This is a genomic window from Elizabethkingia miricola (genome assembly GCF_001675285.1).
Classification (GTDB): domain Bacteria; phylum Bacteroidota; class Bacteroidia; order Flavobacteriales; family Weeksellaceae; genus Elizabethkingia; species Elizabethkingia miricola.
The window spans coordinates 461,374-519,044 of the sequence record NZ_LSGQ01000003.1 but is presented as its reverse complement, the minus strand read 5'-3'; the positions used below and the strand labels follow the sequence as shown (position 1 = coordinate 519,044).

The 57,671-nt window shown below is 35.9% G+C and carries 56 protein-coding genes (2 of these 56 only partly in view); 30 read left to right on the top strand and 26 right to left on the bottom strand.

The window, feature by feature from the left end:
• From atpA to ATE49_RS05275, 7 genes are all read right to left on the bottom strand, one after another.
• Nucleotides 1–1,256, bottom strand: partial view of a F0F1 ATP synthase subunit alpha gene (atpA, locus tag ATE49_RS05305; RefSeq protein WP_059154201.1) — the 5' portion only. Its footprint begins 322 nt before the window's first position; only the first 1,256 of its 1,578 coding nucleotides appear in the window; the start codon lies at nt 1,254–1,256; its stop codon lies off the left edge, out of view.
• A gap of 15 nt (nt 1,257–1,271) precedes the next feature.
• A complete protein-coding gene (gene atpH, locus ATE49_RS05300) occupies nt 1,272–1,811 on the bottom strand; it encodes an ATP synthase F1 subunit delta (protein ID WP_059154202.1) in 540 nt (179 codons plus the stop codon).
• Between the two features lies 1 nt (nt 1,812).
• The gene (locus ATE49_RS05295) at nt 1,813–2,307 is read right to left on the bottom strand and encodes a F0F1 ATP synthase subunit B (RefSeq protein WP_059154203.1); all 495 of its coding nucleotides are present in this window, start codon (nt 2,305–2,307) and stop codon (nt 1,813–1,815) included.
• A gap of 88 nt (nt 2,308–2,395) precedes the next feature.
• Nucleotides 2,396–2,605: an ATP synthase F0 subunit C gene (gene atpE / locus ATE49_RS05290; RefSeq protein WP_009087709.1), complete on the bottom strand. Its 210-nt coding sequence runs from the start codon at nt 2,603–2,605 to the stop codon at nt 2,396–2,398.
• Nucleotides 2,606–2,659: 54 nt separating this feature from the next.
• Nucleotides 2,660–3,727 (bottom strand): F0F1 ATP synthase subunit A, encoded by a 1,068-nt coding sequence (gene atpB, locus ATE49_RS05285; protein WP_065081312.1) that lies wholly within the window; start codon nt 3,725–3,727, stop codon nt 2,660–2,662.
• A gap of 46 nt (nt 3,728–3,773) precedes the next feature.
• Nucleotides 3,774–4,172 (bottom strand): hypothetical protein, encoded by a 399-nt coding sequence (locus ATE49_RS05280; protein WP_065081311.1) that lies wholly within the window; start codon nt 4,170–4,172, stop codon nt 3,774–3,776.
• 196 nt (nt 4,173–4,368) lie between these two features.
• Complete coding sequence (locus ATE49_RS05275; protein ID WP_065081310.1) at nt 4,369–5,058, bottom strand: zinc metallopeptidase; 690 nt, start codon at nt 5,056–5,058, stop codon at nt 4,369–4,371.
• Nucleotides 5,059–5,163: 105 nt separating this feature from the next.
• Between ATE49_RS05275 and ATE49_RS05270 the strand changes: the two genes are divergently transcribed.
• From ATE49_RS05270 to ATE49_RS05195, 17 genes are all read left to right on the top strand, one after another.
• The gene (locus ATE49_RS05270) at nt 5,164–6,288 is read left to right on the top strand and encodes a GNAT family N-acetyltransferase (protein WP_065081309.1); all 1,125 of its coding nucleotides are present in this window, start codon (nt 5,164–5,166) and stop codon (nt 6,286–6,288) included.
• A gap of 26 nt (nt 6,289–6,314) precedes the next feature.
• A complete protein-coding gene (locus tag ATE49_RS19980; protein WP_009087720.1) occupies nt 6,315–6,497 on the top strand; it encodes a hypothetical protein in 183 nt (60 codons plus the stop codon).
• A gap of 118 nt (nt 6,498–6,615) precedes the next feature.
• Nucleotides 6,616–6,981, top strand: a complete 366-nt coding sequence (locus tag ATE49_RS05265; RefSeq protein ID WP_009087723.1) for an NADH-quinone oxidoreductase subunit A — start codon at nt 6,616–6,618, stop codon at nt 6,979–6,981.
• Nucleotides 6,982–7,017: 36 nt separating this feature from the next.
• On the top strand, nt 7,018–7,566 hold the full coding sequence (locus ATE49_RS05260) for an NADH-quinone oxidoreductase subunit B (protein WP_009087725.1): 549 nt from the start codon (nt 7,018–7,020) through the stop codon (nt 7,564–7,566).
• Between the two features lie 4 nt (nt 7,567–7,570).
• Complete coding sequence (locus ATE49_RS05255) at nt 7,571–8,071, top strand: NADH-quinone oxidoreductase subunit C (protein WP_059154208.1); 501 nt, start codon at nt 7,571–7,573, stop codon at nt 8,069–8,071.
• Nucleotides 8,072–8,146: 75 nt separating this feature from the next.
• Nucleotides 8,147–9,370, top strand: coding sequence for an NADH-quinone oxidoreductase subunit D (locus ATE49_RS05250; protein WP_059154209.1), 1,224 nt, complete (start codon nt 8,147–8,149; stop codon nt 9,368–9,370).
• Between the two features lie 94 nt (nt 9,371–9,464).
• Complete coding sequence (locus ATE49_RS05245; protein ID WP_034868788.1) at nt 9,465–9,974, top strand: NADH-quinone oxidoreductase subunit NuoE family protein; 510 nt, start codon at nt 9,465–9,467, stop codon at nt 9,972–9,974.
• Between the two features lie 10 nt (nt 9,975–9,984).
• The gene (gene nuoF / locus ATE49_RS05240; protein ID WP_034868786.1) at nt 9,985–11,343 is read left to right on the top strand and encodes an NADH-quinone oxidoreductase subunit NuoF; all 1,359 of its coding nucleotides are present in this window, start codon (nt 9,985–9,987) and stop codon (nt 11,341–11,343) included.
• A gap of 18 nt (nt 11,344–11,361) precedes the next feature.
• Complete coding sequence (locus tag ATE49_RS05235; RefSeq protein WP_065081308.1) at nt 11,362–12,210, top strand: hypothetical protein; 849 nt, start codon at nt 11,362–11,364, stop codon at nt 12,208–12,210.
• Nucleotides 12,211–12,251: 41 nt separating this feature from the next.
• Nucleotides 12,252–13,250, top strand: coding sequence for a 2Fe-2S iron-sulfur cluster-binding protein (locus ATE49_RS05230; protein ID WP_021348915.1), 999 nt, complete (start codon nt 12,252–12,254; stop codon nt 13,248–13,250).
• A gap of 3 nt (nt 13,251–13,253) precedes the next feature.
• On the top strand, nt 13,254–14,285 hold the full coding sequence (nuoH, locus tag ATE49_RS05225) for an NADH-quinone oxidoreductase subunit NuoH (RefSeq protein ID WP_034868783.1): 1,032 nt from the start codon (nt 13,254–13,256) through the stop codon (nt 14,283–14,285).
• A gap of 121 nt (nt 14,286–14,406) precedes the next feature.
• Nucleotides 14,407–14,946, top strand: a complete 540-nt coding sequence (locus tag ATE49_RS05220) for a NuoI/complex I 23 kDa subunit family protein (RefSeq protein ID WP_034868781.1) — start codon at nt 14,407–14,409, stop codon at nt 14,944–14,946.
• Nucleotides 14,946–15,440: an NADH-quinone oxidoreductase subunit J family protein gene (locus tag ATE49_RS05215; RefSeq protein WP_034868780.1), complete on the top strand. Its 495-nt coding sequence runs from the start codon at nt 14,946–14,948 to the stop codon at nt 15,438–15,440. The genes ATE49_RS05220 and ATE49_RS05215 overlap by 1 nt, the downstream gene beginning before the upstream one ends.
• A 1-nt stretch (nt 15,441) precedes the next feature.
• Nucleotides 15,442–15,774, top strand: a complete 333-nt coding sequence (nuoK, locus tag ATE49_RS05210; RefSeq protein ID WP_009087746.1) for an NADH-quinone oxidoreductase subunit NuoK — start codon at nt 15,442–15,444, stop codon at nt 15,772–15,774.
• A gap of 6 nt (nt 15,775–15,780) precedes the next feature.
• Nucleotides 15,781–17,679 carry an NADH-quinone oxidoreductase subunit L gene (gene nuoL / locus ATE49_RS05205; protein ID WP_065081429.1) on the top strand — a complete coding sequence of 633 codons (1,899 nt, stop codon included), beginning with the start codon at nt 15,781–15,783 and terminating at the stop codon, nt 17,677–17,679.
• Between the two features lies 1 nt (nt 17,680).
• Nucleotides 17,681–19,168 (top strand): complex I subunit 4 family protein, encoded by a 1,488-nt coding sequence (locus ATE49_RS05200; RefSeq protein ID WP_065081307.1) that lies wholly within the window; start codon nt 17,681–17,683, stop codon nt 19,166–19,168.
• A gap of 11 nt (nt 19,169–19,179) precedes the next feature.
• Nucleotides 19,180–20,559 carry an NADH-quinone oxidoreductase subunit N gene (locus ATE49_RS05195; RefSeq protein ID WP_034868776.1) on the top strand — a complete coding sequence of 460 codons (1,380 nt, stop codon included), beginning with the start codon at nt 19,180–19,182 and terminating at the stop codon, nt 20,557–20,559.
• Between the two features lie 191 nt (nt 20,560–20,750).
• Here the strand turns inward: ATE49_RS05195 and endOF3 are convergent, their stop codons facing one another.
• On the bottom strand, nt 20,751–21,740 hold the full coding sequence (gene endOF3 / locus ATE49_RS05190) for an endo-beta-N-acetylglucosaminidase F3 (RefSeq protein WP_065081306.1): 990 nt from the start codon (nt 21,738–21,740) through the stop codon (nt 20,751–20,753).
• 118 nt (nt 21,741–21,858) lie between these two features.
• Entirely contained in the window at nt 21,859–22,866 is a 1,008-nt protein-coding gene (locus tag ATE49_RS05185; protein ID WP_065081305.1) for an endo-beta-N-acetylglucosaminidase family protein, read from the bottom strand.
• 486 nt (nt 22,867–23,352) lie between these two features.
• On the opposite strand from ATE49_RS05185, the gene ATE49_RS05180 reads away from it, so the two are divergent.
• Nucleotides 23,353–25,674, top strand: a complete 2,322-nt coding sequence (locus ATE49_RS05180) for a GAF domain-containing protein (RefSeq protein ID WP_065081304.1) — start codon at nt 23,353–23,355, stop codon at nt 25,672–25,674.
• Here ATE49_RS05180 and ATE49_RS05175 read toward each other — a convergent pair.
• Entirely contained in the window at nt 25,671–26,837 is a 1,167-nt protein-coding gene (locus ATE49_RS05175; RefSeq protein WP_065081303.1) for a Pycsar system effector family protein, read from the bottom strand. The two genes, ATE49_RS05180 and ATE49_RS05175, sit on opposite strands and share 4 nt — an antisense overlap.
• A 26-nt stretch (nt 26,838–26,863) precedes the next feature.
• On the opposite strand from ATE49_RS05175, the gene ATE49_RS05170 reads away from it, so the two are divergent.
• On the top strand, nt 26,864–30,577 hold the full coding sequence (locus tag ATE49_RS05170) for a metallophosphoesterase (RefSeq protein WP_065081302.1): 3,714 nt from the start codon (nt 26,864–26,866) through the stop codon (nt 30,575–30,577).
• A 236-nt stretch (nt 30,578–30,813) separates the two neighbouring features.
• Complete coding sequence (locus ATE49_RS20505) at nt 30,814–31,107, top strand: hypothetical protein (protein WP_234107846.1); 294 nt, start codon at nt 30,814–30,816, stop codon at nt 31,105–31,107.
• A gap of 42 nt (nt 31,108–31,149) precedes the next feature.
• Here the strand turns inward: ATE49_RS20505 and ATE49_RS20500 are convergent, their stop codons facing one another.
• From ATE49_RS20500 to ruvX, 7 genes are all read right to left on the bottom strand, one after another.
• On the bottom strand, nt 31,150–32,028 hold the full coding sequence (locus ATE49_RS20500; protein WP_065081300.1) for an NHL repeat-containing protein: 879 nt from the start codon (nt 32,026–32,028) through the stop codon (nt 31,150–31,152).
• Between the two features lie 100 nt (nt 32,029–32,128).
• Nucleotides 32,129–33,988, bottom strand: a complete 1,860-nt coding sequence (locus ATE49_RS05155; RefSeq protein ID WP_081278411.1) for a CocE/NonD family hydrolase — start codon at nt 33,986–33,988, stop codon at nt 32,129–32,131.
• 103 nt (nt 33,989–34,091) lie between these two features.
• Nucleotides 34,092–35,462 (bottom strand): serine hydrolase domain-containing protein, encoded by a 1,371-nt coding sequence (locus ATE49_RS05150; RefSeq protein WP_065081298.1) that lies wholly within the window; start codon nt 35,460–35,462, stop codon nt 34,092–34,094.
• Nucleotides 35,463–35,515: 53 nt separating this feature from the next.
• On the bottom strand, nt 35,516–36,289 hold the full coding sequence (gene mazG / locus ATE49_RS05145; protein WP_059343715.1) for a nucleoside triphosphate pyrophosphohydrolase: 774 nt from the start codon (nt 36,287–36,289) through the stop codon (nt 35,516–35,518).
• A 100-nt stretch (nt 36,290–36,389) separates the two neighbouring features.
• Nucleotides 36,390–36,941, bottom strand: a complete 552-nt coding sequence (locus ATE49_RS05140) for a DUF5606 family protein (RefSeq protein ID WP_065081297.1) — start codon at nt 36,939–36,941, stop codon at nt 36,390–36,392.
• A gap of 32 nt (nt 36,942–36,973) precedes the next feature.
• A complete protein-coding gene (gene def, locus ATE49_RS05135) occupies nt 36,974–37,546 on the bottom strand; it encodes a peptide deformylase (RefSeq protein WP_059154224.1) in 573 nt (190 codons plus the stop codon).
• On the bottom strand, nt 37,543–37,953 hold the full coding sequence (gene ruvX / locus ATE49_RS05130; RefSeq protein ID WP_065081296.1) for a Holliday junction resolvase RuvX: 411 nt from the start codon (nt 37,951–37,953) through the stop codon (nt 37,543–37,545). Before ruvX ends, def begins: the two co-directional genes overlap by 4 nt.
• A gap of 219 nt (nt 37,954–38,172) precedes the next feature.
• Between ruvX and ATE49_RS05125 the strand changes: the two genes are divergently transcribed.
• Nucleotides 38,173–38,784, top strand: a complete 612-nt coding sequence (locus ATE49_RS05125; protein WP_065081295.1) for a GNAT family N-acetyltransferase — start codon at nt 38,173–38,175, stop codon at nt 38,782–38,784.
• Nucleotides 38,785–38,948: 164 nt separating this feature from the next.
• Entirely contained in the window at nt 38,949–39,434 is a 486-nt protein-coding gene (locus ATE49_RS05120) for a SixA phosphatase family protein (RefSeq protein WP_065081294.1), read from the top strand.
• A 249-nt stretch (nt 39,435–39,683) separates the two neighbouring features.
• Here ATE49_RS05120 and ATE49_RS05115 read toward each other — a convergent pair whose 3' ends face one another.
• Entirely contained in the window at nt 39,684–41,228 is a 1,545-nt protein-coding gene (locus ATE49_RS05115) for a serine hydrolase (protein WP_065081293.1), read from the bottom strand.
• 138 nt (nt 41,229–41,366) lie between these two features.
• Between ATE49_RS05115 and pyrF the strand changes: the two genes are divergently transcribed.
• The 5 genes from pyrF to ATE49_RS05090 all read left to right on the top strand — a co-directional run bounded on the left by pyrF (nt 41,367) and on the right by ATE49_RS05090 (nt 46,228).
• Nucleotides 41,367–42,728: an orotidine-5'-phosphate decarboxylase gene (pyrF, locus tag ATE49_RS05110; protein WP_059154231.1), complete on the top strand. Its 1,362-nt coding sequence runs from the start codon at nt 41,367–41,369 to the stop codon at nt 42,726–42,728.
• 98 nt (nt 42,729–42,826) lie between these two features.
• Nucleotides 42,827–43,396: a YceI family protein gene (locus ATE49_RS05105; protein ID WP_059154232.1), complete on the top strand. Its 570-nt coding sequence runs from the start codon at nt 42,827–42,829 to the stop codon at nt 43,394–43,396.
• Between the two features lie 602 nt (nt 43,397–43,998).
• Nucleotides 43,999–44,556, top strand: coding sequence for an RNA polymerase sigma factor (locus ATE49_RS05100; RefSeq protein ID WP_059344893.1), 558 nt, complete (start codon nt 43,999–44,001; stop codon nt 44,554–44,556).
• On the top strand, nt 44,543–45,151 hold the full coding sequence (locus tag ATE49_RS05095; protein WP_065081292.1) for a hypothetical protein: 609 nt from the start codon (nt 44,543–44,545) through the stop codon (nt 45,149–45,151). Before ATE49_RS05100 ends, ATE49_RS05095 begins: the two co-directional genes overlap by 14 nt.
• A 27-nt stretch (nt 45,152–45,178) precedes the next feature.
• Nucleotides 45,179–46,228 (top strand): outer membrane beta-barrel protein, encoded by a 1,050-nt coding sequence (locus ATE49_RS05090; RefSeq protein WP_065081291.1) that lies wholly within the window; start codon nt 45,179–45,181, stop codon nt 46,226–46,228.
• A gap of 90 nt (nt 46,229–46,318) precedes the next feature.
• Here ATE49_RS05090 and ATE49_RS05085 read toward each other — a convergent pair whose 3' ends face one another.
• Together ATE49_RS05085 and ATE49_RS05080 are read right to left on the bottom strand one after the other, a co-directional pair.
• Entirely contained in the window at nt 46,319–47,245 is a 927-nt protein-coding gene (locus ATE49_RS05085; protein WP_034868732.1) for a malate dehydrogenase, read from the bottom strand.
• A gap of 209 nt (nt 47,246–47,454) precedes the next feature.
• Entirely contained in the window at nt 47,455–48,492 is a 1,038-nt protein-coding gene (locus ATE49_RS05080; RefSeq protein ID WP_034868730.1) for a nucleoid-associated protein, read from the bottom strand.
• Between the two features lie 249 nt (nt 48,493–48,741).
• On the opposite strand from ATE49_RS05080, the gene ATE49_RS05075 reads away from it, so the two are divergent.
• The 3 genes from ATE49_RS05075 to ATE49_RS05070 all read left to right on the top strand — a co-directional run bounded on the left by ATE49_RS05075 (nt 48,742) and on the right by ATE49_RS05070 (nt 49,737).
• On the top strand, nt 48,742–49,089 hold the full coding sequence (locus ATE49_RS05075; protein WP_034868940.1) for a DUF7674 family protein: 348 nt from the start codon (nt 48,742–48,744) through the stop codon (nt 49,087–49,089).
• A 66-nt stretch (nt 49,090–49,155) separates the two neighbouring features.
• Nucleotides 49,156–49,287: a hypothetical protein gene (locus tag ATE49_RS20495; protein WP_255024718.1), complete on the top strand. Its 132-nt coding sequence runs from the start codon at nt 49,156–49,158 to the stop codon at nt 49,285–49,287.
• Between the two features lie 51 nt (nt 49,288–49,338).
• Nucleotides 49,339–49,737 (top strand): DUF7674 family protein, encoded by a 399-nt coding sequence (locus ATE49_RS05070; RefSeq protein WP_034868729.1) that lies wholly within the window; start codon nt 49,339–49,341, stop codon nt 49,735–49,737.
• A 54-nt stretch (nt 49,738–49,791) separates the two neighbouring features.
• Here ATE49_RS05070 and ATE49_RS05065 read toward each other — a convergent pair whose 3' ends face one another.
• The 6 genes from ATE49_RS05065 to ATE49_RS05040 all read right to left on the bottom strand — a co-directional run.
• A complete protein-coding gene (locus ATE49_RS05065) occupies nt 49,792–50,358 on the bottom strand; it encodes a dihydrofolate reductase family protein (protein WP_260255572.1) in 567 nt (188 codons plus the stop codon).
• 143 nt (nt 50,359–50,501) lie between these two features.
• Entirely contained in the window at nt 50,502–50,684 is a 183-nt protein-coding gene (locus tag ATE49_RS05060) for a DUF1569 domain-containing protein (RefSeq protein WP_065081290.1), read from the bottom strand.
• A gap of 414 nt (nt 50,685–51,098) precedes the next feature.
• A complete protein-coding gene (locus ATE49_RS05055) occupies nt 51,099–54,395 on the bottom strand; it encodes an SNF2-related protein (RefSeq protein ID WP_065081289.1) in 3,297 nt (1,098 codons plus the stop codon).
• A complete protein-coding gene (locus ATE49_RS05050) occupies nt 54,368–55,783 on the bottom strand; it encodes an EH signature domain-containing protein (RefSeq protein ID WP_065081288.1) in 1,416 nt (471 codons plus the stop codon). The genes ATE49_RS05055 and ATE49_RS05050 overlap by 28 nt, the downstream gene beginning before the upstream one ends.
• 1 nt (nt 55,784) lies before the next feature.
• Entirely contained in the window at nt 55,785–57,320 is a 1,536-nt protein-coding gene (locus tag ATE49_RS05045) for a rhoptry family protein (protein ID WP_065081287.1), read from the bottom strand.
• Nucleotides 57,317–57,671 carry the 3' end of an OmpA/MotB family protein gene (locus tag ATE49_RS05040; RefSeq protein WP_065081286.1) on the bottom strand. It continues 368 nt past the right edge of the window, so 355 of the gene's 723 nt are visible here — the last part of the coding sequence; its start codon lies beyond the right edge, outside the window — the gene reads right to left on this strand; the stop codon is at nt 57,317–57,319. Before ATE49_RS05040 ends, ATE49_RS05045 begins: the two co-directional genes overlap by 4 nt.

Here is a 57,671-nt window from a genome sequence, read left to right as displayed (position 1 = left end):
GCTTCTAGTTCTTTATATTGTGCCTGGTCTAATTTTAGTGTACCAGATACTTTTTTCATAGACTTGATCTGAGCGTTACCTCCTACACGAGATACAGAAATACCTACGTTGATAGCCGGACGTACACCAGAGTTGAATAAGTCAGTTTCCAAGAAGATCTGTCCGTCTGTAATAGAGATTACGTTAGTCGGGATATAAGCAGAAACGTCACCAGCCTGAGTCTCGATAATTGGAAGAGCAGTTAATGAACCACCACCTTTTACTAGAGGCTTTAAAGACTCTGGTAAGTCGTTCATTTGCTTAGCGATTTCATCGTCACCAATAACTTTCGCAGCTCTTTCTAATAATCTTGAGTGAAGGTAGAATACGTCACCTGGGTAAGCTTCACGGCCCGGTGGTCTTCTTAAAAGTAGAGAAAGCTCACGGTAAGCTACTGCTTGCTTAGAAAGGTCATCATAAATGATTAATGCAGGACGACCAGTGTCTCTGAAGTACTCACCAATTGAAGCTCCTGCCAATGGTGCATATACCTGCATTGGAACTGGATCCGAAGCGTTAGCTGTAACGATTACCGTATAAGCCATAGCTCCTTTATCTTCAAGAGTTTTTACAATTTGTGCTACAGTAGAAGCTTTTTGCCCTACAGCAACATATATACAATATACAGGCTGACCTGCGTCATAAAATTCTTTTTGGTTAAGAATAGTATCGATAGCCACAGTAGTTTTACCTGTCTGACGGTCACCAATAATAAGCTCTCTCTGTCCTCTACCTACAGGAATCATAGAGTCAATTGCAACGATACCTGTTTGTAAAGGCTCGGTTACAGGCTGACGGAAGATTACTCCCGGAGCTTTTCTTTCCAAAGGCATTTCGTATAGATCTCCGTTAACAGCACCTTTACCATCGATAGGGTTACCTAATGTATCTACTACACGACCTAATAAACCTTCACCAACTTTAATAGAAGCAATAGTATTGGTTCTTTTTACAGTATCACCTTCTTTTACTGCTTTAGATTGTCCAAGAAGAGCTACACCTACGTTGTCTTCTTCAAGGTTAAGTACCATCCCTTCAACACCGCTTTCAAATCTTACAAGCTCACCATATTGTACGTTTTCTAACCCGTAAACACGTGCGATACCGTCACCGATCTGAAGTACGGTTCCTACTTCCTGGACATCACTCTGAGTATCAAAGTTTGCCAATTGTTGTTTTAAGATTGCAGATACTTCTGCCGGATTTATTTCTGCCATTTTGGTCTGATTATCTTAGTTAAGTTCAAATTCTTTTCTAATGTTAGATAGCTTCGTTCTTACAGAAGCGTCTACTTGCTGGTCACCTACTCTTAGGACATAACCTCCCAGAATTTCTGGTTTGATACTTGTTTCAATATCAAAAGTTTTAGAGTGGTCTACCAATGAAGATCCTTTCAGGATGTCTTCGATATTTTGTTGTGTAAGTTGAGTGGCTGTAACTAAAGAAATTCTTTGTACACCATTCAGGTCTTCCACATTATTGATATATTCCTGTGCAATACCTTTAAGCTGGCTTTCTCTGCCTTGCTTGATAGTTAATGCAATAATATTTCTGCTGGTTTGAGAAAACTGTGCAAAAATCTGTTCAGTAACACTAATTTTCTTTTTAGCCTCGATAAAAGGGCTATCGAAAAATTTATTAAGCTCCGAAGAAGCATTTAAAACTTTTACAACATCCTTCATCTCAGCAAAAACAGAAGCTGTGTTTCCTGTTTCCTGAGTAAAGTCTAACAGACCTTTTGCGTATCTCTTTGCTACCTTGGATATACGCATATTAGTTTAAGTTAGATTTATTAAGAATATTTTCTACTAATTGGTTCTGAGCGTCATTGTTATCAAGCTTTTGCTTAAGGATAGACTCAGCGATATTTACAGAAAGTTCACCAATCTGAGATTTGATATCTGCCATAGCAGCATTTTTCTCAGCATTAATGGTTTGTCTTGCTTGCTCAATCATTTTATCACCTTCAGTTTTTGCAGCATCCTTAGCTTCACCAACGATTTTGTCTTTAATCTCTCTTGCTTCTTTAAGGATAGCGTCTCTTTCGATTTTAGCTTCACGAATAATTCTTTCGTTGTCTGCTTTTAGGTTTTCCATTTCAGCTTTCGCCAATTTAACCTGGTTAAGAGCATCTACGATATTCGTTTCTCTTGTATTGATTGCAGAAAGAATTGGCTTCCATGCAAACTTACCTAGTAAGATTACTAAAATTAAGAAAACTACTGTAGTCCAGAATATGTTACCGATTGAAGGAGTTAATAAATCCATTTATAATATTTTTATACTATTCAGTTTAATTTTTCAAAAGTAAAAGAAATTCTGCAAACCAACCGTTTACAGAATTTCTAGATTTTTCTTATCCGTTACCTAGCATTGCTACTACGATACCGAATAGACCAGCACCCTCGATAAGAGCTGCTGCGATAATCATTGCAGTTTGGATTTTTCCTGATTGCTCTGGCTGTCTTGCAATAGCGTCCATTGCGTGACCACCGATTTTACCAATACCTAATCCAACTCCTAGAACTGCTAATCCAGCTCCGATTGCTGCGATACTACCTGTCATAACTTTATAATTAAAATGGTTGTTTTTATAATTTATTTTCTTATTTCTAAAATCTTAGTGTGCGTGGTGCGGCTCTTCAACTGCCATACCGATAAACAATGCTGTTAACAATGTAAAGATGTAAGCCTGTAATGCTGCTACTAATACTTCCAGTACGTTGATGAACAATGTTAATGCTACTGATACCGGAGCTACAGCGTAAGACTGCATAATGAAGATTAATGATACTAAACTCAGGATTACGATGTGTCCTGCTGTCATGTTAGCAAAAAGACGAATCATTAATGCAATTGGCTTAGTAAACATACCTAGGATCTCTACAGGAACAAGGATTACATATACTAATAGCTTACCTGCCCATGGCATATTGTTTCCTAACGGGTCAAAGATGTGAGACCAGTAAGTTTTTCTACCGTTAACATTCACGATAATGAAAGTAAGAACAGCCATTACCATTGTGAAAGCGATATTCCCCGTTACGTTAGCTGATCCCGGAAGTAATCCTAAGATATTCATCAACCAGATGAAAAGGAAAAGCGTTACTAAATAAGGAACAAATCTCTTATATTTAACAGAACCAATGTTTTGTAAAGCGATTTCATCACGTACAAAAATAATAAGTGGCTCAATAAATCTAGCAATTCCTGAAGGAACCTGAGATTTTTTATAGCTTCCTCTTGTTGCAAATGCAATCAATATAAGGATAACTGCCGCTAATAACATCTGCGCAACAACTTTTGTGATTGAAAAATCCAGAGGTTGTTCATTTGTAGGGTGCTCTTCGTGCATGTTAAGCATACCCGCAGCATCTGTTTTATAAATTTTATTGTGGTAAAGCTTATAATAGTTACCATCTACTTCAGCTACTTCATCTTCATGATGACCGAATTTTGAAGAAGAGAAGACTTTCAGTCCGTTATCTAACAAAATTATCGGAAGCGAAAGGCTTACTGATTTTTCACCTTCTCCCCAGAAATGCCAAGAGTGGGAATCCGAGATATGGTGCATAATATCTGGCACAGGGTTATACTTCTCAGGCTTTTGCTGACCCTCTGTGGAAGAGGCAAATACAAGTCCTGCGACTAAAAACGTAAGCAAATAAAGGATCTTCTTTACATTCATACCAGAATTCTAAATTTTTTGCAAAAATAAGGATTTAAATGACATATCAAAGCGTGTCAGTTTTATTTATTTTATGATTTTTATCCTGTATTCTGATTAAAGCAACAACTAAAGCTGTTTCCACAAGCAGGTAATACCAGTAAAAACCAAAATACAACATCAGGTTTTGCTTCATCTCCGGAAACTTGTATGCTAAAAATATAACTCCACCCATTTTCACAATAAGAAAAGCTACATACACATAAGCAATAAGTTCTTTTTTAATAAGGCTAACACCTATAATACTAGCCAAACTAAGAAAATGAAGAAAGAAAAACAGGAAATGCAGTTTATAAGATACACCTACGCCTTGTTGTATTAATAAAAAATTAACACCAAAAGCAGCTGCACTAAAAACTAAAAACAAAACAAATAACAATAAGCTTTGCGAAACCTTATTTTTCATAGCCGCAAAGATGCTATTTTATTTTTTAACTTCCTATTCTGATAAAAAAGACAGGAGAAAATCATATTTCCTCTTTTCAATTACAAAAATTCAAAAAGAGATACCAGAGTCTTTTCAGAACCTGTTAGGTTTAGAACAAAAAAAAGACTGCTTCTTTTGAAGCAGTCTTTTTCTTTATTTATTGATAAATATGATTTTAATCTCTTCGTCCGCCCGAAAGCATAGAAGCAAAGTACAGCAACTGAGCCAGAGACCCCAAAGCCGCAACAACATAAGTTCTTGCTGCCCATTTTAAAGAATCCTGAGCAGCATCCTGCTCATCTACAGTTACAGTTCCGCTCCTTTCAAGCCATTTCAAAGCCCTGTTACTCGCGTCATACTCTACCGGCAATGTAACGAATGCAAATACCGTTGTTACAGCAAATAGTATAACACCCAGTGCTAACAATGTTTTATTTCCACTGGAAGCCATTACAATAATCCCTGCAAATAAAACAAACTGTAATAATCTGGAGCTAATATTCACTACAGGAACCAGCTTGGAGCGTAGCCTTAACATGGAGTAACCCTCTGCATGTTGTATTGCATGCCCGCATTCATGAGCTGCTACAGCTGCCGCTGCTGCATTCCTCTGCATGTATACCGCTTCTGATAAATTTACTGTTTTATTAGTGGGATCATAGTGATCCGTCAGCTGTCCGGGAACTGAAGTTACAACAACATCCCGAATCCCATTCTCCGCCAGCATTTTTTCAGCAATTTCTTTGCCCGACATATGATTGCGCAATCTCAGTTTTGAATAATAATCAAACTTTGATCTGAGCCTGTTTTGCACAATTACGCTGGCTATAAATATGATTAATAATATAAAATAATAACTAAGCATTTGTGTAATTTCTGTCTAAATCTTACTTCCTATGAAGGAAAAAACCATGCCAAAAACAAGGTGAAAAAATGCAATTCTTTATATTTGCAGAAAATTAAAATAAACATGTCGGAAATCTCCCTTAAAAAAGTCATTAATGATAAAATGCTTACAGATTTTATTCAATTTCCGATGACACTATACAAAAACAACCCTAATTATGTTCCTGCATTAATAAATGACGAGAAACAAATATGGGATCCAAAAGAAAACCCGGCACTCGCTTACAGCGAAGCCGAGTTATATCTTGCTTATAAAAACAATCAGGTTGTCGGCAGAATAGCCGTAATGATTAACCACAAAGAAGGCCAGGAACTGGACATCCACAAAGTACGCTTTGGATGGATAGATTTTATTGATGACATTAATGTCTCGAAGGCTCTTATAGAAAAAGCGACAGAATATGCCAGACAGCACAACATAAACAAAATAGAAGGCCCTATGGGCTTCACCAATCTGGACAAAGCAGGAATGCTGACAATGGGGTTCGACAAACTGGCCACTATGATCGGCATCTATAACTTCGATTATTACCCACAGCACCTGGAGCAGCTAGGACTGGTAAAAGAGAAAGAATGGGTAGAATTTGAACTAGCCTTCCCTGAAGTATTGAGCGAAAAGGTGATTAAGTTCAACGATATTATCAAAGAAAAATACCAGCTAAAAGTCCTGAAATTCAACAATAAAAAAGAGATACTTCCTTTAGTAGAACCCATGTTCCAACTTCTGGACGAAACCTACAAAGGACTGTCTACCTACACTCCTATTACCCAGCAACAGATTCAAACATATAAGGAGAAATATTTTGGCTTCATAGATAAAGATTTCATCGTCTGCATTACAGATGCTAATGACAAATTGATTTCTTTTGCCATCACCATGCCTTCATATTCCAAAGCCTTACAAAAAGCCAACGGAAAGCTTTTCCCATTTGGATGGTGGCATTTCTTACAGGCAGGTAAGAAAAATGATCGTGCCAATTTCTACCTGATAGGTATACACCCGGAATATCAACGCCGCGGAGTAACCGCTATTATCTTCAAAGAAATTTATGAAATTTTCAAGAAGAAAGGCGTAAAGTTTCTGGAAACAAATCCCGAACTTGAGGAGAACAAAAACATACAGCTTCTATGGCAGGATTACAGCCCTGTAAATCACAAAAGAAGAAGAACCTACAGCAAAGAATTTTAATCTATTAATTTCACAAAACAAAAGACATGAAAAAGCAACTCATCATATACGCTATACTTATTGTTATTTTCTTTGCTTACAATCAGTTTTTCCGTGTAAAAGACGATCAGCTCAATGATTTAATCAACATTATTTTCTCCAGTTTTTTATTCCTATACATCGCATACATTGCCTTTGTGATTTTGAAGCGATTAAAAGGTAAAAAGTAATTTATTTTTAATCATTCTAAATTACCTTTTCCACTGGCTTTCAGCGAGAAACATTGCCTTTGTAATTTCAATTTTCCCTATAATTTTAGTATTATTGCAAGTTAGTAATTAAGATATTATGAACTTGCCAGAAAATTATATCCCAATATTAATACAAGCTGCTGTAGCACTTGGGTTTGTGATAGTTACCATTATCGCATCCAGCTTATTGGGACCTAAAGTAAAAGGAGAAGTAAAAGATCAAGCTTTTGAAAGTGGTTATACGTCTGTAGGTGATGCAAGAACGCCTTTTTCTGTAAAATATTTTCTTACTGCAATCCTTTTCGTACTATTCGATATCGAAATAGTATTCTTCTATCCTTATGCCGTTAATTTCAGAGAGTTTGGTGTGGAAGGCTTCATGGCCATTGTAACGTTTGTAGCGATCTTCTTCATTGCATTTTTCTATGTATTGAAAAGAGGCGCATTGGACTGGGATAAATAATTAAATTTTTAATCAGAAGATTAAAACAAAAAAGAGATGTCAAAAGAAGTTAAAATATTAGAAACTCCTCCTCCAGGTCATGCCGGAGAAGGTTTTTTTGCAACGAAACTAGACAGCCTTATTGGTATGGCCAGAGCAAATTCTCTTTGGCCGCTTCCGTTTGCTACATCTTGTTGCGGAATCGAGTTTATGGCGATGATGAATCCTACTTATGACCTTGCCCGTTTTGGTGGTGAGCGTATGGTATTCTCTCCTCGTCAGGCTGACATATTATTAGTATGCGGAACCATTTCAAAAAAATTGGCTCCAATTTTAAAAACAGTTTACAGCCAGATGGCAGAGCCTCGTTGGGTAGTAGCTGTAGGTGCTTGTGCTTCCAGTGGTGGAATATTCGATACTTATTCTGTTCTTCAGGGAATCGACAAAGTAATACCTGTAGACGTTTACGTTCCTGGATGTCCTCCAAGACCTGAACAGATCTTGGAAGGTTTTATGCAGGTTCAGGCAATTGCTAAAAGCGAAAGCCTTAGAAGACGTGATCTTCCGGAGTACAAAGAACTATTAGAATCTTATAACATTAAATAAGCCCATGGAACTAACAAATGAATTAGTACTTGAAGCCATTTCAAGAGAGTTTCCTGAAGCTGTTCTAAACTCATCAGAACCTTACGGGCTTCTGACAATCGAGCTAAAGAAAGAAGAGACTAAAAAGGTTATCCACTATCTTAAAGAATCTTCATACGAATTTATATTCCTTACCGATATCTGTGGAGTTCATTACCCGGATAATCCGGAAAAAGAATTAGGAGTAGTTTACCACTTACACAGTTTGGTAAATAACTTCAGATTGAGACTGAAAACTTTCATGCCAAGAGAAAGTGCTGCTATAGAAACTATCAGTGATCTTTATTCCGGAGCCAACTGGATGGAAAGAGAAACTTTTGATTTCTATGGAATAGACTTTAAAGGACATCCGGATATGCGTCCTATTCTAAACATGGAAGATCTGGGTTATCACCCTATGCTGAAAGAATATCGCCTTGAAGACGGAACACGTACAGACAAGAACGATTCAATGTTCGGAAGATAATTTATAAATGATTAATGATGATTGATTGCTGATCCAAAAATCAATTATCGATTATCGCCCATCAATTATAGCGAAATGAAAGATAACAATTTATCAAATATACTTAGCCAATACGAGTCGAAAGAGCAAATCGACCAACAGCTTTATACGCTAAACCTGGGACCAACCCACCCGGCAACACACGGTATTTTCCAAAATGTACTGACTATGGATGGAGAAAGAATTCTTCATTCAGAGCAGACTGTTGGCTATATCCACAGAGCTTTTGAAAAAATTGCTGAAAGAAGACCTTATGGCCAGATCACAACTTTAACAGACAGATTAAATTACTGCTCTGCTCCGATCAACAACTTCGGATGGCATATGACAGTTGAGAAATTAATCGGCTGTGAAGTTCCTAAGCGTGTAGACTATATGCGTATTATCATGATGGAACTTTCCAGAATTGCAGACCACATGGTATGTAATGGTGTTATTGGTGTAGATACCGGTGCTTTAACAGGATTTACTTATTTGTTCCAGGTACGTGAACAAATTTATGATATATACGAGCAGATCTGCGGTGCCAGAATGACAACTAACATGGGAAGAATTGGAGGTTTCGAAAGAGACTTCAGTCCAAAATTCCATGAACTGCTAAGAGATTTCCTTAAAACTTTCCCTAAGAAATTTGGTGAATACCAAAGCCTGATGGAAAGAAACAGAATTTTCATGGACCGTACTATTGGTACAGGAGCAATTAGTGCAGAAAGAGCATTAAGCTACAGCTTCACAGGACCAAACTTACGTGCTGCCGGTGTTGACTATGATGTAAGAGTGGCACAACCATACTCTTCATATGACGACTTCGACTTCATCGTACCAATTGGTACTGCCGGAGACACATACGACAGATTCATGGTTCGTCAGACTGAAATTATGGAAAGTTATAAGCTTATTAAAAACGCTTATGAAAATCTTCCTCAGGGATCTTACCACGCAGATGTACCAGATTTCTATTTACCAGAAAAGGCAGATGTGTACACCAAGATGGAAGCTCTTATCTATCACTTCAAAATTGTTATGGGTGAGCAGGATATTCCTGTAGGAGAAGTATACCACAGTGTAGAGGGTGGAAACGGAGAACTTGGTTTCTATATGATTAGCGACGGAGGCCGTACACCTTACAGATTACACTTTAGAAGACCATGTTTCATTTATTACCAGGCATATCCTGAAATGATACGTGGCTCTTTAATTTCTGACGCAGTTGTAACATTAAGTAGCCTTAATGTAATTGCAGGAGAATTGGATGCATAGACGAATTATAAATTTTGAATTATAAATTATAAATTGATTTTTAGACTACTGGATTCATTTCAGAATTTAAAATCTAAAATCTAAAATTTCAAAAATGAGCGAAACAATTGCTTTTAAACCTGAAGTTATAGAACAGGTAAATAAAATTATCGCAAGATATCCGGAGGGCAGACAAAAATCAGCTCTTATTCCTTTGCTGCATGTTGCACAAAAAGAGTTTGGCGGCTGGCTGGATGTACCGGTAATGGATTACGTTGCAGAGCTGCTTAACATAAGACCAATCGAGGTTTATGAAGTAGCTACTTTCTATACGATGTTCAACATGAAACCTGTTGGTAAATTTGTACTGGAAGTATGCAGAACAGGTCCTTGTATGTTGAAAGGAAGTGATGATATATTAGATCATATCCGTACAACACTGAACATAAAGGACGGAGAAACAACCGAAGATGGTCTGTTTACCTTAAAGCCGGCAGAATGTCTGGGGGCTTGTGGTTATGCGCCAATGATGCAGTTAGGGAAATTTTATCATGAAAATTTAACAAAAGAAAAGGTAGACGAAATTCTTGAACTTTGCCGTCAGGGAGCTGTTGCCTTAGATTAAAAATAATAAAATGAGTAAAAAACTTTTACTTAAAGACGCTCATATAGAAGGTATCCGCTACTTCGACACCTACAGAAAGCAAGGTGGTTACGATGCAGTAGAAAAAGCCTTAAAAATGACACCGGACGAAATTCTGGAGGAAGTAAAAGCTTCCGGACTTAGAGGTCGTGGTGGAGCAGGTTTCCCTACAGGGATGAAGTGGAGCTTCCTGGCTAAGCCAGATGGTGTTCCCAGACACTTAGTTGTAAATGCTGATGAATCTGAACCGGGAACTTTCAAAGACCGTTATTTAATGGAATTCCTCCCTCACCTACTTATCGAGGGGATGATTATTTCATCTTTCTGTTTAGGTTCCAATGCTTCTTATATCTATATCCGTGGAGAATATTCATGGATTCCTGATATTCTTGAAGAGGCAATTGAAGAGGCTAAAAAAGAAGGATTCTTAGGTAAAAATATTTTAGGAACAGGTTACGATTTAGAAATCTACGTACAAAGAGGTGCAGGTGCTTATATCTGTGGAGAAGAGACTGCTCTTCTTGAATCTCTTGAAGGTAAGCGTGGAAATCCTCGTTTGAAACCACCATTCCCGGCTGTAAAAGGTCTATGGGAAAGACCAACTGTGGTGAACAATGTGGAATCTATCGCAGCAATCGTTCCAATTATCAATATCAGCGGAGCAGAATATTCTAAAATTGGTGTTGGCCGTTCTACAGGTACAAAACTAATTTCTGCATGTGGTAATATCAACAAACCTGGTGTTTACGAAATTGATATGACTATTACAGTAGAAGAATTTATTTACTCTGATGAATACTGTGGTGGTATTCCAAATGGAAAAAGACTTAAGGCTTGTATTCCTGGAGGATCATCAGTTCCAATTGTTCCGGCAAATCTTTTATTGAAAACCATCAACGGTGAACCTCGTTATATGAATTACGAGAGTTTAGCTGACGGAGGTTTTGCAACAGGAACAATGATGGGGTCTGGTGGTTTTATCGTATTGGATGAAGATCAGTGCGTTGTAAAACATACCCTTACATTAGCAAGATTCTATAATCACGAAAGTTGTGGACAATGTACACCTTGCCGTGAAGGAACTGGCTGGATGTACAGAATATTAAAGAAAATTGACAGCGGAAAAGGAACAATGGAAGACATTGATCTGCTTTGGGATATCCAACGTAAGATTGAAGGGAACACTATTTGTCCGTTAGGAGATGCAGCAGCTTGGCCTGTTGCAGCAGCTATTCGCCACTTCAGAGATGAATTCGAATGGCATGTGAAGAATCCTGAACTTTGTTTAACCCAAAACTACGGGCTGGCACATTATGCTGATCCGTTACCAGCTCCAGCTGTTACAAATTAATAAATTGCTAGAAAGATAATGAAGAAGTTTTTTGCGCTTGCAGTACTATTTTTAGGAACAAGTTTGGGTTTTGCCCAAAGTCTTGACAGCAATACTGGTATTGTAGAAAAGCCTACTCCCCTAACGAAGAAAGGACAAATGTTTGTCTTCTTTGGATGGAACAGAGCTGCTTTTAGTAATTCCGATATCCGTTTTTCAGGAAATGGTTATAACTTCCAGCTGAGCAATGTATCAGCACAGGATAGACCAACTAAATTCGGAATCGTTTATTTTAACCCGGGATGGTTTACTGTAGTACAGTATAATTTCAGAGCAGGTTATTTTATTAAAGACAATTTAGCGATTGTTTTAGGAATTGATCACATGAAGTATGTGATGGACCAAAACCAGACTGTAAATTTCTCCGGACACATTTCCGATCCGAAATATGCAGGAATGGTACAAAACGGACAAGTAAATTTACAGGACGAACAATTCCTGACTTTCGAACATACAGATGGTCTTAACTATGAAAACTTGGGTATTGAGAAATACCAAAAGATCAGTACCAGCAAAAACTGGGATATTGTATGGTCTTACGGAGTTGGAGCAGGTTTCATGTTCCCGAAAAGTAATGTGAAGCTATTCGGAAATGAGAGAAGTGACCGTTTCCATGTGGCAGGTATAGGTACAGATGCCAGAGCGAGTATCAACCTTGTTTTTGCTAAGCACTGGATGCTTCGTTTAGAAGGAAAAGCCGGTTATATCAACATGTGGGATATTAAGACAACATTAAATAATAAGCCAGACAAGGCTCAACAGGATTTTGTTTTCGGACAGGTTCTTGCCGGAATTGGTTATACATTTAATACAAAGAAGAATAAATAACAAAGCCTATTGCTTCATGCATATAGCTTAAAGCATATAATATGAGCGAAGAAATAAAAAAATTCAAAATAACCATCGACGGACAAACAACTGAGGTTGCTCCGGGCACTACTATTTTGGAAGCAGCCAGACAAATCGGAGGAAAGTCTGTCCCGCCAGCAATGTGCTATTACAGCAAACTGGAAAAGAGTGGTGGACGTTGCAGAACTTGTCTTGTAGAGGTATCTAAAGGTTCTGAAGCAGATCCAAGACCGATGCCTAAGCTGGTAGCAAGCTGCCGTACAACTGTAATGGATGGTATGGAAGTTAAGAATCTTGAATCTCCTAAAACACAGGAAGCAAGACATGCTGTAACCGAATTTTTATTGGTAAATCACCCATTAGACTGCCCTATCTGTGATCAGGCAGGAGAATGTCATTTACAGGATTTAAGTTACGAAAATGGTCTTCAGGAAACTCGTACTGAGTTCGAAAGAAGAACGTTTGATGCCGACGATATCGGCCCATATATAAAGCTGAATATGAACCGTTGCATCCTTTGTGCACGTTGTGTTCTGTTAGCAGATCAGTTAACTCCGGAAAGAGAACACGGAATCCTGTTCAGAGGAGACCATGCTGAGATCTCTACTTACCTGAACAAAGCTTTGGACAATGATTTTATCGGAAACGTTATCGATGTATGTCCTGTAGGAGCATTAACAGACAGAACATTCCGTTTTGCAAGCCGTGTATGGTACACCAAACCGGTAAATGCAACTTGTAAGTGTGAGAAATGTAGCGGAAAAGCTGTTCTTTGGATGAAAGGAGACGAAATTCTTCGTGTTACAGCAAGAAAAGATATCTACGGAGAAGTAGAAGAATTTATCTGTAACGACTGTCGTTTCGAAAGAAAAGATACGAAGGACTGGACTATAGAAGGACCTAGACATATCGACCGTCATTCTGTAATTTCAACAAACAAGTACGGAACACTGCAAAATTCATATAAGCGCATTGATTCTGAGACCGTAATAGAAATAGATAGCAAACACGAAAAATAGACCATGACAAATATTCTTTTTACAACAATACTTATCGTTATTCTGTTTGTGTTATGCATCGCAGTTGCTGCTTACTCAACATGGGCAGAGCGTAAAGTTGCTGCTATTATGCAGGACAGAATCGGGCCTAACCGTGCAGGACCATTTGGTCTTTTGCAGCCATTGGCAGATGGTGGTAAGCTTTTCTTCAAGGAAGAGTTTATGCCTAAAAATGCCGAGAAATTTTTATTCATCCTGGCACCAGGTCTTCTGATGTTTATATCCCTGATTACAGGAGCTGTTATCCCTTGGGGGAAATCATTAAACATTGGTGGTGAATCTTTACCTGTACAGGTAGCAAATATCGATGTTGGAGTTCTTTTCCTTATCGGTATGGCTTCTACCAGTGTTTATGCAATTATGATTGGTGGATGGGCTTCCAATAACAAGTTTTCATTGATCTCTGCAGTAAGAGCATCTTCACAGATGATTTCTTACGAATTGGCAATGGGTCTTTCACTTCTTTCTATTGTATTAATGAACGGATCTCTGGATCTTCGTGTTATTACAGAAAACCAAGCCGGATGGGGTGGTATGAAGTGGAATATCGTTCTTCAGCCTGTAGCATTCATTATTTTCTTTGTTTGCTCTCTTGCAGAATGTAACCGTGCACCTTTTGACTTAGCAGAATGTGAATCTGAACTTGTAAACGGATTCCACACGGAGTACTCTTCTATGAAATTTGGATTATTCCTTTTTGCGGAATATGTTAATATGTTTATTTCTTCAGCACTTATCACTACCCTTTTCTTTGGTGGTTACAACTATCCGGGAATTCAGTGGGTTGGTGAAAACTGGGGAGAAAATGCTGCCGGAATTATCAGTATCGTAGCCTTCTTAGCAAAAGCTTTCTTATTCGTATTCATTTTTATGTGGATAAGATGGACTTTACCAAGATTCCGTTACGACCAGTTAATGCACTTAGGATGGAAATCTTTCATCCCGTTAGCGCTAATTAACTTATTGGTAACTGGTGCAATATTATTGTTTGTATAAAACAATTTTGGATTTTGAATTATTAAATTTTGAATTAGTGGTGAAGGAGACAAATTGGAAGAAAGAAGGCTAAGCTCTGAACTCTGAAAACTAACCTCCGACATCTGATAATTACAATAAGATGAAACTAACGAACAGATCAAAAGTAGTCTCCAATAAAGAGATGACTTTAGCCGAAAGAAGTTATCTGCCTGCCATTTTCAAAGGTATGGGGATTACGCTGAAGCACGCTTTCCAGAAAAATAATACTTTCAGCTATCCTGAGGAAAGAAGGATTTTTGCAAAAGTATGGCGTGGTCAGCATGTCCTGAAAAGAGACGATGAAGGTAGAGAACGTTGTACGGCCTGCGGTCTTTGTGCTGTAGCTTGCCCTGCAGAAGCCATTACAATGACTGCTGCAGAAAGAACAAAAGAGGAAAAGCATCTATACCGCGAGGAAAAATATGCTTCAGTATACGAAATCAATATGCTGAGATGTATTTTCTGTGGGTTGTGTGAAGATGCATGTCCAAAATCAGCAATTTATTTAACAGACAGATTGGTAGATGTAGAAACTAACAGAGGTTCTTTTGTATATGGAAAGGACAAACTGGTAGAAGATATGAACAACCGTATCGATATCTCTGATCGTCAAAAGAAATCTTATAACCAACCGGAATAATGGAGCAGTATATTTTTTATTTTGTAGCACTGTTAGCGTTAGCCAGCGCTGTTTATATGGTTTTTGCAAGAAATCCGTTATATAGCATCTTATCTCTTGTTATTACATTCTTCTCTATTGCAGGAATGTACATTTTGCTGAATGCTCAGTTTTTAGGAATCGTACAGATCATTGTATATGCAGGTGCTATCATGGTGCTTTTCTTATACATTCTGATGATGCTGAATCTGAACGCAAAAGACGAATCCAGCAAGAAAAACTATATGAAATTCATCGGGATTATTTCCGCAGGAATATTATTAACAGGATTATTAGGAGCCTACAGAGGCATCCAGGGAACTGCTAAAGTAGCTGTTTCCGACAATGGTGTAGGTCTTACCAAAAACCTAGGGAAATTATTGTTTAACGAGTATGTATTGCCATTTGAGCTTGCGAGTGTATTAATTCTTACCGCAATTATCAGTGCAGTATTAATCGGTAAAAAAGATATATAAAATGGGAGAAGTAACTAATTCGATGTTACAGGCTGTTCCGATAGAACATTATATTATTCTATGCAGTCTGTTGTTCAGTTTAGGTGTTTTAGGAGTATTAATCCGTAAAAATGCGATTATTATTCTTGGATGTGTTGAGCTAATGCTGAACTCTGTAAACCTACTGTTAGCTGCTTTTTCAGCATACAAAGGAGATGGGCATGCTCAGGTACTGGTATTCTTCATCATGGTGGTTGCTGCAGCCGAAGTTGCTGTAGGATTGGCAATCTTAACAATGATGTACAGAAACACCCGTTCTGTGGATGTAAGTGTATTTAACAAATTAAAAGGATAATTGCTGATGGATAATTTGATTATAGCTATACTTATTTTACCGTTAATAGGATTTCTGATTAACGGCTTATTCGGAAAGCATTTGCCTAAAGTAGTAGTGGGTGGACTAGCAACTCTTGTTGTTTTTGTTTCGTTCGTTCTTGCTGCTTCAATTTTCTCCGATTACACTGCGGACTCTTCTGTTACTATTGTACGTTTGTTCAAGTGGTTTCAGATTGACGGAGTTCCAATTAATTTTTCATTACAAATAGACCAGTTGTCACTGATGATGGTATTAATCATCACCGGAATTGGTTCTTTAATACACCTGTACTCTATCGGCTATATGAGCCATGATGCAGGTTTCTACAAATTCTTTACTTACCTTAACCTGTTTATCTTCTCCATGCTTTTATTAGTAATGGGAAGTAACTACCTAATCCTTTTCATAGGATGGGAAGGTGTTGGAGTTTGTTCTTACTTACTAATCGGTTTCTGGTATGATAACGTAGAATATGGAAAAGCTGCAAGAAAGGCTTTCATTATGAACCGTATTGGTGACCTTGGTTTACTAATCGGTATCTTCGCTATCGCTTACCAGCTTAACGCAATCGATTATCTGACAGTTGCTCAGAATGCTTCTAAGTTTGAATACAATGGTGGTATTATTCTTTTTATCACTGTATCTCTGTTCATTGGGGCAATGGGTAAATCTGCACAGATTCCTTTATTCACATGGTTACCGGATGCAATGGCAGGTCCAACACCGGTATCTGCACTAATCCATGCTGCAACGATGGTTACAGCTGGTATCTACTTGGTTGTACGCTCTAACTTCTTATATACGTTAGCGCCTAGTACAATGGAGTTCATTATGTACATCGGTTTAGCAACTTCTTTAGTTGCATCGTTCATTGCGCTAAGACAGAACGACATCAAAAAAGTATTGGCATACTCTACTGTATCTCAGTTAGGTTTTATGTTCATCGCTTTAGGTGCCGGATCTTATACAACAGCAATGTTCCACTTGATGACACACGCTTTCTTCAAAGCTTTATTATTCTTAGGATCAGGTTCTGTAATCCATGCCATGAGCGGAGAGCAGGATATGAGACATATGGGTGGACTGAGAAAGAAAATTCCGGTAACCTACTGGACATTCCTTATCGGCACCCTTGCTATTACAGGTTTCCCTTTCTTATCGGGTATGATTTCTAAAGATGAAATCCTTGTAACTGCATTTGCTAAAAACCCAGTAGTATGGTTCTTTACTTTTGTAAGTGCTGCCATGACTGCGATCTATATGTTCCGTCTTTTATACCTTACTTTCTTTGGAGAGTTCAGAGGATCAAAAGAACAAGAACATCATTTACATGAAAGTCCGCTGAATATGACTTTACCGCTAATTGTACTGGCTATTCTTTCAGTTGTTGGTGGTTTCTTCAACCTTCCGCACTTTGTTTCCCATGACCATTCTCAGAAACTGGCACACTGGCTGAACAAAGTAATCATCTCTCCGATCGAATTACCGGAAGTAAGCGTAGCTACAGAATGGATTTTATTAGCCATTACTGTTGCCATGTTCTTTATTGTATGGTTTATTGTAAGAAATATTTATGTAAACAAAAAGAAAATGGCATTACCAGACAGCAAATATGTTGGATGGGAAAGACTTTCTGCTCAGAAGTTAAAAATTGATGAGATTTATAATGCAATGATTGTAAAGCCTATTGAAGGAATGGGTAAAGCAGCATCAATGTTTGATAAAGCTGTACTCGATCGTATTGTAAACTTTGTTGCAAACGGAGCTGAAGATTCTGGAAAATCTTTCAAGCGCCTTCAGAATGGAAATGTAGAAACTTATGTGCTGATTATGTCATTGGCAGTAGGGATTATATTAATTGTTAACTTTTTATTGAATTCATAAGATGTTATTAGCACTATTACTAATACCAGTTATTGGATCTGCTCTGGTTTTTGCATGGAAAAGTCCAAGCGCTAAGTACATAGCTTTAGTACTAGCATTTTTAGAAATGGCTTTGTCATTCTATATGCTTTCAGGACTAGACTTTGTAAAAACTATAGACAGCCAGAACTTACAGTATCAAATCAATACCCCGGAATCTTCATTCCTGAAGACTTCTTTACACCTGGGCGTTGATGGTTTGTCCATGCTGTTTATTTTATTAACCACTATATTAACCTCATTAATTATACTGTCTTCTTTTAGTCAGACTGTAAAATATAAGAATACTTTCTACGGACTGATCTTATTAATGCAGTTCGGTCTTATCGGAGTATTTACTTCATTAGATGGTTTAATGTTCTATGCTTTCTGGGAAGTAACTCTTATCCCGATTTGGTTCATTTGCGGACTATGGGGTCAGGAAGATCAGAAGCTTCGTTTCACGACTAAGTTCTTCGTGTATACATTTATCGGTTCGTTATTCATGTTAGGTGGTCTTATCTACGTATATAACCACTCTGCATCTTTTGCACTACTGGATATGTATAACTCGGATCTTAACGTTACCCAACAGACTATAGTTTTCTGGTTTATTTTTGTAGCATTCGCTGTAAAATTACCAGTATTCCCGTTCCATACATGGCAGCCGGATACTTATACTTACTCTCCTACCGAAGGGACAATGCTTCTTTCCGGTATTATGCTGAAAATGGCAATCTTCGGAGTTTTAAGATATCTTCTTCCGATTGCACCAGGAGCTATTATGGGAATTTCAGGTCAGATTGTATTAACATTGGCTATTATAGGTATCGTTTACGGTGCATTAATCGCTATCGTTAAAAACGATATCAAAAGAATCATCACTTATTCTTCTCTTTCTCACATTGGACTAATTGTAGCGGGTATTTTTGCTTCTGCAATTCTTACTCTAAATGGGCGCTTCACTACCGAAGGTGCTGAAGGTGCTGTTATACAAGCTTTCGCTCACGGTATTAATATCGTTGGTTTATTCTACTGTGCAGATATTTTATACAGAAGATTTAAAACAAGAGACATCAGACAAATGGGTGGACTTGCTAAGGTAGCACCTAAGTTTGCAGTTCTTTTCCTGATCATTGTATTCGGTTCTATGGCAGTTCCGTTAACTAATGGTTTCATCGGTGAATTCATCTTATTAAAATCTATTTCAGATTATAATACAACAGCGGTTATTATATCAGGTCTTACTGTTATACTTTGTGCTGTATACATGCTTAGAATGTACGGAAAAGCAATGTTTGGTAAAGGAGACGAAGTTCTTCTTGCTAACATGAAGGATGTTTCAGGAGTAGAATTCTCTGTACTGGCTTCGCTGGTTGTATTTGTAATACTTTTCGGGATCTTCCCAAATAGTATTCTGGAGATGGTACATAGTTCGTTGGAGTTTATCTTCAAATCAATGAATAATTAATTGAAAGGAAAATGACGGTATTTATTATAATTTTTATAACAGCAGTATTATCGCTTTTTGCCGGGGTATTCAACCAAAGCAAATTCTCAAGATATATTGGTATTTTAGGGCTTTTAATAGCTTTCTATGTAAGCTATATGCCAGACTGTAGCTTTTTCCTGAAGTACGACAACATGTACTTGTATGACGGACCAGCAAGACTATTAACACAGATTTCTATCGTTGTTACACTGCTTATCTTCTTCCTGGGAGGATTTGCATTCAACAACCACAGAAGCCACCAGTCTGAATTATATGCATTAATGCTTTTATCATTATGTGGAGGTATTACATTATTTGGATTCAAAAACCTTGTTACATTATTCTTAGGAATTGAAATTCTTTCTATTCCTTTATATGTAATGGCGGGAGCTAATAAGACAGATCTTCGCTCTATTGAAGCTTCTATGAAGTATTTCTTAACAGGAGCATTTGCTACCGGATTCTTACTTTTCGGTATTGCTATGATCTACGGAAGTACTGGATCATTTGATCTTACAGAGATTCATAAATTCAGTCTTCAGTCAGGAAAAAACCCAATGTTTATTTTAGGTTTTATCCTTATGCTTTGTGCAATGGCGTTTAAAACTTCTTTAGCACCATTCCATATGTGGAGCCCGGATGTATATCAGGGAGCACCTTCTATCATTACTTCTTTTATGGCAACTGTAGTTAAAATTTCAGCTTTCGGTGCACTATTCAAGTTAATGGTTATAGGTTTTGCAGGAACGTATGGTAACTGGTTAAACATTATGGGAAGCTTTGTAATCATTACATTACTATTGGCTAACTGTATGGGGCTTGCTCAGACAAACATGAAGAGAATGCTTGCTTACTCCAGTGTTTCTCACGCCGGATATATCGGTTTGATATTCTTCGGAATGAATGAAAACTCTTTAGAGAAAATGGCTTTCTATCTTTTAGCATATTCTCTATCTACTATTGGTGCTTTCTTAACACTAATCTGGGTAGAAAAAGTAAAAAGAGAAGTATCTTACAATGCATTCAAAGGTCTTGCTAAAACGGAACCTTTACTGGCTATTGTAGCTACAGTTTCATTACTATCTATGGCGGGTATTCCATTAACGGCAGGTTTCGTTGGGAAATTCAGTTTATTCAGCCAGGCAATGAATGGTGCTGCATTCTTAGTATTAGTAGCAATCTTGGGTTCTGCATTAAGTATTGCTTACTACCTGAGACCTATTATTGCAATGTTCTTCTTTAAAGAAACAACTTTCAAAACCAGTGAAAAAGTAAGTCTTACTTACAACATACTGGCAGTGGTTATTACAATTGCAATTATTGTATTAGGAGTTTATCCTGATCTTTTTAATATACAGTTTGGAGGATAATCAATCCATTCTTATCTAATAAAAAAGCTGTCTTTATAATGAGACAGCTTTTTTATTTTCCTCTTCTTATCATCATAAAAAAGCAAGGCTTCAGAAGTTCTGAAGCCCTACTCTATTAACAAACTCACGAATTATTGTATCGGTCATAGAGGTTAACCTATTTGGTTAACCATTGGTTTTATTTATGAATATTAGTTCTTCACTGCATCTCTTACGGCGTTGGCATAACTAACATTAGAATTATAGGTATAAATCATCATTCCACCTTTAGCTCCCTGAGTAGGTATCCATTTAGCAACCTCGACATCATTGGCTTGGTTAGTTCCACCTTCAGCATAGGCGCCAAACACCATTTTACTGGCCGGGATTTTATTGGTACCGGTAGCATAATTCATCATAAGCTGTGTTCTGCTTACATTAGCGCCATAAGACTGTAGCTGAATGTAATTAAAATTATTTCGGAAATTTTCCATAATCTTATTCCATGCATATACATCGATACCTGAAGCGATCTGTAATTGTTTATTATTTGGTGCAGTAGTACCGAAATATTTAGTCAATTCACTTATTACATTCAGAAATGCTGGTGTTGCTGCCATACTTCCGGAATACCAACCGTTATAGCCTGTTGCTGCATAACCTGGAAATGCAGGTATAGGATTAGGCTTTGCCCCGGAATGTTCTACATCCAGGCTTATCCCATCTAGTTTCCACTTGTCAATCACAATAGATTTTATAGCATCTCCATATGCAGCAGCGGAAGCAAAACCTCCTGGTTTGGTAGACTGCCAGCTTACATCATCATCTATATTCTGCAGTACTTTTATACCTCTGCTTTGAAGAGAACGTATCTGAGTGTCGAGATCTTTATAAGATTTAAAACTTCCCATCATACCAGTACCTCCCGGTAATTTGGTGGTATCCTGCAGGCTCCAGTACTTCAGTCCAAAAAGGATTACCATATCTACTTTATCTGGTATATCTTTCAGTTTGAATGTCGGATTTCTTCCGTCAGTAATATAATAAGCAATACATACACCATTAGAACCCGCCAAAGCAGCAGCACTTTTAACAGAAGCTTCTTTATTAACTGACTCAGGTGTCATATCCTCTGTCATTTTAGAACATGATCCCAGTATCAATAAAAGTATTGAACACTGGGTAAAAAAGATTTTTTTCATAGTCTGTTTTTATTTAATAATTAGTGTTACAATAGAAACCAACCTGCACTGCAATGAAAATAATTCAATGCAAAAAATTTCTGAAATCAGTATTGTTCCGGGGTTGGTATAAAACTGATTAAGGATTCATAATTTTAATCAGATCCTTTGTCACTCTGAAGTTAGGAGCACGAAGCGTGTTGTCATTAGAAGATGTTAATGGTGCATCTCTTTCTATAGCATAAGAAAATACGCCACCTTTCTTACCTGTTGCAGGCTGCCAACGGGCATAATCATATGCACGGCCGGTTCCGTTCTGAGGGTATCTTACGTCATTCCAGTAATTTCCAGGATATCCATTTTCTTCATAGAAAGAGAAACCTGGTAAAAACTGCTTCATACTGATATATGGTGCATAAAGTCCGGAAACTGTTGTAAGATTAGTTGTACTTCTTCCGTATGCCTGAAGGAATACATAGTTGTATCGGGGAGCCGTCTGAATAAAGAAATTAGTAGGATTCTGATTGGTATCGTACACAAATGTTTTTCCTGTACCCGATTTAGGACCAAAATATTTAGACAATGCTTTGGTTGCTGCAACAAATTTAGTCAGTGTTGCTCCACTCGGGCTACTTTCTATATCAATATCGATTCCATCCAGGTTATACTCTCCTACCCATTTATCATAAATACTTTTAGCCCATGAAGAATAGCCTATAGAGTCTTGCCCACCCGTAGTCGTTGCACTGTTCAGGTCTCCCAATGTTATAATAACTTTAGTTCCCCGTTTATGTAGATAAGGAACATAATTGGTTTTCAAGGTATTCCAATATGCATTTTCCGGAGGTGTATAATTCGGAAATACCATTACCATATCCAGACTATCCGGCAGCCATCTCATACTCGGGAGATTTCCACTTGCTGTAGCACTGTCTCTCCATGTTCTGTAATAACCAGCCGAAATCTGGTGATCACTGTTCTTGTAAGCAATAAGATTGCTTAGATTAACTGCTGACAATGTAACTCCGGATTTCTGCGCAGAGGCATCCTTGGTTACTGACAGATCTTGTTCGCTTCTTGTACATTTGATAAATAACATTATAACCACAGAAAGGCATAATGCAAAAGAAAAATTTGCGGTTTTCATCTAATTAATTTTTGTGATTTAGTTTTTTATAAAATTAAATAAAAATTATCAAAAACAAATATTTTTTATTTTTTTCATTACCAATCAATACAAACATTTATAAAACCGCACAACAAAAGACTTTTCACCTAGTATTAATACAATAAATATTTTTCTGAAAGGATTCCGGGCAGAAAAAAACAATGCAAAATATTATCAAACAAGAAGATATTGCCCGATTTAAAATATTTTTATAACGTTAAAGCCAATATATATAAACAAGTCCGGAAGTTGGTTATTTTCTCTCCAGACTACTTATAATTCCAGATTATTTCCCTGAATTACACTTGATTCCCAGGATTTCAAACAAGACCAAATAGACTATAAATCCCTGATACCTACAGGGTTTAAAATTGAATTGCAAATGCTTTTATCTATAACATAATTCCTGAATTTAAACAATCGTTTAGTTCCTAAATTACCTATTATTGTTTAAATTTGCATGCTATGCTTCAGGAGAAAGAATCACCTTTTATACTGCGTATCGCATTTCATAAATATATTGAGGTGCTGGAAAAAATACGGGATCAGGATCCGGAATCTTACAGATCCGAATACGCCCGTGCGCTTTTAGAAAAGGTAGATAAAGTTCCCGAGCTCAGAGAAGGCTTCGATGATATAGATGTTATTCGTAATAACGAAGAACTTATACACCAGCTCCTTGCCGATCTATTCCCGACTGCTTTAACCAACAATGAAATAAAAGCAGCCAGTATTCCTTTCTTCAATCTTACATTTAACTACACAGAAAGGTTTAAGAAACTATTGTCAGATGCCGGCCAGAGTTTCGAAATCAAAATTCGGGATTTAGATGATGATTATTTCTACATTATGAATTGTGTTGTGATTATTCATGCATACTTCAAAAAAGAAATAAAGACTACAACTCCGCTATATTTTGACATCCCGGATAAACAGGGAATTGTAAGACACTATCGCCTAACCATAAATGCTGATTTCACTGAGACTATTCCTACAGAAAAAGCACATTTTCTGAACGATGATGAAATAGAGCTTCTTCTGGACAATTATGAAAATATAGACCTCTGGAAAACCAAATTCCCACCCGGAAGCTGGATACTAAAAGGCTTCTTTATTATCAGCCTGACAGATGTAACACCAGATTTTTCTCTTTCTGAGTTAAAGTCGAATCTGCTGAGCATAAATCCCGAAACAGGAGCTTTGGACAATAGCTTCGAGCCTATCCTGCGGTCTTATTTTGAGATTCCGGATCTTCGTACCGGGTTTATGTTCTTTAATCATGAGCAAAACAGACTGGAAAAACTGCAAAACAATCGTGCTCTTTTCTCCAGTTCCATTTTAGAATTTCTTTATGATAAACTAGGCTTCGATGCAATTGGTAAAGAAGCTTACGAGGCATTGGCACAAAGCAACAAACCTATTGTTGTTTCTGATGTTTACAAATATGCCGATTCAGAAAAATTTCAGTTTATCTCCAGTTATTTCATAGAGCATAATGTACATAGCTTCATTATGATTCCTGTGGTAAAGGACAATCAGCTACTCGCTATTCTGGAAATGTCATCGGGCATTAAAGGTGCATTCAACAGTCTGAAAGTAAAAAAACTGGACTTTATTACTCCCTTTTTATTATTTTCTATCAGCAGGTTTCATTATGAATGGCAAACAAAACTGGATGCTATCATTCAGCAGGAATATACTTCCCTTCACCCGAGTGTTGCCTGGAAATTCCGTGATGAAGCACAAAATGCATTCTTTGGAAACTTGCGAAATGAGGAATATAGTCTGAAAGAAATATCTTTCGATCATGTTTATCCTTTATATGGGCAAACAGACATTAAATCTTCTTCCAGTATACGAAACAAAGCTCAACAGGAAGATCTTCTGGAGCAACTGAACAGACTTATCTCTATTTATGAGAATCTGAAAGATGAAAAAGCCGTTAATGAGAAAATCTTATTTGGGCTGAAAATTCTTGTAGAAGAGGTTGAAATAGGTTTGAAAACAGATACAGAGCAGAGAGTTATACGTTTTCTGGCTAATAAAGTACATCCTGAACTGGAAGGAAATGATTCCCCTGAGATAAAAAATTATTTCAGCCTGCTGGATTCAAACGGACAACTTCTTTATAAAAGAAGAAAGGCTTTTGATGAAACAGTTAGTTCTGTTAATAAAAATTTCGCCAGTCTTCTGGAAAAAAGAGAACAGGAAGCTCAGCTTATTTTCCCGCATTATTTTGAACTTTTCAAAACCGATGGTGTAGAACATAATATATATGTAGGCCAATCCATAAATCCTACACAGCATTACTCCAAAGAAATTTTGTATCAGTTAAGATACTGGCAATTGGAAACATTATGTGAAATGGAATTGTCCCATGAGTCCATAAAATCCTGCCTGCCTTATAATCTGGATGTACATTCTCTTATACTGGTATTCAATGTTTCATTATCTATACGCTTCCGTATGGATGAAAAACGTTTTGATGTAGACGGCGCATACAATTCGCGTTACGAAGTCATCAAAAAACGTATTGATAAGGCTTATATTAAAAATACAACCGAAAGAATAACACAACCTGGAAAAATCTGTATCGTATATTCTTCTAACGAGGACGAAAAAGAATACTATTCCTATATACAGCAGTTACAGGAGAAAGGATATCTTACTTCCCAGGTTGAAAAACTGGAAGTAGAAGAGCTACCGGGAGCAAGTGGACTAAAAGCGCTACGTGTAGGTCTTAACAGAAATAAGGTTGTAGAAATGACTTGTCAGCTTCCGGATTAACTCGTCCAGAAAGCAAAAACAAAAGCAATAACAGAAACAATAATTCCGACCATAAAGATCTGGTAGGTAATGCTAAGCAATCTGTATTTCCTGTTTAAAACAACTCCCAGATAATACAAATCTCTGATCATAGAATCATACAGATAGTCACGATCCTCCATCATTTCCCGCACTGCCGGTGTATAATCGTCCAGATTCATTTTGTAGAAATTACCAAAGAACAGAAGATTCACCTTTCTGTTTTTCAGATCTTCCTTCGTAAACTCACCACTGGTAACCTTAGGCTTTGTAGAAAGTATTGCAAATATAATTGTGATAACACTAAACAGCAGCATAATAAAGGTTGGCATTACTAAATACTCATTCTTCTCAGATCCCAGCTTGGGTAAGAGTGTAGACAATGCGATAGAAATAATAATAGCATTTACAGAAAGCAATATATTGGCTTTACTGTCCGCAATATCACTTAGTCTTGTATGATTGCTCAGTGTAATTCTGAACATTGTATCTATACTTCTGTCTGCTTTAGCTTCCTTTTTAGGTTCTTTTTTATTTTTATCTTTCTTTATATTTTCCTGCTCCTGTAACATATTTTCAATCTTCTGAAGGTTTTTTTCTTTTATAGGATTCCAATTCTGTTTTGCATAATTTGTATTGAACTGATGAAACCTGAAAAAACGTAAATTATCTAAATTCCATTTCTTTTTACTGAAGTTTTTCCCCAGTGTTTGCTCCCATTCTTTTCTTAGATTATCCGAGTAAGTGAAATAATCTTCACTTCCCAGATGGCTGCTGTCCGCATCTCGGATAATATTTTCAATTCGATTATCCGGTTTACAACAGACTTTTGTAGACATAATCAGCTCCTTTACCCTTCGGATAAAGTCTTCGTTTACACCCTCTGATTTTAAAAATTCTGCTGCAATCTCACAACTTTTTTCTTCATGCAGCATAATATCTTCTGTATAGCCACTATCGTGAAACCAGCATGCAACCAGCAATATTTCTTTCTCTTCTTCATTCAGATTATCCGCATTTGCAAGAATCTCAGCATTTGCAACAACTTCCTGCGTATGCTTATAATTATGATAAAGAAATGCCGGAGATAACTTATCTTTGAATAAGTTTTCGATAAAGAAACTTGCTTTTTGAACTAGAGTCATTTTGTCGAATTTGATTAGATAAAATTATGCATTTCAAAGTTTATATGCTAAAAAATACGCTTTACAATTTTTTAAAAGTTTCAATCTTTGGAATTACACTGCAGTCATGTGCCACATATACTGTACAAAAGGGGAAAAATCTCGCCGAGATACCTGTACGGGATTCTTCTAAAGTTGCCCATCGGTTTTTCCTGATTGGTGATGCAGGAAATGCAGACGAACCTCAGGCACAAAATACACTAAGCCTACTTCAGAAAAGGCTTAAAGAGGCGTCCTCTAACTCTACACTCTTATTTCTCGGAGACAATATTTATCCTTTGGGAATGCCCGATGAAAAGGATCCTGATTATGACCTGGCAAAGCTTAAGCTGGAAAATCAGCTAAAAATAGCCAAAGACTACAAAGGAAATACAATTGTAATTCCCGGAAATCATGACTGGTACCATGGTTTAGATGGCTTAAAAGCTCAGGAAAAAGCAGTTACAAAATATTTAGATGATAAAAAAGCTTTTCTTCCTAAGAAGGGTTGCCCTATAGACAAGGTAAAGCTAAATAATGATCTTACCCTTATTACTATTGACAGCGAATGGTATCTTCAAAACTGGGATGAAAACCCGGGGATGAATGCAGACTGCAGCATAAAAACGCGGGATGATTTTTTTGATGAATTCGAAAGCTTACTGAATAAAAATCAGAATAAACCTATTGTGGTAGCCCTACACCACCCTCTAATCAGTAGTGGCAGCCATGCTGGATATTTTTCATTAAAAAAGCAGCTTTATCCTATTGGAGATAAAGTTCCGCTTCCTGTTATAGGCTCATTTATCAATGTAGTTCGTGCGACATCCGGTATCAGTCCTCAGGATCTTAATAATGCAAGATATACAGCATTGGTAAAGCGACTGAAAAGTCTTGCACAGGATAATCAGAATGTAATTTTTGTATCCGGCCACGACCATAATCTGCAATACCTTGAGGAAAGAAATATCCGTCAGATTATTAGCGGATCTGGTTCTAAAAACGAAGCAGCAAAAGCAACGACCCCGAAAGACTTTACCTTTGGTGGCAATGGTTATGCTATTTTAGATATCAATCAGGATGGGAGTGCCAACGTATCTTATTATAGCACAGAAAATAATACAGAAAATTTCTTAACCCGGATTAAAGTTCTGGAAAACTTACAGAGACCAACCCCCGGAAAATATCCGGATACATTTTCTGATTCAATAAAAACGTCAGTATATCCGGCAAAACTCACTCAAAAATCAAAAGTTTATACCTGGCTTTGGGGAGACCATTACAGGAAATATTACAGCATGCCTATAGAAGCCAAGGTTGCAACTTTGGATACACTAAAAGGAGGACTTAGTCCTGTCCGGGCTGGCGGTGGACACCAATCTAACTCGTTACGTCTGGTTGCACCAAACAAACAGGAATATGCAATGAGAGGTGTAAAGAAAAGCGCTATCCGCTTCCTGAATGCTGTAGCATTTAAAAATGAAAGTTTTGGTCATGAACTGGAAGGGACTTTTGCTGAAAAATTCCTACTCGACTTTTACACAACCACACATCCCTATACTCCGTTTGCTGTAGGTAATCTCGCAGAAAGTATCAATGTCTTCCATTCGGACCCGTCACTTTATTATATTCCGAGACAGAAGGCATTGGGTGATTTCAATTACGACTATGGTGATGAACTCTATATGATAGAGGAACGATTCTCGGATAGTCCTGATGATCTTAAAATGCTGAACGGAGCTACTACAACGATGAATACTCTGGACATGATGAAAAACCTTCAGAAGTCTGAAAAGTATTCTGTGGATCAGCAGAGTTATATCCGCGCCCGTATTTTCGACATGCTTCTTGGCGATTGGGACAGACATTACGACCAATGGCGCTGGGCGGAGTACAAAGATGGAAACTCTTTTGTGTATAAAGCCATCCCAAAAGACAGGGATCAGGCATTCAGTAAATACGACGGACTTTTATTTAAGTTCATTATGCAGATGCCTCCATTACGCCACATGCAGAGCTTCAAAGAAGATATCCGTAATATAAAATGGCTAAATAGAGAGCCTTATCCATTAGATCTGGCTTTCCTGAAAAATGCTACAGAAGAGGACTGGAAAAAAGAAGCGGAATACATAAAACAGAATATGACCGATGAGGTTATAGACAATGCTTTCCATAATCTGCCAAAAGAAGTACAAGACGGCACCATAGAGCACATAAAGCAGAATCTTAAAATAAGAAGAGATAAAATGCCTCATTATTCTGCTGAATATTATAAAGCCCTACAAAAGACGGTAATGATTACCGGTACCAACAAGGTTGACAGATTTGTTATCAAAAAAGAGAAACATAAAGTAAGTGTTCTACAATACCGCGTAAAGAAAGAAGGAAACGAATTGGTTTTCAAACGTGAATATTCTAAGCACAATACAGATGAAATTTGGATTTATGGTTTGGATGATGATGACATATTCGATGTTTCCGGATCCGAAAGAACAGGAATAAAAATAAGACTTATCGGTGGGCTTAATCATGATGTATACAACATTAAGGACGGAAGAAATGTTAAGTTATACGATTTTAAATCCCAGAAAAACACGTATAATATTACCGGATATGTAGCGAAACAAATTAAGGACGATTACGATATCAATACTTATAATTTTGAAAAACCACAATATAACTTCTGGGCCGGGTATCCTAGTATAGGGTACAACCCCGATGAAGGTGTTAAGGTTGGTGCTGTTGTCAACTATACACATAATGGTTTCGATAGAGACCCTTACACATCCAGACATACTTTCAAAACTAATTATTCCTTTGCTACAAGCGGAATAGAGTTTATTTATAATGGTGTATTTCCTAATGCTATCGGAAAATGGACACTGCATTTAGACGGACGTTTTACGACCCCGGATTTTGCACAAAACTATTTTGGCTTTGGTAATAATACAGCTAATTACGATGATGAGCTGGGCAGAAACTACAACAGGGTAAATATACAGCAGCTGCAGATAGCACCTTCCATATCCAAAAAAAGCTTTATGGGATTCGTTCAGACATTTCAGTTAGGTTATGAGGATTACAAAGTGCATCATAATCAGAATCGTTTTATTACACAGTCTGGTCAGATTAATCCTGAAGTCTTCGATAATCAACAATTTTTAGGTGCGAAATATGGTTTCAGTTACGATCATAGCGACAATGCTGCTTTTCCAACTATGGCATTTGGCTTTGCAGTTTCTGCAGCATGGAGAATGAATATTGATAGTCCAAATCGTAACTTCATGACTTATGATGCACGTCTGAATGTTACACACCGAATAGATGATGATGGAAAATTTGTCTTTGCAACCAAAATACAAGGAGTATATATTAACAACCGATATTTCGAATTTTTTCAGGGTGCCGATTTAGGTGGAAACAATGATCTTAGATCTTTCAGAAACAACAGATTTTTGGGTAACTCTTCATTATTTCAGAGTAACGATATCCGTTGGAACTTCGGCAGAGTGCGGAATCGCGTAATCCCGGTAAATTTTGGTATCTTAGCTGGCTATGACTACGGACGTGTATGGATGGATGGTGAATATTCCAGAAAATGGCATCAATCTGTAGGTGGCGGGATATGGATAAGTATTCTCGAAGCTTTCTCTGCACGGGCTACTTATTTTACAGGAAGCGACGGTGGGAGATTTTCTGCAGGAATAGGAATGAGATTCTAAAAATGTAAAGTTGTAATATTAAAATGAGGATTGATTCTGGTCCGGTTAATTATTTTCTGAGGGCATATTTTCAGTATGCATTGATTCCTATAATAATCATAAGCATTATTAGCTATATTGTACGGGAAACAGAGCAATACCCGCTATTTTTTTACGCTATTATTTTTACTCTTATACTAGCCATATTCCTGATCATTTCTTTTCATGAATATCTTTCTATAAAGAAGAAGTCAAAAATGTCAGCATTATTTATAAGAGAAGGAGAGCTTTATATAAATAACGAAAAAAAGCTGCCACTAACAGAAATAACGTCAATTACGCCATTGTATTACAACCCATTAATTGGTAAAGTAATGATCTTTTTTTTCGAGATAAAAACCAATGATGAAGTTTTTTATTTCTTTGACGAACCACGTTTCATGTGGAATATTATGATTCCTCTTTCTGTGAAAAAACTTGAAAAAACTTTTCCCGAACTTCAGCCTGTAATTCAGGAAGAAATAATTATTAGAAAACTCCCGAATATTTAATCCGGGAGTTCAATATATGATCATATTATATATTCAGAAAATCTATTTCAGCTCCATCGAATAAAGTAAGCCTTCATCTTTATTGTTTCTTTCCTCTCCTATATACAATATGGTATCGGTTGCAAAACAAATTCCTTCTTTCTGAGAGTTGCTCTGCAAATCTATTTGGGTCATTTTAGCATTTGTAAAGTTATCTCCTTCAAAATTTTCCAGGATAAAGACATTTTTATGCGTTATTAATGCTATTTTTTTCCCATTCGGACTTATATCAGCTCCCGTAATAGCTCCATCATGATATTTCTCCGGCATTTTTAGTTTTCCGACTAACTGTGCTTTATATTCACCTGGTTTATTTGGAATCTTATACACCAGCGAAGTACCATCAGATTTTTTACTTCTGTTTTTAGTAAAAAGATAAAAGTAACCGTTATGCTCTATAAATGCTTCACAGTCGTATAGCAAGTCCTTCTTTTTAGGTGGAAATTCTGTCTGCTCAGGATAAGAAAATTTTGTCATTTGCAAAACAGGCGTACTATTCTCTTTGCCGATTTTCACTTTATAGATGGCTAAATTTTTACGGATATTATCATTATTTCCGAAATCACCAATATAGGTAAAGCCATTTTTATCCTGTGTAATATCTTCCCAGTCATTATTCTCTACACCTTCAATGGTAATAGTCCGGGTATTGTTTCCAGTCATATCTATAGCAAAAATCTCATTGCTGTTTCCCTGGTCTTCATGAACGTAAAATTCCTTACCATCTGGCGAAATCTGTATTCCGGAAACTTCTTTTATTTTCTTAGGAAATCTAAATACTGTATGTAAAGGAGTGTCATAAGATATTTTTGATTCCTGTGCTTTTGGGGTACAAAAAATAAGAATAAAAAGCAGAGGTGTATATAGTAATTTACGTAGCATAAATCGTTATTTATAAACAAATGTAAGTGTTTTCTGTAGCAATGATCACGCCAACAGACAACAAAAAAAGCTGAATCAGATTCAGCTTTTTAAAAGTTTTTTATTTTTCTTTCAGAACACTTACTTCTACAGAAGTTGGGTTATTCACATCATGGAAAATCCGGTGTGTTGCCTTCTGAAAATCAGCTGAAGTAGCTTCATAAATATTCATAAATTTCTGTGGGTTACGGTCTGCCAATGGGAACCACGAGTTTTGTACCTGAATCATAATGCGGTGTCCTTTTTTAAAGGTATGTGCAATATCCGGCATTTCATAATTTACCTTCGTAACAAATCCCGGTTGGAAGGCTTCAGGTTTATCAAATCCATTTCTGTACTTTCCTCTCATAATTTCACCCCTTACCAACATCTGATATCCGGCCATTGTTTTTCCGTTGAAATCAGCTTCCGTTTCCGGATAAACATCAATAACCTTTACAACATAATCAGCATCTGTTCCGGTAGTCGATACAAATAAATGGTTAATAACCGGACCTGTCAAAGTAATATCTTCCTGCAATGCATCTGTCTGATATACCATAACATCGGGTCTCTTGGAAGCAAAACGTTGATCATCTATCATATATTCACGGGTTCTGCTGGTTTGTACTCCATCTTGATGAGGTACTGGTTTGTTCGGATCACTAACATATTCGTCCCACGAATCTGTTCTTTGCACCTTATCGAAACTCAGCTTACCATTTGGCTGGAAGTAAAGTTGTTTTGTTTCTGTATTCTTCGGCGGCCATGTATCAAAAGTTTTCCACTGGTTGCTTCCTGTAATAAAGATATTGGCCTCTCCACCTTTGAATTGCCCCTTTCCTTTCAGATGATAATTGAAAAACGGAAGTTCCAGATTTTGCTGATAATCTATACTTGTCGGATGATCAAACTTGATATCTCCGAATTGTTTACCATCTCCTCTCACCCATCCGCCATGAAACCACGGACCAGCAACAAGAATGTTATTGGCTTTAGGATTTTGCTTTTCAATAGCTTTATAGGTTTCGAAAGTTCCGTAAGCATCTTCAGCATCAAAGAATCCACCAACAACCATTACCGCAGGCTTTACCTGTGTAAGATGGGGTAATATATTGCGGTCTTTCCAAAACTGATCATAATCCGGGTGTGCATACATATCGTTGAAAAACTTAATGTTTGTCCCCATATATTTATCTTTAAGTTCCTTATTAGATCCTGCTTCTAAAAAGAATTTATACATTTCTTTAGCTGGTGGTACAAAACGCTTTGGCCCTTTGTCTGGAGTGATTGGTTCTGGTCTTGGTACTCCAAAAGAAATCATAAACATGAATGCATCATTCAGGAACATAGCACCTTTATGATGAAAATCGTCACCCAAATACCAGTTGGTAACTGGAGCCTGTGGTGAAACAGCTTTTAATGTCGGGTGGGAGTTAACCAATGTTGTTGTAGAATAGAATCCTGGGTAAGAAATACCATATACACCAGCTTTCTGGTTGTAATTCTTCAGATTCTTAGAAAGCCATTCCAGCGTATCATAGGTATCTGTACTTTCATCAATACCCTTTTGCCCCGGTTTTAATGCTGGACGAACATCTTCAAATTCCCCTTCACTCATCCACTTACCACGTACATCCTGATAAACAAAAATAAATCCTTCACGCATTTCTGCCGGAAAATTTCCTAAGGAGGTTTTATATTTATCTTCTCCGTAAGGTGCTACAGTATAAGGTGTACGGTTAAGTAATACCGGATATTTCTGTTTCTGATCTTTAGGCATATAGATCGCTGTAAACAGTTTTTTCCCATCCCTCATCGGGATTAATTTTTCAACTTTCGTATAGTTTTCCCGAACGTAAATAGAGTCTTCTTTCCGGGATTGTGAGAACACTACAGCTGTGCTGGCCATAGCAATGGCCAAAAGGAATTGTTTCTTCATGTTAATTTAGTTTTCTTACCTAGTATAGTAATAATGCTGTAAAAGCCTACCAAATTTACATAATTTAAAAAGAAATAAGCCGGTGTTATACCGGCTTATTTTATTATATTTTTTTGATTCCCTCTTCATTCATATTATGTGCAGGCTGTGACATACTGCATTTTATACTGCCATCATCCATAATTTTAAATTCATAAAAAACATCTGGGCTAAAATCTCTGACTTTAAATTTGTTAGTACTGATAGGCTCCAATTCTAACCTCACTTGAGGATTCAAGGGTACATACAATTTATTATTCTCAAAAAATACCTCAAATGTTTTACTGTTCTTCTTAATATATTTACCTGCATATTTTTGTAGTAAACTAACATCTACCTTAACTGGTTTTATATCGTAAAGAATATTTCTTAGCTGCCTCACTGGTGAAGATGTAGCCTCCGAATTATTATTTTGCAGCATAATAATCGTTTTATCATGATCTAAATCTCTTTCAATAAAAGTTATATAGCCTGCCCAGCCACCGGAATGATTTGCTATTTTCCCAAATGGATCTTTTGCATCAATAGCCCAGCCATAACCATACCGGGTATCTTTTTTATCTTTAGTAACTATGGAACTAAAAATAAGATCTTTATCTTTCTGATTAATCAGTTTATCTCCATACAAAGCCCTGTCCCATCTCAGCAAGTCACCCGTTGTAGAATTCACCATGCCATCCCCTACAATACCATCCAGATAATAAGTATAATATTCCTTTCCCAGATCATCCAACAATTTTTTATTTCCAAGGCTGTCTACAACATAGCCTAAAGCGTAGTTGGAGATCTTTTCTGGTTTATACCGGCTTCTATAAACTCTGGTATTATCCATCCCAAGAGGTTTGAATATTTTTTTGCTCAAGTAATCACCATAGGATTGCTTCGATACTTTCTCGATAATTAATCCTAATAAAGCATATCCTGTATTACTGTACTCATATTTATCACCTGGCACAAATAAAAGCTCAGGCTTATATTTTGCCAGCATCTCTACAATATCTTTATTTGTTGCAAACTTCTTCTTATCCCAGTTTTTATCAAATAAACTCATATAATCTGGCAGCCCGGATGTATGATGAAGCAAATTATCTATGGTAATAGGTTTATAAAAGCTTAATTCCGGAAAATATTTAGTGAGAAGGTCATTGTAGCTAAGTTTACCTTCTTTCTCCAGTTGAACAATTCCCATTGCTGTAAATTGTTTCGAAACCGATGCTAATTCGAATACTGTATTTTTATCCAGTTTCTGCTTTGTCTTTTCATTAGCCAGTCCAAAGCTTTTTTCATATATCACTTTCCCTTTTTCCGCAACAAGAACATTTCCATTAAATTCTTTGGCAGCATATAATGCTGTGAACAGGCTGTCCAGCTTCTTTTCTTTCTGTCCGTAGACAAAACTCGATACAGCTATAAAAAGGATTATAACTTTTTTCATAATAAGTATTTCTATATTTGGTGAACTAATATTCTACAAATATAGAAATATAATTAATATTCCAGCTTTTTCTTTACTTCATTCCAAAGCTGATCCATTTCTTCCAGACTCATTTCTGAAAGGACAAGATTGCTTTCGTGAGCCAGCACTTCCATAGCCTTGAAACGGGAAATAAATTTCTGATTGGTACGTTCTAATGCCGTATCTGCATTTACACCGGCAATACGGGAATAATTGATAATGGAAAAAATAAGGTCTCCCAGTTCTGCTTCCTTCTTATCTGCATCTGTTTCAGCATGAAATTCAGAAAGTTCTTCTTCAACTTTCTTCCAGGCTTCTTCTGCCGTAGGAAAATCAAAACCTATTCCTTTTACTTTATCCTGAATGCGGTAAGCTTTGATCATTGGAGGCAAACCATTGGGAACCCCCGACAAAATAGATTTATTCCCTTCTTTCAGTTTCAATTTCTCCCAATTCTGCTTTACTTCTTCTTCATCTTTAACTTCAGTATCTCCATAGATATGCGGGTGGCGGAAAATAAGTTTTTCATTCAGACTGTTGATTACATCTGCAATATCAAAACTCTGTTTTTCCGATCCTATTTTTGCGTAAAAAACTAAATGCAGCAATACATCTCCCAGTTCTTTCTTTATTTCCTGCAGATCTTCTTCCAATAAAGCATCCGAAAGTTCATAAACCTCTTCCAATGTCAGATGGCGCAAAGACTGCAAGGTTTGTTTTTGGTCCCATGGGCATTTCTCGCGCAGATCATCCATAATATCCAGAAGTCGGCCAAATGCTTCCAGTTTTTCAGCTCTTGTATTCATATTTATCAATTTTCGGGAGAGACAAAGTTAATTTAATCTTACTGCAATAAAAAACTCTGCCCGATAAGAGCAGAGTTTTTTTATTGTATGACTGAAGAAATTATTCCTCTTCAGTTTTCTTTTTAGCTGTTTTTTTTGCAGGCTTTTCTTCCTCGGCAGCTTCTTCTTTTTTAGCCGCTTTTTTAGCAGGAGCTTTCTTTTCTTTTACCTCTTCAGTAGCTTCAGCAGAAACCTCAGCAGCTTCTTCAGCAGCAGGAGCTACAAAACTTTCTGGTGTAATATATCCTCCTTTCTGAAGTGTATTATACCATTGTACAAGTTTTTTGATATCAGATTCGTAAACTCTTTCTACATCATAGTTAGGAAGTACTTCAGCCATAAATGTTTTAAGCTCATCCGCTGAAGATTTGTGGTTGATGGTTGGTTTGAAATCTTCTTTTTTTGCAATATTATGGAACACTTCAAATAAAGGAACTTCGCTATCAAAAGTAAACATAGAGATGTTATCCAAAAGGCTTACCTGGCTTGTATTGGAAATGTTAGCTTTTTTTCCTGTTGTGATATCTTCCACAATAAAACCTGTTCTCAGCTGAGAAACAAGTCTAAAAAGTCCCGGTTTACCCGAAATCGAGATGATTCTTTCTAACTGCATTTTTATTTTTTTATCTTAGTTAATATTCTGTTTTATTTAGGAAACCTCATCTTATAATCTACAGATACATCACCTGCAGTAATCTTGGTAAGCTTCCCTTTTATTATTTTCTTTTTTAGCGCGCTTAGTTTATCCGTAAATAAAACTCCGTCAATATGATCATATTCATGTTGAATTACGCGGGCACGAATATCCGAAAAAGTTTCGGTATGTTTCACAAAATTTTCATCATAATATTCCATTGTGATGGTTTCTGGTCTGCTTACATCTTCCCGAACATCCGGAATACTAAGGCAACCTTCGTTAAATTTCCAAGGTTCTCCGTCGTATTCTAATATTTTTGCATTGATAAATACTTTTTTAAAATCTTTTAATTCTTCACGAATATCCAGATAATCTTCATCTTCTGCTAAAGGACGAACATCGATTACAAATAAACGAACATCTAATCCGATCTGTGGAGCTGCAAGTCCTATGCCATGCGCTTGGTACATCGTTTCGAACATATTATCGATTAACTGGTTTAGTTCCGGGTAATCCTTTGTAATATCGTGTGCTTTTTTCCTTAAAACAGGATCGCCATAGGCGCGAATTGGTAATATCATCTTGTCTCTAAAAAATTCTGTAAAATAAGTGTTGCACTTATTTTATCGATTAAACCTTTCTGTTGTCTTTCTTTTTTGCTTTTACCACTTTGACTGATAAAGAAAGATGCCATTTTACTGGTAAATCTCTCATCGAAGCGGTTAATTTTTATCTGCGGAAATGCTATCTGAAACTGTTCCAGAAATTTCTGAATTTCGGTTTCTATCTCCGACATATTGCCTTTTAAATCTGTAGGAAGTCCTACTACAATCTCATCTACTTTATTTTGCTGAAAATAAGTTCCAAAAAAATCCATGAGCTTCGGTGTTTCAACCGTTTGTAGTGCTGAAGCTATAATCTGCATATCATCCGTTACAGCTAATCCTGTACGGGCTTTTCCATAATCAACAGCCATTATTTGTCCCATTTTGCAAATTTAGTGTTTTTTTTAAGTTTTAGATGATGTAATTATTTTACATTCATTTCTGTTTTCTGATTCTTCTGGTATAAATATACCAAAGAATATCAGAACCAACTATGATCGCCTTTGTAATCAATATTTTTACAAAATATTAATAATGTAAAGCATCAGTTTTTCTAACTTAGTTCTGTCATTATCTATTATACTTATTTAATATAACTACTCATGAAAAATACCTGGATAAACCATCCTGTAATTCTACAGGGAACAAACATAAATCTGGTACCATTAGAAGAAAAACATCTTGAAGAATTATATACAGCAGCTGCCGATAAAGAACTCTGGGCACTTATTCCGACAGATTGCTCAGAAAGAGATATTTTTTATAAAACTTATGAATTTGCTATCAGTGAAAGAACTGCCGGTAACCAATATCCTTTTGTCATAATACATAAGGATACAAATAAAATAATCGGCTCTACCCGGCTTTTTGAAATATATCCGGCTGACAAAAAACTTGAGATTGGCTGGACCTGGATTACAAAAGATCATTGGGGAACAACTATAAATCTGGAGTGTAAACTATTATTACTAACCTACTGCTTCGAAACTCTAAAAACAAACAGAGTACAACTGAAGACCAAGGACACCAACTTCCGGTCGAGAAAAGCTATTGAAAAAATAGGTGGAATATTTGAAGGTATCCTGAGAAAGGATAAAATAGTAAGCGACGGAACAACAAGAAATGCTGCCTATTACAGTATATTAGATGATGAATGGGAACAAGCAAAAATAAAAATACAAAAGCAGATTGTGGAAAAGAATGTTAATAGCTGAAATCTGTTTGTAAATATTCTTTAGCAAATAATATGGAGACCAACTCCTAATACCTGCATAATTATCATATATAGTTTTGCATCAGGATTTATATTTTTTTTCTACCTTTAATTTCTCAAAAAAAACTTAACCATTATTTTACACCACCAGTACAATTATTTAATATGAAAAAATTAATTTTGGTTCGTCATGCAAAAAGTGACTGGCCCGAGGGTATAGACGATTTCAACAGGCCCCTCGCAGAACGCGGAAAAGAGGATGCCCCAAGAATGGCTGAGTTTCTGAACGACAAAGGAATAGATATAGATGCGCTAATATCCAGCCCCGCAAACAGAGCCTACAGTACATGTCTTTTTTTCCATAAGACTTACAAAAATGCAGAAATGAGTACTGCATCGGCACTTTACAATGCCCGTGAGAATGACTTTGTCTCCGTCATTAATCAGATCGACGATGTACACAACAGTGTGGCCCTTTTCTCCCACAATAATGGGATTTCTAATTTCACCAATCTTTTTTCCGGCAATGATATCATTAGTTTTCCGACATGTGGTGTTGCAGGTGTCGAAATAGACATTGATTCCTGGAGCCATTTCGACGAAGAGAAATGCCAGCTAAAATATTTCTACAGTCCAAAAGAACTGGATTAATCCAAGCCATAAAAAACGGTTTACAATTAATTCAGATAATAATCTTAGCTAATTGTAAACCGCATATACAAACTGTAAAAGACACAAAAGCAATGTTAATTGCTACCGCTTTTAGAAAACAGAATTTTACCGGAATTATTTCCACCATTTAGACATTAAGCGCTCTATGGTCTTTGCTGAGTGTAATGGCTTTGTGATCTTAAAACATTATAATAAATAAAACACTCTTTGCGTTCCCTGCGACAAAAATTACTTTCTTTTCAGATCAAGATCTTCAAAATCAAAACTGAAATCAGTAACTCCCGAAATAGGTTTTAGTCTTGCAGACTGTGCCTTTCCTGTTTCATCAAAATTAAAGATTACAAAAGCATCTGCATCGTAGCTTCTGTCGTCCCACTTTGCCACAAAAGTATTATAAGAATATGGCAATAACTCGCCTTTTAGTCTTGGAGAGTTTACACAGGAAATAAAGTACTTCTTTCCTTCCTGCTTTACAATTATATCACCAAACCAAACATCATTATATGTTCCGATGAATTGTTCGGGTTTTGCTAACTGTTGAATATTTTTCTGTGCAGCTTCTACCTTTGCATACACATCATTCTTCTCTTTATCATAATTAGCATTTACTTTTGCCATACGGTCACCATAATTTTTCAGCCAGTCTCTGCCCTGAACTCCAAGATAAGAATCTTTAACCGTATTGGTAATTGTATTAAATGCAGCTCCCGATTGCTGATTGGTCAATACAACTATGCCCAATTTAAGATCCGGAATCAAGGTAAACTGGGTAACAGTACCAATAAGTCCGCCCGTATGCTGAACCTGCAGATGTCCTTTTACATCACTAAGGAACCACCCCATTCCGTATCCGTAGAAATTAGAATCATAAGGATTTTTAACTGCTATACTTTCTGGTATTTGCAGGCTCCATAATTCGTGTGCATTCTTTTCAGAAACCAAACGTTTACCATTTTTGGTTACAAAACCATTAATTAGAAAATTGGCCCATGTTGTCATATCCGGAATGTTACTCATGATTCCCCCTGCTGCGTTTGCCGTTTCGTTCCAGTCATGTGGAACAGCTACAGCTTTACCATTCACAGGAGCATGAGCATCAATTTTATTCGTTACCGCTTTTGCTCTGTTATAAGATCCAAAACTACTCGACATCCCTACTGGCTTCATAATTCTCTGTTCAATAAAATCTGCCCAGCTTAATCCTGAAATCCTGTGGATAACTTCCCCCGCTACAATAAACATGATATTGTTATAATCCAGTTTGGTTCTGAAAGGGTTTGCCGGTTTTAGGTAACGTACATTATGTACAATATCGTTCACTGTAAGATTTCCACCCTCCGGAAAGAACATTAAATCTCCCTGTCCCAAACCTAAACCGGCGCGGTGGGTAATAAGATCTTTTATAGTCACTTCCTGGGAAACATAAGGGTCATACATTCTGAATTCCGGAATAAATTTTGTCACTTTGTCATTCCAATTTAGTTTCCCTTCATCTGCCAATATTGCCAATGCTGTTGCGGTAAAACCTTTAGAATTAGAAGCAATTCCTACAAGCGTATTCTCGTCCATAGCAGCTTTTGTATTGAGAGATCTTACTCCGAATCCTTTTGCATAGATTAGTTTACCATCTTTTACAACACCTACAGACATTCCGGGTACATCAAAAGTCTTCAGTGTATTTTTCACCAATTCATCGAGTTTTGCGTCTGGCACCTGTGCATTGATAAAAACAACAGATACGACAAAAAAGAATAAAGAGAATTTATTTTTCATGAAATTTATTTTGAGCTTAAAGATAAGAATTAGTTATCAGTCTTAACTAACGCCTAAATGCCGAATAAATGGGGAATAATGTACGATGTGGAACAACTGGCAACTAAATCGTATCTTTGCGGAAATCTAAAAAAGTAAATGGAAACTAAAAGAGCATTTTTTCTTGAAGCCTACAAACTAGGTATTATTAAATTCGGAAGATTCACCCTGAAAAGTGGTATTGAAAGCCCATTCTATGTAGATCTTCGTCCTTTGGCATCCGATCCGAAAATCCTAAAGCATCTTTCTAACTATCTTCTGGAAATGCTTCCTTTGGATAATTTTGACCTGATCTGCGGTGTACCTTATGCAGCTCTTCCTATGGCGACAGCAATGTCATTAGAAAGTTATATCCCTTTAATTATTAAAAGAAAAGAGGCTAAAGCTTACGGTACTAAAAAACTAATTGAAGGTATCTTCCAAAAAGGGCAAAACTGTCTTTTGGTAGAAGATGTTATTACTTCCGGAAAATCTCTTTTAGAAACTATTGATGAGGTAGAAAATGAAGGTTTAAACGTATCCGACATTGTGGTTGTATTAGACAGACAGCAGGGAGGACGCGAAAAATTGCAGGAAAAAGGCTACAACGTACACACGTTATTCACAATCTCTGAAGTTGTTGAAATCCTTCAGGAAGAAAATCAGCTGACTGATGATGAGGTAGAAAGAATCAATGATTTCTTAAGCGGGAACACTGTTACTTTCGAAGAAAAGAAAAAAGTTCGTTACGAGGAGAAGCTTAAAAATATTGACCACCCTGTAGCAACAAAATTATTGGAAATAGCATTACAAAAACGCAGTAATCTTATTGCTTCTGCAGATGTTATTACAACACAGGAGCTTTTGGACTTTGCTGAAGTTGCAGGTCCACATATTGCTGCATTAAAAACGCATATCGATATTATTTCTGACTTCGATTATGATAAAACAATTATTCCGTTAATAGATATTGCAACTAAACACAATTTCTTACTAATGGAAGACCGTAAATTCGGAGATATCGGAAATACGCAGGAATTACAGTTTTCACATGGTGTATACAAGATAGCAAATTGGGCAGATATGGTTACAGCTCATGCCATCGGAGGTAGCAAAGCATTAGAAGGTTTCCACAATGCAGGAATCATCACGATCCTGGGAATGTCTTCTCAGGGAACACTTACCGATGCTCACTACCGTGAAGAGGCTATGAAAATTATTATCAACGAGCCAAACGTTATGGGTTGTGTAGCACAAAACCAGATTCAGGATGATCTGCTATTGTTCACTCCTGGTGTTAATATTTCTGCTGAAGGAGACAGCAAAGGACAGCAATATAACACGCCGGAACATGTATTCAAAAACCTACATACTGATTTCATTATTGTAGGTCGTGGTATTTATAAAGCTGATGATGTAGAGCAGGCTGCACTAACCTACAGAACAAGAGGATGGCAAGCTTATGAAGCTGCAATTTCATAGACTTATAAATTTATAATAAGAAGCATTTCTTATCATATGTCTATGCCTGACTTTTAATGATCATGTAACTTCGCAGACATCAATTTAAACCAATAAATATGAAAAAGTTATTTTCACTTCTTAGTTTTTTAGTAGCCAGTACATTCATTTTTGCTCAAACTGCATGGAAAGCTGATCCTGCACATTCACATGTAGCATTTACAGTAGTACATATGGGAATTTCAGATGTATCCGGAATTTTCAAAAATTTCGACTTGGCTGTTGCATCACAAGCTAAAGACTTTAGCGATGCCAAAGTAAATTTCAGCGTAGATGTTAATTCTATTGACACCAATGTTGACGCTCGTGATAATCATTTAAAAAGTCCTGACTTTTTCGATGCAGCTCAGTTCGACAAAATTACGTTCAATAGTACTTCTCTAAAAGCGGATAAGACAAATACTTATACTCTTAAAGGAAATCTTACTATGCATGGTGTAACAAAACCTGTAACAATGACTATGGTATACCGTGGTGAACTTACAGACAAAAAGACAGGTAAAGTAACAAAAGGCTTACAAGTATATGGAGATGTGAAAAGATCTGACTTTGGAATCGGTGGAAAATTCCCGGATGCCATGCTAAGTGACATTGTAAGAATAAAAGCTGACTTTGAAGTAAAACAATAAAAATAAATTTTTGTTCATAATACCCCGGAATTCCCGGGGTATTTTTGTTGAATATCTATCCAAACATTTTGTTAAACAAAGCCTTACAAATTTTTGATTTTGTTAAGCTTTCATAACATGAAATAAATCTTACTTAAAAATTGTTAATTTTTTATTTTTTGGCATCTTATTTGCGAATTATAAAATACTTCATATTAACAGATTTTTTTAACTAGTAAAAAAGCAACTTGCTTCGGCAGTGTTGCTTTTTTATTTTTCTGTTCATTTTTATTTAACTTCCGGCTTCACTGGAAAAAATAAAATTCTTATTATTTACTATCTTATTTTATAAATAGTAAAACAAAATATTCCTCTTACTATCTCACTTTAAAACACTGATTAATAAAGAATCAAGTGTAAAACTTAGGGACTCGGTAAAATATTTAACCAATACGAAGATGAAAACCGGAGATTTTCACTTCCCTGATTAAGATAATGTTCCTCCATATATTCTTGGGCTTTGCACTTGATCCTTAACTACTTTTTCATATTTTTTCAAAAAAAATAATCGAAGAGTGTAACCTTTTCGTTTTTTTGTAGTCTTGTTAACAGAAAACATTTCCGTGAGAATATTATCTAAACATAAAGACGACCTCGTAACGCTGCTAAAAAAGCACGACCCGGTAGCGCAGCGAAGATTTTACGAACAGCAGTCACCAAAGCTGCTGAGTGTAAGCCGTACCTATATAAGGGATATATACCATGCCGAAGATTGCCTGATAAAAGCTTTCTGCAAGATTTTTAAAAATATTGAAAGCTTCCGGAACGATGGCAGTATAAATGCATGGGCACGACGTATTGTTGTAAATGAATGTCTGAGCTTTCTAAAATCACAAAAAACAATTTTTTATCTGGACGAAAACCAGATAGCCGATGCAGCAGAAGATCATGAAGAAGTTAATATCTACGAAGATTTCAATGTACAGGAACTATTGGATCAGTTACCTGAAAATTACAGACTTGTTTTTAATCTCTATGTTCTGGAAAGTTATCCACATCAGGAGATTGCAGAAATGCTAAACATCTCTGTATCGACAAGCAAAACACAGCTTTTCCGTGCAAAAGCAAAACTGAAAGAAATATTTATACAACAAAAATTAATTAGAAATGAAATCCGATAAACTGGACAACTATATAAAAAATCAGCTGGAGGAAAGAGAAATAACTCCATCCAGAAATCTTTGGGCTGATATCCGGTTAGATCTGGAGGAAACTCCCAAAAAGCGTAAAAACCATACTGTTATATGGTTGGCTGCTGCTTCAGTTATCCTGTTATGCAGTCTTGCAGGTATTTTCATTTTCAAAAATGACAAACAAAGCAACAATCCTATTATTGTAAAACAGACTCAGCCTGTAAATAGTTCGCAACCTAAAGAAGTAAGTACACCTGAGACCAGTATAAAAATAGACTATGCGCTTAAAAAAGAAAGTCCTGTAAAAAATCTGGCTCAGCAGCAACTACCTTCGACTAAAATTCAGAAAACGCCAAAACAGGAGCCTCTGCCTAAAACTGTTATTACACGTACTGAAAAAATTGATGCAGCCATTCCTGCACCTCAAAATCAACTTGTAAAAACTGAAGAAACTAAGGAACAGGCAGTAAAGAAGAAAAAGTATGTAGATCCTAAAATTCTTTTGTTCTCTGTGGAAAACAGAGAAGCTATAGAAAAGACAAAAGACGGATCTAACGTTGCATCTGTCGAGATCCACAGATAAATTCACATTTTATAAAAAAGAAAAATTATGATAAAGAAAATTATTATAGCAGGAGTATTGTGCCTATTTTCCAATTCTTATTTTGCACAAAAAACTTTTAAGCTGAATCTTCCTTCTAAAGAAGACACTTCGGTGAGTCCTATTGTAAAGGAGAATATAGAGCATTATGCCCGACAGATCAATACCATTATCCAGGAAGAAAAAGTAAAAATGGAGAATGAGATAAAAAAGGTAACGCTGGAAGCTGAAAAAAATGGTTTATCCAATCAGGAAATCGCAGAACAAAAAGCCAAAATTGCCGATTCATATTCCGAGAAGATTGATAAACGCATCAATGATTTAGGTTTTAATGTAGATGAAATCATTCAGAAGCAGGTGAAATATTCTTTGCTTAATACTGATGCTACAAGTGTAAAAGACCTTCATCAGAAACTTATGTATAAGTTCCGTGCCGAGCGAAGCCTGACTTTGTATGCTTCTTTTGGTGTAATGGGACTTACTAACAATCTTCCTAATAATGATCTCGATAACAATAAAACCTTTTCCAACAATTTTGAATTTGGTATAAAATACAACAGACAATTTAGCATGACCAGTCCGTGGGGGCTTGTATCGGGATTAGGATTTTCATGGAGGACATTACGTCTTGAAAATGATAAATTCTTTACAAAAGATGCCAATAATAATATTATTATAGCACAAAGTGACCGGGATCTTCAGAAAAGTAAATTAAGAACCGGATACATTATGGTGCCGATTGGTTTACAATATAATTTTTCTCCGCTTAAAAATGCTGGTGAGGATGTAAGATACCGCAGTTACTTCAAAGGCTTCAAGGTAGGTGCAGGACTATATGGTGGTATCCAGATGTCTACGAATAATATTGTAAAGGGTGACGGTGTAAAATACCGCCACAGGGAGGAATTCAATGTTAATCCTTTTGTATATGGAGTACAGTTTTATATTTCCTATAACAAGTTCAATTTCTTTATTAAAAAGGACTTTAGCAATTACTTCAAGGATCAGACTTTCAAAGATGATAAAATGATTCAGTTTGGCATTCTATTTGACATATAGATATCACATTCATATTAACTTATATTATTTCAACTAACAAGAAAGCAACCCTTCCGGGTTGCTTTCTTCATTATGTATAATATGTTGTTTTTACAGTTTCAGATCACCATTTACATCTCTCACTGCTGCAGCGGCAGTCTGGAATTTTTCTTTCTCAGCATCATTCAGATCTAAGGTGACAATACTTTCGATTCCGTCTTTACCAATAATACACGGAACACCCAAACAGATATCTTGCTGTCCATATTCTCCTTCTAAAAGTACGGAACACGGAATCATCTTTTTCTGATCATTCAGGATAGACTGTACCATTACCGATACTGCTGCCCCCGGAGCATACCATGCAGAAGTTCCCAACAATTTAGTCAGGGTAGCACCACCAACTTTTGTTTCTTCAGTAACATACTGGATCTTTTCTTCATTCAGAAATGCTGTTACCGGAACCCCGTTTCTTGTAGCCATACGTGTTAAAGGAAGCATTCCTGTATCGCTGTGTGCAGCGATAACCATTCCGTCTACATCCGAAATCGGGCATTCCAAAGCTTCTGCCAGCCTGTACTTAAAACGAGCACTATCCAACGCACCGCCCATACCAATAATTCTGTTTTTTGGTAAACCAGTTACTTTATGTACTAGATATGCCATTGTATCCATAGGATTACTTACTACAATGATAATAGCTTCTGGTGAATGTTTTAATATATTTTGTGCAACTTCTTTTACAATTCCTGCATTAATCCCGATAAGCTCTTCACGGGTCATTCCTGGCTTTCTTGGAATTCCTGAAGTTATAACAGCTACTTTAGAACCTGCTGTTTTTGTATAATCGTTTGTTGTTCCTGTAATTTTGGTATCAAAACCATTTAAGGAAGCCGTCTGCATTAGGTCCATAGCCTTTCCTTCTGCAAATCCCTCTTTGATGTCTACCAAAACTACTTCGGCAGCAAAGTTTTTCATGGCTATATATTCTGCACAGCTTGCTCCAACGGCTCCTGCTCCAACTACGGTTACTTTCATATTTTTGTATTTTAATGATTCTACCAAATATAATAAATTATCTGATGAACAAAAAGAATTAAGACCTGATTTACTCACAAAAAGAATTCGGGAAAGGGCATAAAAAATGACCGAAAAAATATCCGGCCATTTTTTTATTATTTTATAATCCACAACAGAGAAAACAATGTGGATAACTTTTTCTAAACACAAAAATAGGTATCTCCCAATTATTGTTCTTCTTCGAAATACAAACGGTAATATTTTCCTTTATCATCCTCCCCCGTCTCTAGCTTCTGGCGATCTCCATGAACATAGATATGGAAATTCTTATCAAGCTTTATCACACTTTTAAAGTGTCTTTGTTGTTTCTTTACAGCACCTGTAGCAATTGTAAAGCTATCTTCCAGTTTTATATCTCTTTCTTCTTCAAACTGTTTTTTATATTCGTCGAAGCTTTCAATAACCTCCGGATGTACCAAAACCTGTTTTTTAAATTCTTCAATCTCAAATTCTTCTTTATCTTTAAAGAAGTTGATCGATTTATTCAGATAATCGGCCTGATCTACTCTGCTCACCTCATATTCCTGTGGTAATTGTTCTGTAACATAACTTTTGTACATAGACAATGTATGCTCAGTATTGAAATACTCATCTTTACGCTGCTGAAGCTGTAAAAAATCGTCTACCCAATAACGGGCTTCTACTCCGGCTTTGGTGGTATCGATTACAGAAACCATATAGCCATCTTCCTGCTCGGTATTGAAAATAAGACAACCTTTATCCAGTTTTCTCAGGTTAATCCCCTGGTCTTTCTGAATTTGGAAACCTTCATCTTCAGGAAGTACTTTCAGGAAAGTTTCTTTATTTTCGGTTTTAAATAGACCAATAGCATCTACAATTTTACCTTCTACAACATAGTCTCTGAAATAAGTGACATAAAACTCACCATCTTTAATATTACTATGCAGGGTTTTATTATGAAGATGTTCTGCCAGATTTTTGGATTCCTCATGGCAAAACTCAGGTTTTTCGAAGATTTTACTGGCTATTGAAAATACTGCATTGTTCTCTAATGCATCTTCATCATAAAATTGGTAATATACATCCGACTTAAATGGCGTAAGGAAAAAATCTTTCAGCAAAATTGTCATGTCAGGTTCCAGTTCCAGTTCACTTTCTGACAGAACCATCCCTTCTCCATTCATTTTATTACGTACATAATGTACAGAAATATGTTCCAGTCTGCGGATATTATCTTCGTTCATATTTTTATTTTTTGAGAGTTGCAAAGATATTCATTCTCCACTTTCATTAAACCTAATTGTTAGTAAAAATTAGAAGTAAAAGTTAATTTACTTAAACTCTCGTTTTGATAAAAGATCTATCAGATTGAGAGGGATTTTATCTATTAAAAAATGATTAAAACAAATTCAATTGACAGATTTTCAGTAAATTACAATAAAACAGATTCTAAAGGAACATTATTTGGCATATCCCGTTTAAAATTCAAAAAAATGAATCATTTAGAAGCAACACAGGAAATCACAGCCATTATTCCGGAAATAAAAAATGAACTCTCCGATCAGAACACTTCTGGCATTATTCAGATATTCACAGACAGAATAAGAGAGATGATCCGTAAAAATGAAAACCGACTTTTATTCAAGAGCCTGGAGAAGATGGATCATATTTACAAAAAAGGAGATACAGCACTAAAAAATGCGGTGGAAAATATTTTTATTTATTCTCTGGATTATTTAACTGCTTCCTGCAACAAAGAATACAGAAGGGTAATTTTTTGCAATATTTCTCCGGATTTGCAAAAGATATACTTCCGGCAGATTTACAAACCGGGAATGTAATTTTATTCTTTAACAAATATTATGATTGACATCGGCGTTTAACTACTATCACTAACATCTGAAATTATGAAAAGAAAGACGAGAAGAAAATTTGACATAGAAGAATGGAAGTCTTCTAATACCAGACACAACATTGAAATTTTGGCAGTTCATATTGCTGCAATTGTAGGCATTTTTGCCTTTGCTGCCTATATTTAATGATGGCATAATTTTCGCGACACTTTAATTGCTTTAAAAAACTTAAAGATTATGATGAACGACAAAATGCAAACGATCAATAAGAAAATAGCTACAGAATATTTAAAAATATCTTATCCTTCCATTCGGAACGAAATTACCCAGTTATCTGCTCAAAATAATTTTGCAGGTATTATGCAGGCAGTTATCAATCACCTGAAACTTCTTTTACAGGAAGCTAAAATCAATATGATTTCCTACCATATAAAATCTATGGAATGGCTTTACAGAAACGGAAATAATTATATAAAATATATTATTGAAAGTCTTTTTGTGAGATCATTTGAGAGTATGAAAAGAATATCGGAAGATCAGCACTGGGACAAGCTGTACGAATACATGCCGGTAAGATTTCAGGAAATATATCTGGAACAAATCCGAAAAGATGAAATTATCATTCAGAAAAAATAATACAAAAATACCCCGGAGAAACTCCGGGGTATTTTTTTTTGCAAAGGCTATAAATTATACCGGAATATACTTATTAATCACCTTCCCATGACTGAAAGCTGTTGAACTTTGTAATTCCAATGTTTTCTGATTTTTAAAAATAGGCAATCCACTGCCAAGCGCAATAGGATTGATAATCATGTAATACTCATCAATAAGGTCTAGGCTGATAAGAGAACTTACAAAATTGCAACCTCCATATACCAGAATATCTTTTCCCGGCTGATTTTTGAGAGTTTTCACAACTGTTTCCAAATCGCCGTTTTCCAACTCAATATTACGTCCTGTAACAGGGTTCTCACCACGACTAAAAACTATTTTCCTCATATTAACTATAGGTTTAGCCATTGCATATGCAGGACTGTCGGCTTGATTATCGAATACATTTTCCCAATGTTGAATAAATCCCGAGGTCATTTTGCGACCAAGCAAGAGCGTATCACTGGTTTCTGCAAGATCTACAATAAATTGAAATGCAGCAGGATCCTGTTTACCCGATAAAAATATCCAGTCCGTCTCACCATTAAGTCCTGCAGCGTAGCCATCCAGAGAAATGTGCATTTGCAGTTTTAATTTTCGCATGACATTATAATTTAGGACATGAAGTTACTCATAATCAAAAATATAAATGGTTATCTTAATAATATTTATTCACAAAATTTTAAACTTATACTTTTTGATAGTGGCTATTGTTGATAACTTTTAATGTACTTCTGTAAAAACAGCTATACCCCAAATTGCCTCAAATGGTGATCCATATGTTTATAGGCTGCTATTCCCCATTCATTTGTTGAAATATTTCCAAAAGCAGGATGGGAAAGAGTAAGAGGATGATCGTTAGCCGGGAATTCACCAATTAATAGAATAAATTCATTTCTCTGTTTTTCGAAAATAATATTAACTAACAATCAGTAAGTTATACAAAATTGATACAAATATGTCACAAAATTATCTTTACTCAAATATAAATTAGTCTGAAAACGTTCCAGCCAAGGAAAAATAAATATTGATATACCCAATAATAAAATAACATCTTCTAATCCAGATAATCAAGATAATCAAGAAATAAATATATTTACAATAGTATCTGGAATATACAGTAACTACCATAAAGCTGACAGAGTAATACTTTTACTTAATGATAAGGAAAATCGTAAATCTTTGATCTCTGGATTCATATAGGATTATAAAAACCTCTCCTTTAAAGTAGCTTCTATTTGTCTGATCATTTTGGTTCTATGCGATTATTTAGGCACTCTTTTTCGTTTTTTGATAGGTTTTGTGCGTTGGCAAAAATGCAAATGCACTACCAAAAGTGTTGGCTAAATTTTTGTCATTCGTTGCGATTCAACTTTGCTAATGTCTTGTATTGTTATATCATTATTAGCTATTAAATTATCAAGATGTCCACGGTTTAGTAGCTTAATGTTGTTTGACTTTGCTAGTATTATTGCTGATGAACTGTAATCATTGTTGGTTATGGTCAGTAAGTTGAATTGTTCTTTAAATTTGTCCTCATAGTAATTTTTTGCTGTACAAATTTCTTGTATGGCTTCGTTTCCAACTAAGGATTTTGTTTGTTTGGCCTGTATAAGATAATTTTCTCCATTTTTCAATACCACAACATCAACACCTTTGTCATTGGAATAGGGTGTAAGGTAAACTTCAAAGCCTAGACATTTGTATAGCGATGCTATACTTGCTTCAAAAAGATTCGGATGGAGCCTGTCAACATCTGTTAAAGAAAGAGGTTTATATTTACTTTCTGTTTTTGTTCTAAATACATTACCAAATAATTCGTCTGGAGTCAGTTCTGCTTGTTCAGTGGGAAACAATGTATTGCTTGCCAAAGCTTTTTTATTATTCAATAAAGTATCAAGAATTTCATCAAAGGATTTTAATCTGTTACCTTCCTCGTCTTTCATTTCTTCTGGAAATATTGCCATTGGATAATACACAAATACGTCTTTCTGTTGTCCAATCCTATAAGCTCTGTCTGTCGCTTGTTCCTCTTTTGCAGGATTCCAATGTCTTGTATAATGTATGATGTGGTTTGCTTTTGTAACATTCAGACCAACACCTGCTGCAATAGGCGACATAATAATTACATTGAATCCTTCATCTGACTGAAATCTATCAATAGTTTGTTGTCTGCTTAATTTTGATTTTCCTTCTAATTGTTTTGTTGTAGGCGTATCTCCATTTATAATACTCGTGAAAATTCCAAAAGTGTCGTAAACAACTTTCTGCAACATTTTTTGCGTTTCTCGTCTGTCCGCAAATACAATTACTTTTTCGTTTTTGGATTTTATATCAGCTAAAATCCCTACTGTTGTTTGCAACTTAGATGAACTTATAATCAGTTCGTCTGTCGTGAATTTTAAAATTTGACTTTCCAATAAATACGGATGGTCTGAAATATCTCTAACCGCCCAAAGCGATTTCAATTTTTGGTTTCTTTTTTCCACACCTTCTAATTCTGAATCATTTGCCATTTCAATTTCTTGCTTGTAGCGGTTTAACTGAATGGACGGCATTTCTCTTTTGATTCTTGAATTATGGTTATCGTATTTTTTGGGCAAATCTTTCGCTACATCACTTTTTAATCTTCTTTTGATAAAAACACCAATATTATTACGAAGTTGTTCGGTTAATGCTTTTACATCTGTGTTTTCATCACTCAATGGCTTTTGATATTCCTTTGCAAAGTCTTTGGCATTTCCTAAAAGTCCGGGAACCGCAAAATCCATTAAACACCAAATATCTACCAAAGTATTTTCTACTGGTGTTCCTGTCATAGCAATTTTAAAATCAGCTTTCAATGCTTTACTGGCATTAGTAATGAGTGTTCCTGGCGTTTTTATTTTTTGTGCTTCATCTAATGCAATAATTGCAAAATCAACTAACCCTAAACTAATTTGATACGACCTTAATGTTTCATAATTGGTTAGAATGATTTGTTTGAATTGTAATCGTTTAGCGTCTTGCTGATTTTGGACTGGATTATTTTCTTTTGTTAGTGAAACTCCTCCGTATAATTTAGATAAAGGCAAGTTTTGCGGACTGAAAAATTTCTGATATTCATTTTCCCAATTTTCAAGTAAACTAACTGGTGCAACAATCAAATATGGTTTGTTATCATCAAAGTTTTGGCTATGCCATTCAATGAAATATAACAGTTGTAACGTCTTTCCCAATCCCATATCATCGGCAAGTAAACCTCCTGCAAAATTTTCTTTGAATAGAGATTGCAACCACGAAACCCCTTCTTTTTGATGTTCTTTTAAACTAATACCAATATTCAAATTTGGTATTTCGTAAAAACTGTGTTTTAGATTTTCAGGCAATTCATTTCCGTTTGAAAACTCTGTCAGCTCAGCGTTTTCTTTTATTATCAATACTTCGTAGTCAGTCTTCTTATCTTGCTTTATTGGCATATTAGGGTTTTCAAATTGCTTTTTTGCCGACTTTATGAACTTTTCTGCATCATCAATTGGAATTTCCGCATTTTCCCACTCAACTGTTTGCTTCTTATCTTTAACCGCTTTTTCTTTTTGCTCAATAAAGTCATTAAGTCTTTCAGGTGTTTTAAAATAGATTTTTTTCTCTCCCTGAATTTTGTCCTTTATTACAATTCCTGGAATCCACTGTGATTTATAAGGACTAGCAAAAGGGTAGAACTTTGGACTATAAACGCCAATTTCCTTTACTCTGTCACTATAAAAAACAGTAAAATCAATGTCATCATCATTAAAAAACAATTCGGGGTGCTCTATGATTTCTTGAATTGTTTTTTGGTCTGCAATTTTTCTTTTCTGTTTGATTTTTTGTAATTCTGTTTTTTGATTTTCAGAAATTACTACTCTCGTTGTTTCTCCATTATTTCCCGATATTGGATATACATCCCGAATTATCGGTAATTTATCAAATGTGTTGGTAAAACCTATTGCATTATCAATTTCAACTGTCGGGATAATTTCAAACAATCCATTATTAAAATCAATGTCCACTTTGATTTTCTCGGGAATAAATAATTGCTGATTATTTAAAAACTGTTCTAAGGTCAATCCGCTTTCTTTTGAAAGTGTTTTTAATTCTGATAATTTTTTAAGATTAGTTACATTTCCTTTCTCGCTATCAGATAACTTGTTGAATTCGTCAATAGCTTGACAAAGTAAATGCTGGTTTTCGGAAAGTAAATATTCGATTTCTTCTACTTTTATTATTGCTCCTTTACGGATTGTTTTTAATCTTGTGCCATTTGGAGCAAAATCATAAAACCCATATCTAAACTTGAATGAATGATGTGTTAATGTTCCGTCTGATTCTACAAATATTTCATAAGGATAAGCATTGGGTAAATCTAAAATTTGCTTGTCAATTTCATTTAGCCTTAGAATATCAATACCTCCAATTTCGCAAGAGTACTCTGTATAATCAGCTAAACCATTATCGTGTAACTCTGTGAGAATTGCAAGTTGAGATAAAAATTCTGACTGTAATTTTTCCCATTCGGAAACAGGAATTTTATTTCCCGAATCATTCAAAAAATAGAAAGAAAATTTCTTATTATCGTATGTATATTTTAAAATCATCCAAATACTTTTTTGTTCATCCAACTATTAAACCTTATTTCCCAAATTTGATTACCATCTCTGTGCGTTAGTCTTCCTTCATCGCTAAAACGATCGTAGTAATTATCACTTCGAATAGCCATAGGTATTGAAGCATTACGCAAATCATCCACACTATTTAATTGATAGCTCAAACTTGGTTTGTATGGGCTGTTAATTTTATAAGCATAAAAGGCGTAGCCTTCGTTGCTAAACTCTATCAACATATAATCGCCAATGTATAATATAAATGCAGAAACATCTCTTTTACTATAAACTGTTTCAAATCTCGAATCTACATATTCGGCTATTCTCTCATCTCTTTTTAGTATGCTTTTTGTGTGAAGGGGGCCATAAACCTTAAATGATGAAATTTTTGAAGCAAAGCGAAGCCAAAATTTCTTTCTTCGTTCATCATTGATGCAGACATTGAAGAATACATTTATGAACTGTTGTGTAATCCATTCGTTGAGAATATTTCTTGCTTCAATAATTTCCCTGCGTTCAAGCTCTGTTGCGTTGTCAAATGCTGCCCAATTTGAAATATTACTTGGGTCGCCAATTTGAGTGAAGGCAATTTTTTTTATTTTATCTTGTACAGTTGCAAATTGAGGTTCGTTCGCTTGAATGATAATTTTACTGACTAATCGTTTACTTGTAATAGAACTGTTATGTTTTTGCAATACATCATTCAGGTTGTCAATTGCAATTGCAATTTTGCTTTTGTTTCTTTCGTAATAAATTAAAATAACTTTTGAGAAATATGGATAGTCAAACCAAGATTCAGGAACGCCTAATATTTTTGTAGCTTCTTGAATTGGTCTGTTGAGTTTTGCGATTGTATCGCCTAAAATCAAATCTCCGTTTTTTATATTGAAATAACGCTTATTGTTTTTGAAAGAAATTAATGTACTTCTATTGCCATTGTAATTATCTAATCTTTTAGCAATGAATTGTGCTAGTTGCTCCAATGATTTTTGATGGTTTGTTTCCCAGTTTTTCAAAAAGCAATCTATCAAACCAACTAAAAAAGAATCTCTCCAATTTGACTCCAAAAGTTTCAAAGCATAATTTAATTCGTTTTCACTACCGAAAATGACTTGTGAGTTTTGTTCTGAATAGGTTAGTGAATAGGTTAGTGTTCGTAGTTCTCTACGTTCAAATGCAATGTTTGAATTATTGATAAAATTTTTGAATTTTCTAAAAACTTGAGGAATAAGATTATTGCCCGAGAACGAAAATGAATTTGCTCCAACTTCTTCGATTACTTTTTGAAGTTTGTCTATTCTGTGTTCGTTTAATGATGATAATGATACAGGAACAATCTTTTGTGCCGACTGCTGGAATGTAGTCGGTGAAAAATAAAATTGTAATATGTCTTGTATTGTTGGCATATTAGTTTCTTCTTCCGTTTAATTTACTAAGTTGTTCTGTTAGTTCTTCCAAAATATCTTCTTGTTTTGACGATGCTCCCGCAAGCGATTCAGCGGTTTTGGTTAAAGCATCAGTGTATTTGCCTAAATAAGTTTCAAGACTTTCTCTAACTGTTGTTTGATAACCTTTTAGTCCCGTATCAAGGTCTGCAAATACTTTTAACAATCCTTTTTCAATAATTTCAAACTTTTGTGCATAATCGGCAGAAACTCCTTTTGCTGTTTCTAATGATTTCTGAATTTCGCCGATTGTATTTGAGTTGTTCTGTAAAAAATGATTAGAATATTTTGAAAATTCATTTTGAGATTCTCCAAATCTACTTGATGAAGTATTAATTTCCTGTGACACATTTCTGAAAACAGAAATAACTTTATCCAATTCTGTTTGAGCTTGATTAAGTTTTGAAATACTTCCGTTTACTTCGGTGGACAGTCCTTTCATTTTTTCAATACTTGTATTGAAAGCACTCAAAAGGTTTTCTGAAACTTGAAGATTTTTAGATTGTTCAGTAAGTAAAGTTTGTTGTCCTGATTGTAAATCTTCGACTTTGCTTCGGAGAATTTCGCTCATACCCTCAACTTGTTTTCTCATTTGGTTGGTAGATTCTTCCGATTGAGAAAGTGTTTGTTTAGAAATTTGCTGTACCACCCCTTGCAGTCCTCTAAAATTCTCATTGAGGTTTTCTGTCATATTCTGCAATTTGGTTGGGAAGTCGGCTAACGAACCGCCTGCTTGTCCTAGCAAACCTGCCAAACGTTCCATTTCATTTTTGGTATCTCCACTCATTGAAGTTTTAAATTCTTCAATCATTTTACCCATAGATTCCTGTAATTCCTTTACAATATTTTGCGTCATATCTGTTGCAGGATCTTTCAGTTTGTTGCCCAAACTTTCAATTTCTGCTTTTACTAATTTCAATTCAGCTACCACACCTTCGGTTGGATTATTTAAAATTTGTTCAAAACCTGCTGAAATGGTCAATGCCAAATCAGAAGAAAATGTTTGTAATGAAGTTGATTGCTTTTGTGATTCCTTGTAAATATCTCGAAATATATTTCCTGGTTTAATTGTATTTCCGTTTTCATCAGTAGAAGCAAAGTTGTTTCTTAGTTCTTTAATTGCTTCAATTAAATTATTGATTGCTTGAGTTTCTTCACTTAAAACTCCTTTCTCATTTTTGTTTTTAATAAAAGAAATTCGTTTTGAAAAAATTATGGAAAGAGCAATTCCAAAAATCGAAGCAAAAAAAGCAGTTTTTAATCCCTTTAGTAATGTTGGAATACTTTTTTCTATGTCTTCTGGATTAAAGAACCAAAGCCCATAAGCAATACCGCCAAATGTTCCTAAAATCCCAATAGTAGTAAACATTGAAGGAATTAACTCCAAATCGTTTTGGTTCACTTGTGAGTAATCTTTCTTCGCTGTGTTAAGAACGTAGATTCCATAAATTAGATATGAAATCAGCCCTATTGCTATAATTATTTCAACTATGTTCATCTGTCATCAATATTTTTAAGTGCTTCGTTAATAATTGCTTCGCTTGTGGTTACTATTCTAAATTCAACCCTTCTTGATTTGTCGTTGTCAATCGGTTGTTTGCTATCAAAAGAAAGTTTGTAATCTTTATCAACAGTCCGACCATAAGATAAACCGTTTGCAGTAAGCCAATATTGCAATCTTTGTTGTTCGGTTGGTTGCAAATTTTTAAAGCAATTTTGCGAACGAAGAAACGCTAATACATTTCTTCCTCTGTCTTGTGAAAGTTTCATATTGTCAATGTACGGGTCGCTTGTTAAGCCTATTGGCTTCGTGTCGGTATGTCCTTCAATTCTTATTTCTGCAATTTTA

Coding starts and splice junctions, on each gene's coding strand:
- ATE49_RS05260 (WP_009087725.1), top strand. CDS start 7,018: ATGTCAAAAGAAGTTAAAATATTAGAAACTCCTCCTCCAGGTCATGCC.
- ATE49_RS05200 (WP_065081307.1), top strand. CDS start 17,681: ATGTTATTAGCACTATTACTAATACCAGTTATTGGATCTGCTCTGGTT.
- ATE49_RS05070 (WP_034868729.1), top strand. CDS start 49,339: ATGATGAACGACAAAATGCAAACGATCAATAAGAAAATAGCTACAGAA.
- ATE49_RS05080 (WP_034868730.1), bottom strand. CDS start 48,492: ATGAACGAAGATAATATCCGCAGACTGGAACATATTTCTGTACATTAT.
- ATE49_RS05180 (WP_065081304.1), top strand. CDS start 23,353: ATGCTTCAGGAGAAAGAATCACCTTTTATACTGCGTATCGCATTTCAT.
- ATE49_RS05065 (WP_260255572.1), bottom strand. CDS start 50,358: ATGCGAAAATTAAAACTGCAAATGCACATTTCTCTGGATGGCTACGCT.
- ATE49_RS05275 (WP_065081310.1), bottom strand. CDS start 5,058: ATGCTTAGTTATTATTTTATATTATTAATCATATTTATAGCCAGCGTA.
- ATE49_RS05120 (WP_065081294.1), top strand. CDS start 38,949: ATGAAAAAATTAATTTTGGTTCGTCATGCAAAAAGTGACTGGCCCGAG.
- ATE49_RS05295 (WP_059154203.1), bottom strand. CDS start 2,307: ATGGATTTATTAACTCCTTCAATCGGTAACATATTCTGGACTACAGTA.
- ATE49_RS05280 (WP_065081311.1), bottom strand. CDS start 4,172: ATGAAAAATAAGGTTTCGCAAAGCTTATTGTTATTTGTTTTGTTTTTA.
- ATE49_RS05075 (WP_034868940.1), top strand. CDS start 48,742: ATGAATCATTTAGAAGCAACACAGGAAATCACAGCCATTATTCCGGAA.
- ATE49_RS05095 (WP_065081292.1), top strand. CDS start 44,543: ATGAAATCCGATAAACTGGACAACTATATAAAAAATCAGCTGGAGGAA.
- ATE49_RS05105 (WP_059154232.1), top strand. CDS start 42,827: ATGAAAAAGTTATTTTCACTTCTTAGTTTTTTAGTAGCCAGTACATTC.
- pyrF (WP_059154231.1), top strand. CDS start 41,367: ATGGAAACTAAAAGAGCATTTTTTCTTGAAGCCTACAAACTAGGTATT.
- ATE49_RS05265 (WP_009087723.1), top strand. CDS start 6,616: ATGAACTTGCCAGAAAATTATATCCCAATATTAATACAAGCTGCTGTA.
- ATE49_RS05115 (WP_065081293.1), bottom strand. CDS start 41,228: ATGAAAAATAAATTCTCTTTATTCTTTTTTGTCGTATCTGTTGTTTTT.
- ATE49_RS05085 (WP_034868732.1), bottom strand. CDS start 47,245: ATGAAAGTAACCGTAGTTGGAGCAGGAGCCGTTGGAGCAAGCTGTGCA.
- ATE49_RS05090 (WP_065081291.1), top strand. CDS start 45,179: ATGATAAAGAAAATTATTATAGCAGGAGTATTGTGCCTATTTTCCAAT.
- ATE49_RS05170 (WP_065081302.1), top strand. CDS start 26,864: ATGCATTTCAAAGTTTATATGCTAAAAAATACGCTTTACAATTTTTTA.
- nuoH (WP_034868783.1), top strand. CDS start 13,254: ATGACAAATATTCTTTTTACAACAATACTTATCGTTATTCTGTTTGTG.
- ATE49_RS05195 (WP_034868776.1), top strand. CDS start 19,180: ATGACGGTATTTATTATAATTTTTATAACAGCAGTATTATCGCTTTTT.
- ATE49_RS05140 (WP_065081297.1), bottom strand. CDS start 36,941: ATGCAGTTAGAAAGAATCATCTCGATTTCGGGTAAACCGGGACTTTTT.
- ATE49_RS05125 (WP_065081295.1), top strand. CDS start 38,173: ATGAAAAATACCTGGATAAACCATCCTGTAATTCTACAGGGAACAAAC.
- ATE49_RS20505 (WP_234107846.1), top strand. CDS start 30,814: ATGTCAGCATTATTTATAAGAGAAGGAGAGCTTTATATAAATAACGAA.
- ATE49_RS05150 (WP_065081298.1), bottom strand. CDS start 35,462: ATGAAAAAAGTTATAATCCTTTTTATAGCTGTATCGAGTTTTGTCTAC.
- ATE49_RS20500 (WP_065081300.1), bottom strand. CDS start 32,028: ATGCTACGTAAATTACTATATACACCTCTGCTTTTTATTCTTATTTTT.
- ATE49_RS05185 (WP_065081305.1), bottom strand. CDS start 22,866: ATGAAAACCGCAAATTTTTCTTTTGCATTATGCCTTTCTGTGGTTATA.
- atpE (WP_009087709.1), bottom strand. CDS start 2,605: ATGACAGGTAGTATCGCAGCAATCGGAGCTGGATTAGCAGTTCTAGGA.
- def (WP_059154224.1), bottom strand. CDS start 37,546: ATGATATTACCAATTCGCGCCTATGGCGATCCTGTTTTAAGGAAAAAA.
- mazG (WP_059343715.1), bottom strand. CDS start 36,289: ATGAATACAAGAGCTGAAAAACTGGAAGCATTTGGCCGACTTCTGGAT.
- ATE49_RS05235 (WP_065081308.1), top strand. CDS start 11,362: ATGAAGAAGTTTTTTGCGCTTGCAGTACTATTTTTAGGAACAAGTTTG.
- ATE49_RS05250 (WP_059154209.1), top strand. CDS start 8,147: ATGAAAGATAACAATTTATCAAATATACTTAGCCAATACGAGTCGAAA.
- nuoF (WP_034868786.1), top strand. CDS start 9,985: ATGAGTAAAAAACTTTTACTTAAAGACGCTCATATAGAAGGTATCCGC.
- ATE49_RS05045 (WP_065081287.1), bottom strand. CDS start 57,320: ATGAACATAGTTGAAATAATTATAGCAATAGGGCTGATTTCATATCTA.
- nuoK (WP_009087746.1), top strand. CDS start 15,442: ATGGGAGAAGTAACTAATTCGATGTTACAGGCTGTTCCGATAGAACAT.
- atpH (WP_059154202.1), bottom strand. CDS start 1,811: ATGCGTATATCCAAGGTAGCAAAGAGATACGCAAAAGGTCTGTTAGAC.
- ATE49_RS19980 (WP_009087720.1), top strand. CDS start 6,315: ATGAAAAAGCAACTCATCATATACGCTATACTTATTGTTATTTTCTTT.
- ruvX (WP_065081296.1), bottom strand. CDS start 37,953: ATGGGACAAATAATGGCTGTTGATTATGGAAAAGCCCGTACAGGATTA.
- ATE49_RS05155 (WP_081278411.1), bottom strand. CDS start 33,988: ATGAAGAAACAATTCCTTTTGGCCATTGCTATGGCCAGCACAGCTGTA.
- nuoL (WP_065081429.1), top strand. CDS start 15,781: ATGGATAATTTGATTATAGCTATACTTATTTTACCGTTAATAGGATTT.
- ATE49_RS05245 (WP_034868788.1), top strand. CDS start 9,465: ATGAGCGAAACAATTGCTTTTAAACCTGAAGTTATAGAACAGGTAAAT.
- ATE49_RS20495 (WP_255024718.1), top strand. CDS start 49,156: ATGAAAAGAAAGACGAGAAGAAAATTTGACATAGAAGAATGGAAGTCT.
- ATE49_RS05215 (WP_034868780.1), top strand. CDS start 14,946: ATGGAGCAGTATATTTTTTATTTTGTAGCACTGTTAGCGTTAGCCAGC.
- ATE49_RS05050 (WP_065081288.1), bottom strand. CDS start 55,783: ATGCCAACAATACAAGACATATTACAATTTTATTTTTCACCGACTACA.
- ATE49_RS05230 (WP_021348915.1), top strand. CDS start 12,252: ATGAGCGAAGAAATAAAAAAATTCAAAATAACCATCGACGGACAAACA.
- endOF3 (WP_065081306.1), bottom strand. CDS start 21,740: ATGAAAAAAATCTTTTTTACCCAGTGTTCAATACTTTTATTGATACTG.
- ATE49_RS05255 (WP_059154208.1), top strand. CDS start 7,571: ATGGAACTAACAAATGAATTAGTACTTGAAGCCATTTCAAGAGAGTTT.
- ATE49_RS05175 (WP_065081303.1), bottom strand. CDS start 26,837: ATGACTCTAGTTCAAAAAGCAAGTTTCTTTATCGAAAACTTATTCAAA.
- ATE49_RS05270 (WP_065081309.1), top strand. CDS start 5,164: ATGTCGGAAATCTCCCTTAAAAAAGTCATTAATGATAAAATGCTTACA.
- ATE49_RS05220 (WP_034868781.1), top strand. CDS start 14,407: ATGAAACTAACGAACAGATCAAAAGTAGTCTCCAATAAAGAGATGACT.
- atpB (WP_065081312.1), bottom strand. CDS start 3,727: ATGAATGTAAAGAAGATCCTTTATTTGCTTACGTTTTTAGTCGCAGGA.